Origin of the sequence: Stenotrophomonas forensis (assembly GCF_028752115.1) — a bacterium.
Taxonomy (GTDB): domain Bacteria; phylum Pseudomonadota; class Gammaproteobacteria; order Xanthomonadales; family Xanthomonadaceae; genus Stenotrophomonas; species Stenotrophomonas forensis.
This window is the reverse complement of the sequence record NZ_CP082270.1, coordinates 3119984-3176883: the sequence shown is the minus strand read 5'-3', so window position 1 is coordinate 3176883 and position 56900 is coordinate 3119984. Positions and strand designations below refer to the sequence as shown.

The following is a 56900-nucleotide window of genomic DNA, read 5'->3' as shown; positions in this document are numbered from 1 at the left end:
TGGGCGTGCAGATGCAGTTCGGCCAGGCCGAGCCGGCGCCCGGCCTCGACCAGGGCCAGCAGCAGGGCCTCACCCACCCCGTGGCTGCGATGGCTGGCCAGCACCGCCATGCGACCGATACGGCCGTCCGGTGCCAGCCGGCCGGTGCCGACCGGCCGGTCTTCAGCGTCCAGCGCCAGCACATGGGCGCTGACCGGGTCCAGCGCATCGCGTTCCAGCTCGGCGGCGATGCCCTGTTCCTGCACGAACACGCGCTGGCGCACGTCGTGGATCGCGACGTGGGCGTCGGCGTGGCTGACCTGCTGGACCCGGATCATCGTGATGGCTCAGGCGCGGCCGGTCTCGCTGTCGTCTTCCTCGTCGTCCTCGAAGTTGACGATGACTTCGATGCCGTCGTCATGGACGGTCACGGTGTGGACATCGTCGGACACCGCGTCGTCGTCGATCGCGTCCACGCGGTCACGGCCTTCGACCACCTCGCCCAGCACCACGCTGTCCTCGCCGTCGTCCTCGTCTTCGGCGTCATACAGCTCGTTGGGGTCGATCAGCTGGAACACGCCGCCGACCAGCAGCCGCTGGACCACGGCACGGCCCTTGTCGGACAGGCCGCGGTAGGCGGCGGCGTCGAGCTGCTCGGCACCGGCCAGGCGCTGCGCGTCCTTCACCGGCAGAGCGAAGTCCTGGCCGCTGACGTACAGGCTGGCACCGCGCTTGGCCCGGCGCCAGGCCAGGCGCGCCCACGGGTGGCGCTGCAGCAGCAGGCCCGACGCCAGGGCCTGGACCACTTCTTCCGCTGCCGGTGCGGCCTGGTGGGCCATCACTTCGCCGGCGGCGCGGTAGGTGGTGATGAAGCGGCCGAACCAGTCGCCCAGCTTGTCCGGGTCGTTCATGCGGATCGCATTGAGGGCGGTGATCACCCGGGCCATCGCCACCGTGTCGATCTCGTTCGGGTCGGCCGGCACCTTCAGGTCGGCATCCTGGTAGCGGATGTTCTCGTCGGCATCGGCGATCAGGGTATCCAGGTAGTCGCTGATCAGCTCGGCCGAGGACGGCGCGCGCATGCCGAACGAGAAGGTCAGGCACGGGTCTTCAGCCACGCCGTGGTGCGGCACGTTCGGCGGCAGGTACAGCATGTCGCCCGGTGCCAGCACCCAGTCGTGGGTCGGCTTGAACACCTTCAGCAGCTTCAGTTCCACGTCCGGGCGGAAGCCCAGCGGTGGCTGCTTGCCCTTGATCGATTCGCTGGCGTCGATCTGCCAGCGGCGGTGGCCATGGGCCTGCAGCAGGAACACGTCGTACTGGTCGACGTGGGCGCCGACCGAGCCACCGGTGGCGGCGAAGCTGATCATCACGTCATCCATGCGCCAGCGCGGCAGGAAGCTGAAGTGCTCGATCAGGGCACGCACGTCCTTGTCCCACTTGTCCACGTCCTGTACCAGCAGAGTCCAGTCGTGGTCGGGGAGGGCGGGGAAGATGTCTTCCTGGAACGGGCCAGTGCGCACGCGCCAGCCATCCTGGGCCTTGTCATGTTCGATCAGGCGCGCCAGCACGCCTTCCTCGCAGGCCAGGCCCGCCAGGTCTTCCGGTTGCACCGGGGTCTGGAAATCCGGGAAGGCATTGCGGATCAGCAGCGGGCGCTTCTGCCAGAAATCGCGCAGGAAGACGGCCGGGGCCATGCCCAGCGGCTGGCCGGGGCGTGCGGTGACTTCGATCAGGGGGGCGGAGGACTTGCGGGCGGCCATGGGGAATCCTTGCAGCGGAAAACGGGAGGGCGGCACGGCGGGCCGCCTGAGGCCTCCATTGTCCGCCGTTCGCTGGGATTGCGCACGTGCGCGGGTTTGTCGCGGGGGTTCCGGCCAACGGCGGAGCCCCTCGTGGCGGGGGGGGCGCAGAAGGCAGAAGCCGCGCTGGGCCGGGTGGGGTGGGTTCGCGGGACACGCCGTAAACCCATCCATGGGGGCTCGATGGCGCCATCCATGGCGCCAACGGTCCCGCGAACCCACCCCACCCGGCCCCTGACAGTTTCCTGCGCGGCCCGCCACGGAATGGAAAAGAGAATCAAGGGCAACAGCGGGGCGCGCGCTGCGCTTGCTCATTCCAAAACAAAAGAGGGACGCGGCGAAGCCGCGTCCCTCTTTCAAAATTCCGTCCCGACAACCCAATGCTCTTCGATCCGTCACCAGGAATGTGTCAGAGGTGGGTCGGGAGGGGCCAGCGGGACCGTTGGCGCCATGGATGGCGCCATCGAGCCCCCATGGATGGGTTTACGGCGTGTCCCGCTGGCCCCTCCCGACCCGCCCAGCTGGCATCAATCCAGAGCCGCTTTTGACGTTGCTGTTGCCGTTGCTGTTGCCGTTGCCGTTGCTGTTGCCGTTGCCGTTGCCTGCCGCAGGCAGCGCCCGCGGCCGCCGCCGCAAAGGAAACCCCTTAGATCTTCTTCGCCAGCGACTCAGCCAGGCCGGTGTAGCTGCCCGGAGTCATCTCCAGCAGGCGCTGCTTCGCATCCGCCGGCAGCTCCAGCCCCTGCACGAACGCCCGCATCGACTCGGCGGTGATGCCCTGGCCACGGGTCAGCGCCTTCAGCTGCTCGTACGGGTTCGGCAGGCCGTGGCGACGCATCACCGTCTGCACGGCCTCGGCCAGCACTTCCCAGGCCGCGTCCAGATCGGCGTCCAGGCGCTGCGGGTTCACTTCCAGCTTGCCCAGGCCCTTGGCCAGCGAATCCAGCGCCACCTGGCTGTGGCCGAACGCGGTGCCCAGCGCACGCAGCACGGTGGAGTCGGTCAGGTCACGCTGCCAGCGGCTGATCGGCAGCTTCGCGCTGAAGTGCTCGAACAGCGCGTTGGCGATGCCGAAGTTGCCTTCGGCGTTCTCGAAATCGATCGGATTGACCTTGTGCGGCATCGTCGACGAGCCGACTTCGCCTTCCTTCAGGCGCTGCTTGAAGTAGCCCAGCGAGATGTAGCCCCAGATGTCGCGGGCCAGGTCGATCAGGATGATGTTGGCGCGGCGTGCGGCATCGCCGATCTCGGCGACGTTGTCGTGCGGCTCGATCTGCGTGGTGTACGGGTTGAACACCAGGCCCAGGCCGGTCACGAAGCGCTCGGCGAAGGCCGGCCAGTCCACGTCCGGGTAGCTGGCCACGTGCGCGTTGTAGTTGCCGACCGCGCCGTTGATCTTGCCGGTCAGTTCGACTGCGGCGATCTGCCTGCGCTGGCGTTCCAGGCGCGCGACCACGTTGGCCAGCTCCTTGCCCAGGGTGGTCGGCGACGCGGTCTGGCCATGGGTGCGCGACAGCATCGGCTGGCCGGCCTGGGCGTGGGCCAGGGTGCGCAGGGAGGCGGCGATGCCGTCCAGGGTCGGCAGCAGCACTTCGCGGCGGGCCTGTTCCAGCATCAGGCCGTAGCTGAGGTTGTTGATGTCTTCGCTGGTGCAGGCGAAATGCACGAATTCCAGCGCCGGGGCCAGCTCGGCGTCGTCCTTCAGCTGTTCCTTGATGAAGTACTCCACCGCCTTGACGTCGTGGTTGGTGGTGCGCTCGATCTCCTTGACGCGCGCGGCCTGGGCCGGGCTGAAGTTGGCGGCCAGCGCGCGCAGGCGGGCGACGGCGGCGTCGGAGAACGGGGCCAGTTCGACGATGCCCGGCTCGGCGGCCAGGGCCAGCAGCCATTCCACCTCGACCGTGATGCGGGCCTTGATCAGGCCATATTCGGAGAAGATCGGGCGCAGGGCGTCGACCTTGCCGGCGTAACGGCCATCAAGCGGGGACAGGGCGAGCAGGGCGGAATCGGACATGTCGGCAGGGCGGGGACGAGCGGCGGGGGCCATATTCTACGACGTGCCGGTCAGGTAGTGCCGGCCGCTGGCCGGCGACCACACCCGGCCAGCGATTCCATGCGCTGCCGGCCAGCGGCCGGCACTACCCTGGAGCGTGCAGAACGGCCGCGCAGGCGGAACGATCTGGCCCGCCCTCGTCATCCCACGCTGCAGGCAAGGGAGTATCGTTGTCGCAGCCGCCAGCCCGGGAAGCGACACCCTGCCAGCCGCCGCTTCCCTTTCCCCAACTGAAGTAGTGCGGAGTTGATGCAATGAGCAAAGCTGCAAGCAAGGGTGCCACCCCGGGATTCCGGATCGAACATGACAGCATGGGCGAGCTGCAGGTGCCTGCCGATGCCCTGTGGGGTGCGCAGACCCAGCGCGCCGTACAGAACTTCCCGGTCTCGGGCCAGCGCATGCCACGTGGTTTCATCCGCGCGCTGGGCCTGGTCAAGGGCGCCGCCGCCGGCGTCAACGCCGAGCTGGGCCACCTGCCCAAGACCGTGGCCAAGGCGATCCAGGTCGCGGCCGCCGAAGTGGCCGCCGGTGACTGGGACGCGCATTTCCCGATAGACGTCTACCAGACCGGTTCGGGCACGTCCTCGAACATGAATGCCAACGAGGTCATCGCCACCCTGGCCAACCGTGCCGGCAAGGCGGGCAAGACCACGGTGCATCCCAACGACCACGTCAACCAGGGGCAGAGCTCCAACGACGTGATCCCGACCGCGCTGCGCGTGTCGGCGGTGCTGGCGGCGCATGAACAGCTGCTGCCGGCGCTGGTGCACCTGCGCAAGACCCTGGACAAGAAGGGCCGCAGCCTGCGCAAGGTGGTCAAGACCGGGCGCACCCACCTGATGGATGCGATGCCGCTGACCTTCGAGCAGGAGTTCGGCGCGTGGTCGGCGCAGCTCGCCTCGGCGCAGGAACGCATCGAGGACAGCCTCAAGCGCGTGCGTCGCCTGCCGCTGGGCGGTACCGCGATCGGCACCGGCATCAATGCCGACCCGCGCTTCGGCGCGCAGGTGGCCAAGGCACTGAAGCAGCAGACGTCCTTCAAGTTCGACAGCGCCGAGAACAAGTTCGAGGGCCTGGCCGCGCAGGACGATGCGGTTGAACTGTCCGGCCAGCTCAATGCGCTGGCGGTGGCGCTGATCAAGATCGCCAATGACCTGCGCTGGATGAACGCCGGTCCGCTGGCCGGGCTGGGCGAGATCGAACTGCCGGCGTTGCAGCCGGGCAGCTCGATCATGCCGGGCAAGGTCAATCCTGTGATTCCGGAAGCGACGGTGATGGCCTGCGCGCAGGTGATCGGCCACCACACCGCGATCACCGTGGCCGGGCAGACCGGCAACTTCCAGCTCAATGTCACCCTGCCATTGATCGCAGTGAACCTGCTCGATGGCATCGGTCTGCTGGCCAATGTGTCCACGCTGCTGGCTGACAGCGCCATCGCCGGCCTGAAGGTGCGCGAGGACCGCGTGGCCGAGGCGCTGGCGCGCAACCCGATCCTGGTCACTGCATTGAACCCGATCATCGGCTACGAGAAGGCGGCGGCGATCGCCAAGCGGGCGTACAAGGAACAGCGCCCGGTGCTGGACGTGGCGCTGGAGGACAGCGGCCTGGACGAGGCCGAACTGCGCCGCCTGCTGGACCCGGCCGCGCTGACTGCCGGCGGCATCCAGGCCGGGGGCGGTGGCGCCGGCGGTTGATCGAACGGCGTGCGGACCAAGGTTCACACCCACCACACGCAGGAACGCCGCCCTCGGGCGGCGTTTTTCTTCAGCGGCGGTCGGCGACGATGTTGCCGAAGGTGTCGGTGTAGTCCTTGAATTCGGGGATGCGCTGGATCAGGTCTGCCGGAATCACCTCCATGCCCTCCGGCGGCTGGATCTTCACCGGCTGCATGTTCGGGTCGGCCGGGGCGGCGACCAGGGTGTTCTGGCGCAGCACCTGCAGCTTGCCGAACATGGTCTGCAGCATCTGCTTCTGCGCGTCGTCCAGCGGAATCTGGATCTCGTCCACCTTCATCGTGCCATCGCCGAGGATGATGATGTTCGGTGCCGGCGGGCGACGCACGGTGACCATGCCTTCGCTGACGGAAATCTTCGGCTTGCCGCGCTCGGCGCGGTGGTTGCGGTAATCCTTGTCACAGCCGACCAGGCCCAGGCAGAGCAGGGCGGCCAGCAGCAGGAACAACTTCTTCATGGCATTCGGTTCGGGGACGTCCGGGGCCGCCATTGTAAGCCCGCCAGCGCAGCCCGGCCGACCGTGGAATGCCAGGGGCGGCCGGGTGCGCTGATTTGACTCACCTGGAGAACGTGGCGCCGTTGTTCTTGCCGCAGTCGTCCACGTCACTCTGGTCCATGGTTGCGTACGGCTTGAACGCAGGCAGTTCACGCGCCAGTGCCTGTTGGCTGGCCAGCATCGCCGGGAGGCGTTCGCAGATGCGCTTGGCCTGGGCCTCGATCTTTGCGGCTTCGGCGTTGATGCGCTTCTCCACGCCTTCGCTGTCGCCGCTGAAGATGCCCTTCAGTGCTTCACCGGCCGCATTGGCTCCCAGCTTGGCGCCGGCCAGGCCGATATCCATGCCGTCCATCGCGATGGCTACAACGTGGCCACGGTATTCCTGCAGGTGGCGGCGCTGGGTGTCATTGGCGGTGATTTCCTTGCCCGCGATCAGCAGGCGGCCATCCGGGGTGATTTCAGCGCGTGGCTGCTGGTCGGCGGAGATCTTGATGTTGCCCTCGGTGATCTCCTTATGGGCATCGTCAATGGCTTGCTTGACCGTATCGCCGACACCGCTGGTGGCTTCGGCGACGCTCTTGCCGACGGTCTTGTCGGATGGGGAGGACGTGCCACCGCAGGCGATCAGCGGCAGGCACAGCAGGGTGGCGGGCAACAGGCGCGACAGCTTCATGGTGGTCCCCTGGACGTGTCTGGAAGAGGTTACTTGCCGCGCGGCAGGGTGACCCTGCCACTGACGTTGCGGTGCTCGACATCGCCGCTGCCGCTGTGGTCGACGGTCAGGCTGCCGCGAACGCCGTCGACCTGGATGTCGCCCGAACCGTGGCTGCGGACATGCACATCGCCGCCGATGTCGGCCAGGTCGACGCCGCCGGAGCCGACCACGCCGACTTCAACGCTGCCCTGCACGCGCTTGAACTCGATATCGCCCGAACCGACGGTATCCAGCCGGGCATTGCCGCGCACATCGCTGATCTTCAGGTCGCCGGAGCCGACCGTACCGGTGCTGGCGTTACCGCTGATGTTGCGCACGTTGACGTCGCCGGAACCCAGCGACAGCAGGTTCAGCGAACCACCGCCATCGATGTTGAGGTCGCCCGAACCCACTGCCGCATGGATGTCGCCGCGGGTGCCGCGGGCCACCGCATCACCAGAGCCGACATCCACGCTGAGCGACTGTGCGTTCTCCACGCTGGCGTCGCCGGAGCCGACCTTGAGCTGCAGCGGCAGGTTGTCCGGCACGCTGCCGCGGATATCCAGCCAGGCGTAGCTGTTGCCGAGGCTGATGCCACTGTTGCGGCCCTCGCGGCGCAGGCTTACCACCAGCTTGTCGCCCTCCTTGCGCTGGTCCAGCACCAGCTGATCAAGCCACTCCTGGCTGGATGCACAGGCACGACCGTCAAGCTGGCCGCCGCCCTTGCTGGCGACGATCTTCAGGTCATGCTGGTTGACTTCGAACACCACCGCCCGCGCACCGGCCACATCCAGCTTCAACGTGCGCGCAGCAGTGAACTTGCAGTTCGGGGCATCGGCAGCGAGTGCCGACAGCGGCAACAGCAACAACGCGGAACAGGCGAGCAGGGAACGCATGGGTGGTGCCTCCAGGTGGATGGAATCAGATCTCGCCGGCGCGCTTGCGCAGGCGGATGGCGAGGAAGATGAACACTGCACCGACGGCGGCACCGATCCACAGTTCCGGCATCGCCAGGGATTGCAGCTGTGCTCCAGGGCCAAGCAGTGAGGCGATGGACTTCAGGTCGCTGTGCGAATTGTTCACGCCGACGCGGTACACCAGGTCCATGCCCGGAACGGCACCCAGCAGCAGGCGGCCGACGATGTTCTGCCAGAACCAGCCGGTGGTCAGGCCGATCAGCGGCATGACCTTGGTGGTGCTGATGATGACGCCGGCGAACAGTGGCAGCATCACCGCCCACAGGAACGGCTTGGTGCGTGCCCAGGCCGAGCACAACAGCAGCCAGCCGGCGGTGGGCAGCGCCCACAGGGCGTAGACCGGGATCCAGGCCAGATGGCCGGCGACCAGGGTCAGCGGGCTGGCCGGCCCCCAGATCAGCGTCATCGGGCTGCCGCCGTGGGCCAGCGCAACGATGCTGATCACCAGCATGAAGCCGAACATGGTGATGATGCCGGCAATCACCGCGATCAGCGGTGCGATGATCAGTGCACTGATCACCTTGGACAGCACGGTCTGGGTGTCCGACAGCGGCAGCGACTTCCAGAACAGGATGCTGCGGTCGCGACGGTCGTCGTAGAGCGCGCCCAGGCAATAGAAGAACACCACGAAGGCCAGCACCAGGAACGGCCAGGCCGAGCTGAGCACCAGGGTCAGGTCGAGGCCGTTGCCAAGGTCGGCCAGGTCCTTGCCATTGATGTTGCGGGTGAGCAGTGCCAGGTCCAGGCCATTGACGTTGACGCTTTCGCCATCGACATGCAGCCCGCCGCTGCGTGCGGCGCGGTTCAACGCGAACAGGCCGAAGGCGATGCCGATGCTGCTCATCACCAGCGAGATGAGGCCGGCGATCAGCGGCGCGTAGAGGAAGCCGCCGCGGTTTTCCCAGTACTCGCGCTTGAGCAGCCAGCGCAGGGTACCCAGCGGACTGACGGGGTGGTTGACGGCATTCATGCGTAGGTCCCCTTCATGATGGCGACGAACAGGTCGGCCAGGCCCGGGATGCGGGTCTCGCCAAGGGTCGAAAGCTGGTCGCGTGGTACGCCATCGAACAGCATCACGGTCTTGCCGAACGCCAGGCTGCGCTCGTCGATCGGCTTCAGCGCGCGGGCGGTTTCCAGCTGGTCGGCATTGACCAGCAGCTCGGTGTAACGCTGGCCGACGTCGTCCATTTCCGCATCGAGCACGATGCGGCCATCGCGGATGAACATCACGTCGCTGAGGATGTGCTCGATCTCTTCCACCTGGTGGGTGGTGACGATGATGGTCTTCTGCTCGTCGAAGTAGTCTTCCAGCAGGCGCTGGTAGAACTCCTTGCGATACAGGATGTCCAGGCCCAGGGTGGGTTCGTCCAGCACCAGGATGCGGGCATCGATGGCCATCACCAGTGCCAGGTGCAGCTGCACGATCATGCCCTTGGACAGTTCGCGCACGCGCTGCCTGGGCTGCAGCTTGGTGTTGGCCAGGAAGCGCTCGCAGCGGGCGCGGTCGAAGCGCGGGTGGACGCCGGCCACGAAATCGATCGCCTCGCGCACCTTCAGCCAGCGCGGCAGCACGGCAACGTCGGCGATGAAGCAGATGTCGTTCATCAGCTCGTCGCGGTGCAGCCGCGGGTCGCGGCCGAGCACATTGAGTTCGCCTTCCACCGAGGTCAGGCCGAGGATGGCCTTCAACGCAGTGGTCTTGCCCGCGCCGTTGGGGCCGATCAGGCCGACGATGCGTCCGCTCGGAATGCTGAAGCTGGCATTGTCGAGGGCGACCGTGGTCTTGTAGGCCTTGCGCAGGCCTCGGGCGGTGATGACCGATTCGCTTGCAGTGCTATTCATCAGACTTTCCCCTGGGGCAGCAATTCGTCGAGGCTCAGGCCCAGGCGCTGGATGCGCTCCAGCACCGCCGGCCATTCTTCGTTGAGGAAGCGGTCCCGCTCGCTGCTGCGCAGCTGCGTGGCCGCCTGCTCGGTCATGAACATGCCCAGGCCGCGGCGCTTCTCGACCAGGCCTTCATCGGCCAGTTCCTGGTAAGCGCGCGAAACGGTGATGGGGTTGAGTTGATAGTCGGCGGCCACCTGGCGCACCGAAGGCAGGGCATCGCCCGGCTTGAGGATTCCGTCGAGCATCATGGCGATCACACGCTCCTTCAACTGACGGTAGATGGGAGCGCCGTCGCTCCACTGGATGTCGCTCATATTCAGCTCCGTGGGGTCAGCGGCTGGGCGAACGAGAAATACGGCATGGACAGGGAGCTGTGCAGCCGACGCGGGGGAGGGGGGGAGGAGTCGGCGTTCCCTGCCGGCGAAGCGGTTGTGTCCTGTGCACTGCCGGAGGGCAGTGCGGTGGCGGGAGAGGCGGGCACGGCCAGCCAGGTGAGCACGAGCAGGGTGGAAACTGCAGTGACCGCAGGCGCGGTGAGCGTGCGACGCATCCGGGTGTTCATGGCTTCCCCCTGTCTCAGGTGACTGGTGTTGTATGCAACTATAACACCGGCACGCCGCCGTGCAAGTCCTTGCCGGCCCCAACTGATGGCAGGGGTGGTCATATCGCCGAAATATCCCATCAAGCAGTTGATTCTAAAGAGAAATAAATCTGTCGTGCGGGGAGGGGGCGATCGGGCTTCCATTCAGTGATGTCCATGCCATGTCATCACTGCGGTGCGCCGGCAGGCTGGGCCAGGCAAACGCCATGCCGCGCAAAGCCATCCGGGGCCTGTGCCATCAGGGCGGCAGGGGCCCGGTGCTATAGTTCGGCCGATTCCCGGCCGGTAGCGGCCGGGCCCTGTGAATGGCTACCGCGGACTGTTCCTGATGCCTCTGTCGACCGTTTCCCCGCGCCGCATGCGCGGCCTGTCCCTGCTGGTCCTGATCGTGGCTGGTGTCGCTGGTTCGGCCAGTGCCCTGGCGGCCGATCTGCTCGACCTGGAGTACCGGCCGCTGGCCAGCAAGCAGCAGGTCAACCTGCAGCAGCGCTACCACGGGCAGGTGCTGCTGGTGGTCAACACCGCCAGCAAGTGTGGCTACACGCCCCAGTACGAAGGCCTGGAGGCGCTGCAGAAGCGCTATGCCGGCCGCGGCTTCGCCGTGCTCGGGTTCCCGTCCAATGATTTCAAGGGCCAGGAGCCGGGTGACGAAAAGCAGATCCAGGATTTCTGCACGCTGACCTATGGCGTCAAGTTCCCGATGTTCGAGAAGGTGCACGTGGTCGGGGCCGAGGCCACGCCGCTGTACCAGCGGCTGACCGCTGCGACCGGCGTCGCGCCGGGCTGGAACTTCCACAAGTACCTGGTCGGCCGCGATGGCAAGGTCATCGCCCAGTTCGCCAGCAAGGTCACGCCGGACGATCCGCAGCTGACCGCGGCCATCGACAAGGCCCTGGCCGCAGCGGCCACGCATTGATATCCGCCACGCATGCCTCGACATCTCCGGCATGCGTGCGACAATGTTTCTTTTCGCGCCGACGTCGGCGCCCAGACACTTCCAGGAATGCAGCGAATGAAGATGGGAATGCGCGGCGCCGCGGCGTCGGTTCTGATTCTGGCGATGGGCACTTCGGGTGTCGCTCTGTCGCAACAACCGGCTGCCCCCGCAGCCGCCAAGGAGACCGCAACCTTGAATTCCCCCAAGCAGAAGCTCGGCTATGCCATCGGCCTGGACGTGGCCAAGTCGTTCACCCCGATTGCCGATGAGATCGACGTTGCCGCCCTGCGTACCGCGGTGGAGCGTTCGTTCGAAGGCCTGCAGCCGCAGATCACCCAGGAACAGGCCAAGGCCACCGATGCCGCCCTGCGCCAGGTCGTGATGGCCCGCAGTGGCCAGCAGGTACCGGGCGTTGCGCCGGGTTCGCAGCCGCCGAAGGTCGATCGCGTCAAGGTGTCGCAGATGATCGGTTCGTACTCGGTCGGCCCGTCGCTGGCGCAGCTGAAGGACGACATCGACGTCGCCTCGCTGTTTGACGCGATCAGCACCGGTCTGAACAAGGGCCAGCCCAAGATGACGGAAGCTGACGCGACCGCCACCATCCAGGCCTTCATGGGCAGCAAGCAGGCTGAAATGCAGGCCAAGGCCGCCGCCGCCGCCCAGACCAACCGCGAAGAAGGCAATGCCTTCCTGGCCAAGAACAAGACCCAGCCGGGCGTGGTGACCACCGCGTCGGGCCTGCAGTACCAGGTCATCCGCCCGGGTAGCGGCGAGCGTCCGCTGCCGAGCAGCAAGGTGCGCGTGAACTACGAAGGCAAGCTGCTCAACGGCACCGTGTTCGACAGCTCCTACGGCCGCCAGCCGGCCGAGTTCGGCCTGGACCAGGTGATCAAGGGCTGGACCGAAGGCGTCGCGCTGATGCCGGTGGGCTCGAAGTACCGCTTCTGGATTCCGGGCAACCTGGCCTACGGCGAAAACGGCACCCCGGGTGGCCCGATCGGCCCGAACGCAACTCTGACGTTCGACGTCGAGCTGCTGGGCGTCCTGCCGTAAGCGACCACGGAGCCTGCACGGACATGCGCGTTGCGATTTTCGGTACCGGTTATGTAGGGCTGGTGACCGGCACCTGCCTGGCCGACGTTGGTCATCAGGTGGTCTGCGTCGACATCGACCAGGCCAAGGTCGATGGCCTCAACCGGGGCATCATCCCGATCTATGAGCCGGGCCTGGAGCCGATGGTGAAGGCCAACCATGCCGCGTCGCGGCTGGCGTTCACCACCGATGCCGCGGCCGCCATCGAGCATGGCCAGGTGGTGTTCATCGCGGTGGGCACGCCGCCGGACGAGGATGGCAGCGCGGACCTGCAGTACGTGCTGGCCGTGGCCCGTACCATCGGCCGGCACATGAGTGTGCCGACCGTGGTGGTCAACAAGTCGACGGTGCCGGTCGGCACGGCCGACAAGGTGCGTGCGGCCATCGCCGAGGAACTGGCCGCACGTGGCGCGGACATCGCCTTCGACGTGGTGTCCAATCCGGAATTCCTGAAGGAAGGCGACGCGGTCGCCGACTGCATGCGCCCGGATCGCATCATCATCGGTGCGACCAGCGAAGAGTCGGTGGCGGTGATGCGCCGCCTGTATGCGCCGTTCAACCGCAACCACGACCGCGTTGTGGAAATGGACGTGCGTTCGGCCGAGCTGACCAAGTACGCGGCCAACGCGATGCTGGCGACCAAGATTTCGTTCATGAACGAAATCGCCAACATCGCCGAACGCGTCGGTGCCGACGTCGAGCAGGTCCGCCAGGGCATTGGCTCGGACCCGCGCATCGGCTGGCACTTCATCTACCCGGGTGCCGGCTACGGCGGCTCGTGCTTCCCGAAGGACGTGCAGGCACTGGCCCGCACCGCCCAGCAGCATGGCCTGGAGCCGAAGCTGCTGAACGCGGTGGAGGCGGTCAACGAATCGCAGAAGGGGCATCTGTTCGCCCTCATCCAGCGTCACTACGACAGGGGCGAGGATGAAGGCGTGCGCGGCAAGACCTTTGCCGTGTGGGGCCTCGCATTCAAGCCGAATACCGACGACATGCGCGAGGCATCCAGCCGTCGCCTGCTGGCACAGCTCTGGGAAGGGGGCGCCACCGTGCGTGCCTACGACCCCGAAGCCATGCATGAATCGCAGCGGATCTTCGGCGAGCGCGACGACCTGGTGTTCTGCAGCAGTGCCGATGACGCGCTGCAGGGGGCCGACGCGCTGGTGGTGGTGACCGAGTGGAAGCAGTTCCGCAGCCCCGATTTCCAGAAGCTGCGCGAGCAGCTGAAGGACGCGGCGGTGTTCGACGGGCGCAACCTGTATGACCCGGCTGAAGTGGAAGCGGCAGGCCTGGCCTACTACGGCATCGGCCGGGGGCGCTCGCTGCATGTCTGATCTGCTGCCGACCGAACGTGAGCAGGCGCTGGAAGCGCGCCTGGTCGAGCTGGAAATGCGCGTGTCCTTCCAGGAACAGGCGCTGGCCGAACTGAGCGATGCGCTGGCCGATGCCCGCATGCAGGGCATGCGCAACGCCGATGTGTTGCGCGTGCTGCTGGAAGACCTGGGCAAGGTCCGCAACGCACTGAACTCTTCCGATCCGGCGAGCGAACCGCCGCCGCCGCACTACTGATCCGAACCCTATGAGCGATACCCTCCGCGACCAGCTGATGGGCCTGGGCTTCAAGCCCGCCCCCAAGCCCGAGCGCAAGAATGATGGCCCCCGCCGCGATGGCCGCCCGCAGGGCAAGGGTGGCAATGGCAATGGAAAGCCGCAGGGCGCTGGCAAGGGCGAACACAAGCCCGGCGAGCGTCGTGGCCATGGTCATGGCGGCGCCGGCAAGCCCGGCCCGTCGCGTGGCCCCGGCCAGCAAGGCCCGCGCAAGCCGCGCAGCGCCGAAGAGATGGACCTGGCCAAGGCCTACGCCATCCGTGCGCAGAAGGAAAAGGAAGAGCGCATCGAGACCGAGCGCCTGAAGCAGGAAGAAGCACGCGTCCGCCGCGAGGCGAAGGCAAAGCTGGAAGAACTGCTGAAGGACAAGAGCCTCAATGCCGAAGCGGCGGACATTGCCCGCCACTTCCCGTATGGCGGCAAGATCAAGCGCATCTACGTCACCGCCGAACAGCTGACCGCACTCAATGCCGGTGAACTGGGCGTGGTGCAGCTCAATGGCCGTTACCTGCTGGTGACCGCCGAGGTGCTGGCACAGTCCGAAGCGGTGTTCGCCGCGTCGGTCGCGCTGAAGGTCGACCCGAATGCGCCCGCCGAGGAAGATCCGTACGCGGATCCGCAATACCAGGTGCCGGACGACCTGGTCTGGTAAGCGGAACTGCAGGATGAGGAAAACGCCGGGCATTGCCCGGCGTTTTCGTTACGGGGCGTGCACGGCGCTGCGGCGCGCGCGGATCAGCGGCAGGCTCAGCGCGAAGAAGCACAGCAGCGCACCGACCAGAGCGAAGCCACTGCCGGCCAGGAATGCGGTGCGGCCATCATCGATTTTCCACAGCTGGCCGGCGATGAGTGCGCCCAGCACGCCGCCGACACCGGACGAGAAGCCGTACAGCAGGCCCTGGCCATGGCCATTGAGGCGGCCGGGGAAGTAGGTTGCCAGCATCTGCATCGCGGCCGCGAAGAAGGCAGCAAAGCCCAGCGCGTGTGCGCTTTGGGCGACCAGCATCACCGGCAGGTTTTCCGGGAACAGCGCGGTGACGGCCCAGCGCAGGCAGGAACTGACCAGGGCGATCAGCAGCATCCAGCTGGCGTCATAGCGGCGGAAGAAGCGGCCGATGGTGAAGAACACGCCGACTTCGAACACCACGCCGACGGTCCACAGCAGGCCGAGCGTGGAGGTGCGATAGCCATGATGGTCCATGTAGACCGAGAAGAACGTGTAGTACGGCCCGAACGACAGCTGCTCCATGAACGCGGCCAGGAAGAACGCCAGCACCGGCGGGCGCCGTACGATCTGCCAGAAGCCGCTGGCGTCGCCCGCGGCCTTGCCGATGCCGCGCGCATACTGGTTGCTGAAGGCCGACGCCACCAGCAGGACGAACAGCGGCAGCATCATCCAGGGCAGCAGCCCGGCACGGCTGGCCGAGCCGTCACCTTCGATCAGCCAGCCGAACAGGGTGACGATGGCGATGAAACCGAGCGATCCCCAGACCCGGATCAGCCCGTAGCGATGGCTGTCGCTGCCGAGGTGGGTGAGGGTGATCGATTCGAACTGCGGCATCACCGCGTTGTAGAAGAAGCAGAACACCACCATCGCCGGGTACATCCATGGCTGCGGCAAGGGCAGCAGGAAGGCGGCAAAGCTGAGCAGGGTCAGTACGCAGCCGATGCGCAGCAGGCGGATCGGTCGTGGCGAAGCCGCTGCCAGCGAGGTCCAGGTGCTGGGCGCGACCACGCGGGTGGCGTACCACAGCCCCATCATCACGCTGATCGCGGTCACGCTCATGCCGCGCGCGGTCAGGAACAGGCTCCAGTACGGAGTGAACGCGCCGAGCGCCGCGTAGTAGAACAGGTAGAAGCTGGAGAGGCGGGCAACGGGAACGGTCATCGCGGAATGATGAAGCAAAAAGGGGACGGAGGGGATTAAGTCGTTTGTGCCACAAACGACTTAATCCCCTCCGTCCCCTTTGTGTGTCATTCGGGATCGTAGTCGAGGTTGGAGGCCAGCCAGCGTTCGGCCTGGGCGCGGTCCACGCCCTTGCGCCGGGCGTAGTCGCCGACCTGTTCGCGGCTGAGCCGTCCGACCACGAAGTACTGGCTCTGCGGATGGCTGAAGTAGTAGCCCGAAACGGCCGCCGTAGGCAGCATCGCGAAGCTCTCGGTCAGTTCCATGCCGGCGTTCGCTTCGGCCTGCAGCAGGTCGAACAGGCGGCGTTTTTCGCTGTGCTCCGGGCAGGCCGGATAGCCGGGCGCCGGACGGATGCCGCGGTACTGCTCGTCGATCAGGGCTTCGTTGTCCAGCGTCTCGGCGCGCTCATGGCCCCAAAACTCGGTACGCACGCGCTGATGCAGGCGCTCGGCCAGGGCCTCGGCGAAGCGGTCGGCGAGCGCCTTCAGAAGGATCGCGTTGTAGTCGTCATGCTCGGCCTCGAAGCGCGCGACGTGCGCGTCGATGCCGATACCGGCGGTGACCGCGAACGCGCCGATCCAGTCCTGCTTGCCACTGTCGGCGGGCGCGATGAAATCGGCCAGGCAGAAATCCGGGCGCTCGGCCGGCTTGTCCACCTGCTGGCGCAGGAAGTGCAGGGTGGTTTCGCCCTGCGGGTGCTGTACGCGTACGTCGTCGCCGATGCTGTTGGCCGGCCACAGCCCGAACACCGCCTTGGCGGTCAGCCACTTTTCACCGACGATGCGATCGAGCATCGCCCGCGCATCCTGATACAGCTCGCTGGCCTGGGTGCCCACGATCTCGTCGGTGAGGATCGCCGGGAACTTGCCGGCCAGTTCCCACGCCTGGAAGAACGGGGTCCAGTCGATGTAGTCGACCAGCTCCGCGAGCGGATAGTCGTCGAACACATGCAGCCCGGGCTGGTTGGGCACAGGCGGCGTATAGGTGTCCCAGCCGCCCTGGAACTTCTGCCCGCGCGCGTGCTCCAGCGTGACCAGGCGCTTGGCGTCGCCGCGGTTGCGATGGCGCGCGCGGATCTCGGCGTAGTCGGCCTCGTTGGCTGCGACGAACGCCTCGCGCAGGTCGCGCGAGATCAACGACTGGGCCACGCCCACCGCGCGCGAGGCGTCCTTCACCCAGATCGTGGGGGCCTGGTAGTGCGGGTCGATCTTCAGCGCGGTGTGCGCGCGGGAGGTGGTCGCGCCGCCGATCAGCAACGGAAGGTCGAAGCCCTGGCGCTGCATCTCGCGTGCGACGTGGCTCATTTCTTCCAGCGATGGGGTGATCAGCCCGGACAGGCCGATGATGTCGGCATGATGCTCGCGTGCGGCATCGAGGATCTTCTGCGCCGGTACCATGACGCCCAGATCGATCACCTCGAAATTGTTGCAGGCCAGGACCACGCCGACGATGTTCTTGCCGATGTCGTGCACATCGCCTTTCACCGTGGCCATGATGATGCGGCCATTGCTCTTGGCCGAATCGCCGCTGCGTGCCTTCTCGGCCTCGATGTAAGGCAGCAGGTAAGCCACCGCCTTCTTCATCACGCGTGCGGATTTCACCACCTGCGGCAGGAACATCTTGCCGGCGCCGAACAGGTCACCGACGATGTTCATGCCATCCATCAGCGGCCCTTCGATCACGTCCAGCGGGCGGCTGGAGGCCTGGCGGGCCAGCTCGGTGTCTTCTTCGACGTACGCATCCAGGCCGTGCACCAGCGCATGCGCCAGTCGCTGCGCCACCGGCTTGTCGCGCCAGGCCAGGTCTTCGGTCTTCGCTGCGCCCTTCCTGCCCTTGTAGCGTTCGGCGATCTCCAGCAGGCGCTCGGTGGCATCGCTGCGGCGGTTGAGGATCACATCCTCCACGCGCTCGCGCAGGTCCGGCTCCAGCTCGTCGTAGATCGGCATGGCACCGGCGTTGACGATGCCCATGTCCATGCCGGCGGCAATCGCGTGGTACAGGAACACCGAGTGGATGGCCTGGCGCACCGTTTCGTTGCCGCGGAACGAGAAGGACACGTTGGAGACGCCGCCGGAGACATGGCAGTGCGGCAGCGTCTGCTTGATGATGCGGGTGGCCTCGATGAAGTCCACCGCGTAGTTGTCGTGCTCTTCGATGCCGGTGGCGACGGCGAAGATGTTCGGGTCGAAGATGATGTCCTGCGGCGGGAAGCCGATCTCGTCGACCAGGATGCGGTAGGCCCGGGTGCAGATCTCGACCTTGCGCGCGCAGGTATCGGCCTGGCCGCTTTCGTCGAAGGCCATCACCACTGCGGCGGCGCCGTAGCGCAGCACCTTGCGTGCGTGCTCGCGGAACAGGGCCTCGCCTTCCTTCAGCGAGATCGAGTTGACCACGCTCTTGCCCTGCAGGCACTTCAGCCCGGCCTCGATCACGCTCCACTTGGACGAGTCGACCATCACCGGAATACGCGCGATGTCCGGCTCGGACATGATCAGGTTGAGGTAGCGGGTCATCGCCGCTTCCGAATCGATCAGGCCCTCGTCCATGTTGACGTCGAGGATCTGCGCGCCGCTGGCCACCTGCTGGCGGGCCACATCGACGGCTTCCTCGTAGCGGCCTTCCTTGATCAGCTTGCGGAACTGGGCGCTGCCGGTGACGTTGGTGCGCTCACCGACGTTGACGAACAGCAGGTCCGGGGTGATGACCAGCGGTTCCAGGCCGGACAGGCGGGTATACGACGGGGTGCTCATGCGGCCTGCTGCTCCTGGTTGCCGGGCAGGGCGCGCGGCGGCAGGCCGGCGACCGCTTCGGCAATGGCGCGGATGTGGTCGGGGGTCGAGCCGCAGCAGCCACCTACCAGGTTCAACAGGCCATCCTCGGCGAAGCCCCGCAGGGTAGCCGCCATCTCTTCGGGCGTTTCGTCGTACTCGCCGAAGGCATTGGGCAGGCCGGCATTGGGGTGGGCGCTGACATGGCACTCGGCAACCTGCGAAAGGGTTTCCACGTGCGGTCGCATCGCAGCGGCGCCCAATGCGCAGTTCAACCCGATCGACAGCGGCCGCGCATGCGCCAGCGACGCATGGAAGGCCTCGGCGGTCTGCCCGGACAGCGTGCGTCCCGAGGCATCGGTGATGGTGCCGGAGATCATCACCGGCAGCCGTGCGCCACGTGCGTCAAAGGCCTCCTCCAGCGCGTACAGCGCGGCCTTGGCATTGAGCGTGTCGAAGATGGTTTCGACCATCAGCGTGTCGGCGCCACCGTCGATCAGGCCCTCGATCGCTTCGCGGTAGGTGTCGCGCAGTTCGTCGAAGCTGGTGTTGCGGAAGCCCGGGTCGTTGACGTCGGGGCTGATGGAAGCGGTGCGGCTGGTCGGGCCGATCACCCCGATGACGAAGCGTGGCTTGTCCGGCGTGGTGGCTTCGACCGCATCGCAGCACGCGCGTGCCACTGCGGCCCCCGCTTTGTTCAGCTCGTACACCAGGTGTTGCAGGTGATAGTCGGCCTGGCTGACCGAGGTTGCGTTGAACGTATTGGTCTCGACCAGGTCCGCACCGGCTTCGAGGTAGGCCGTGTGGATGTCGGCGATGACCTGCGGCCGGGTCAACAGCAGCAGGTCGTTGTTGCCCTTCAGGTCATGGCCTTCCGGCGCGCCGTGGTCGCATCCGGGGCCATGGGCATGGTCGTAGCCACCCGCGAAACGCTCGCCACGGTAATCGTCCTCCTGCAGCCCGTGGCGCTGGATCATCGTGCCCATCGCGCCGTCGATGATCAGGATCCGCTCGCGCAGGGCGTCGAGCAGGGCATTGGCACGATCAGGATGCAACCAGGGCAGGGCGGACATGCGGTCTCCAGCTCAGGGCTTGTTGGCGATCAGCGAAATCACTTCGAAGTGTGGCGGACGCTTCTCGCGGGTGACTGTTTCCAGGCTGGACACCTGCAGGCCGGCCTTGTCGACGAATTTGCGCAGCTCCTTGTCGCTGAAGCCGAGGTTGACGTGGCCGTAGGCCTCCACCGCCGCCTTGTGCTCGTGGCGGGCCAGGCTGCACAGCAGCAGGCGGCCGCCGGAGCGCAGCACGCGTGCGGCTTCGGTCACCGCCTGCGCCGGTTTGCTGGCGTAGGTCAGTGCATGCATCAGCACCACCAGGTCGAAGCTGCCGTCCTTGAACGGCAGGGCATGCATGTCACCCTCGCGCACTTCCACGTTGGGCAGACGCCGCAGCCGTTCGCTGGCCGCGGCGACCACGCGTGCGCTGGTGTCGATGCAGATGTAGCGCTTGGCGTGGGGGGCGACGAGTTCGGCCAGTACGCCGTCACCGGACGCGATATCCAGTACGTCGCCGGTCTCCAGCAGCGGCAGCGCGGTCCGGGCCAGTGCCTCCCAGGTGCGTCCCGGGGAGTAGTGGCGTTCCATGTCCCCGGCCACGCTGTCGGCCCAGTTCTGGTCGGCGGCGCGGTGGGCCAGCACCGCAGCCACCCGTTCGGCATCCTGGCGCAGCAGCGGGTCATCGCTTCCGTTGCTCAAGGCGTGCCACAATGCGCGCTGCGCCGGGTCCAGCTGGGCCTCGTCGAAGCGGTAGTAGGCCGACACGCCCGCGCGGCGGTCGCGGACCAGGCCGGCTTCCTTCAGGCGTGCCAGGTGCGTGGACACGCGCGGCTGCGCCAGGCGGGTGATCGCCGACAGCTCGGCCACGGTCAGCTCTTCCTGCTCCAGCAGCGCCAGCAGGCGCACGCGGGTCGCATCAGCGAACACCTTCAGGCGGGTCGACCAGTCTTCAAGATCCATAAATATCTACCTATCGCGATATAGAGATATATTCGCTGAGTGAGCCTGCCGCGGTCAAGTCGCTGGCGTACGGAAGCCGTCGCGCCCCGGTACAATCAGGCCATCCGGGCACGCCTTGCGTGGCCCACTTCATCATGTACCTGGGAGGGTGTTGTGGATTTCAGCTTTACTGAAGAGCAGTTGATGCTGCAGGACGTGGCGCGGCGCATCGCGCAGGAGAAGATTGCCCCGAGCGCGGAGCATCACGACCGTACCGGCGAGTTCCCGCTGGACAACATCCGCCTGCTCGGCGAGAACGGCCTGATGGGCATCGAAGTGCCGACCGAATACGGCGGTGCAGGCATGGACCCGGTTGCGTACGTGCTGGCGATGGTGGAGGTCGCCGCCGCCGACGCCGCCCACTCGACCATCATGTCGGTGAACAATTCGCTGTTCTGCAACGGCATCCTTACCCACGGTACCGAGGCGCAGAAGCAGACCTACGTGCGGGCGATCGCCGAGGGCGAGGCCATCGGTGCGTTCGCGCTGACCGAGCCGCAGTCGGGCTCGGACGCGACCGCAATGCGTTGCCGCGCGGTGAAGCAGGCCGATGGCAGCTTCGTCATCAACGGCAAGAAGAGCTGGATCACCTCCGGCCCGGTGGCCAAGTACATCGTGCTGTTCGCGATGAGCGAGCCGGACAAGGGCGCGCGTGGCATCACTGCCTTCATCATCGATACCGACAAGGCCGGCTTTGGTCGTGGCAAGACCGAACCGAAGCTGGGCATCCGTGCTTCGGCCACCTGCGAGATCGAGTTCAACGACTACGTGGCCGCGGCAGAAGATGTGCTGGGCCAGGAGGGCGAGGGCTTCAAGATCGCCATGAGCGTGCTCGACGCCGGCCGCATCGGCATTGCCTCGCAGGCCATCGGCATCGCACGGGCCGCCTATGAAGCGACCCTGGAATACGTGAAGGAGCGCAAGGCCTTTGGCGCGGCCATCGGTACTTTCCAGATGACCCAGGCCAAGATCGCCGACATGAAGTGCAAGCTGGATGCAGCCCTGCTGCTGACGCTGCGCGCGGCATGGGTGAAGGGCCAGGGCAAGCGCTTCAGCACCGAAGCGGCGGTGGCGAAGCTGACCGCGTCGGAAGCGGCGATGTGGATCACCCACCAGGCGGTGCAGATCCATGGCGGCATGGGCTATTCGAAGGAAATGCCGCTGGAGCGTTACTTCCGCGATGCCAAGATCACCGAGATCTATGAAGGCACCTCGGAAATCCAGCGCCTGGTGATCGCCCGCAACGAGACCGGGCTGCGCTGATCCGCTCTGGTAGATGCCAACCTTGGTTGGGATGCAGCGGTGCCAACCAAGGTTGGCGACTACCGGCTTCATGGCACGAATGAAAAAGGCCCCGGATCGCTCCGGGGCCTTTTCGTTTCAACCCAGCGCCGGATCAACGATCCGGGCGGTGGGCACTTTCGGCGTCGCGCTGGCGTTCCATGAACTCCTTGGAGGGTTCATCCAGCTTGTCGCCCAGCATGCGCCGCACGACCACGAAGAACACCGGGATCATCAGCAGGCCGAGCAGGGTGGCGAACAGCATGCCGCCGATCACGCCGGTACCGATGGCGTGGCGGGAGTTGGCGCCGGCGCCGGTGGAGATCGCCATCGGGATAACGCCCATGATGAACGCGAACGACGTCATCAGGATCGGGCGGAAACGCAGGCGTGCCGCCTCGATGGTGGCATCGCGCAGGTTCTTGCCCGCCGCACGCTGCTCCACCGCGAACTCCACGATCAGGATCGCGTTCTTGGCCGCCAGGCCGATCACGGTGATCAGGCCGATCTTGAAGAACAGGTCGTTGGGCAGGCCACGCAGCATCGACAGGCCCAGTGCGCCGAGCACGCCCAGCGGCACCACCAGCAGCACCGCCACCGGGATCGACCAGCTTTCGTACAGCGCTGCCAGGCACAGGAACACCACGACGATCGACAGCACCAGCAGCAGGGTGGCGGCGTTGCCGGCCAGGATTTCCTGGTAGGACATGCCGGACCAGTCGTAGCCGAAGCCGGCCGGCAGGTCGTCGTTGACGATCGCCTCCATGGTCTGCATCGCTTCACCCGAACTGGTGCCCGGGGCCTGCGAACCGACGATGTTGATCGCCGAGTAGCCGTTGTAGCGGCTCAGCGACGGCGATGCCGACACCCATTCGGACTTGACCACCGTGTTGAGCGGGATCATCGCGTTGGTGCCATCGGCATTGGTGGTCAGGCTGGACGGGCTGTAGAAGCTCTTCAGCGACTCCTGGCCCGTGCGGTACGGACCATCGGCCTGCATCGTCACGCGCTTGATGCGGCCTTCGTAGAAGAAGTCGTTGACGTACACCGGGGCCAGCATCAGCTGGATGGTGCTGTACACGTCCGACACCGACATGCCCATCGACTGCGCCTGCACGCGGTCCACGTGCAGCTGCAGCTGCGGGGCGTTTTCCAGCCCGTTCGGGCGCACGCCGACCAGTGCCTCCGGCTTCTGCGCGGCCTTGCCCAGCAGGATGTTGCGCGCCTGGGTCAGCTGTTCGTAGCCGGCACCACTGCGATCCTGCAGCCACATGTCGAAGCCACCGAACTGGCCGAGGCCCTGCACGGTGGGCAGGTTGACCACGAAGATCTGCGCTTCCTTGATGCCGTAGAACGCGCCGTTCATGTTCTGGATGAACTCTGGCGCGGTGAACTTGCGTTCCTCCCACGGCTTCAGGCGGATGAAGCCCATGCCGACGTTCTCGCCGGAACCGACGAAGCTGAAGCCGGCCACCTGCAGCATGCCTTCATAGCCATCCTGCTTTTCCAGGATGCCACGCATCTGCGCGAACACTTCGTTGGTCTGGCCCTTGGTCGAGCCGGGCGGCAGCTGCACGATCGCCAGTGCGTAGCCCTGGTCCTCTTCCGGCAGGAAGCTGCCCGGCATGCGGGTGAACAGGAAGCCGCACAGCGCGGTCAGCACCACGAACAGGATCATCCAGCGCGGCGCATGGCGCACCGCCGAGGTGATGTGGCCCACATAGGTGTGGCTGATCTTGTCGTAATACTTGTTGAAGGTGCGGTAGATGATGTTCGGGTTGTCGTTGTGCGTCGGCTTGAGGAACGTCGCGCACAGCGCCGGGGTGAAGCCCAGGGCCAGGAACGCCGAGAACGCCATCGAGATGGCGATGGTCAGCGCGAACTGCTTGTAGATCTCACCTGCCGCGCCGCCCTGCAGGGCGGACGGGATGAACACCGCGGCCAGCACCACGGTGATCGCCACCACCGCGCCGGTGATCTGGGTCATCGCCTTCTGCGTGGCCGGCTTCGGCGCCAGGCCTTCCTCGGACATGATGCGCTCGACGTTCTCGATCACCACGATCGCGTCGTCGACCACGATGCCGATCGCCAGCACCATCGCGAACAGGGTCAGCTGGTTGATCGTGAAGCCGATCATCCACATGCCCAGGAAGGTGCCGAGCAGGGCCACCGGGATGACCAGGGTCGGGATCAGGGTGGCGCGGAAGTTCTGCAGGAAGATCAGCATCACCAGGAACACCAGCAACACCGCTTCGAACAGGGTCTTGACCACTTCCTGGATCGAGATCTTGACGAAGGTGGTGCTGTCGTACGGCGAGAACCAGGTCACGCCGGACGGGAAGCTGGGCTGCAGCTCGTCCATCTTGCCGCGCACCGCTTCGGCCACGTTCAGGGCGTTGGCGCCCGGCAGCAGCTGGATGGCGAAGGCGCCGGTCGGCTTGCCGTTGTACTGGGTATCGAAGCCGTAGTTGTTGGCACCGAAGGCGACGCGGGCGATGTCCTTCAACAGCACGCGCGAGCCGTCAGGGTTGGCGCGCAGGATGATGTTCTCGAACTCCTGCGGCGAGCTGAAGCGGCCTTCGGCCGAGACCGTGGCGGTGAAGTGCTGGCCCTCCGGCGACGGGTCCGAACCCAGCGCACCGGCGGCGAACTGCACGTTCTGCGCGCGCACCGCCGCCAGCACCTGGCTGGCCGACAGGCCGTAGCCCTGCATCTTTTCCGGGTTCAGCCAGATGTTCATGGCGTACTCGGAACCGAACTGCTGGGTGCTGCCGACGCCGGGGATACGCGAGACCTGGTCGAGCACGCGCGAACCGACGATGTCGTTCAGGGCATCACGGTTGATGGTCGGTGTATCGGACTGCAGTGCCACCACCATAAGGAAGCCGGCGTTGGCCTTGGCCACCACCACGCCCTGCTGGGTCACTTCCGAAGGCAGTCGTGGCGTGGCCAGCGATACCTTGTTCTGCACCTGCACCTGGGCGATGTCCGGATCGGTACCGGTCTCGAAGGTCAGGGTGATCTGCGCCCGGCCGTTGGAGGACGAGGAAGAGCTGAAGTACAGCAGGTGATCGATACCGGTCAGCTGCTGCTCGATCACCTGGGTGACCGACTTCTCGGTGGTGTCCGCGCTGGCGCCCGGGTAGGTGGCCGAGACGGTCACCTGCGGCGGGGCGATGTTGGGATAGGACTCCACGCCCAGGTTGAGGATCGCGATCACGCCGCTGAGCGAGATCAGGATCGCAACCACCCAGGCGAAGACTGGATGCTCGATGAAAAATTTAGGCATGACGGAAGGTTCCCGTTACTGCTTGTTCGAATCGGTGGCGGCCGGCTTGGCCGCATCGGCCTGCTCGGGCTTGGCCGCGTCGGCCGGTGCCTTGCCGGCGGCCGGTGCCGCGCCTGCCGGGGCAGCGCCGCCTGCGGCAGGCTTGCCGTTGGCGTCCTGCCCCGGGGTCCACGGCTTGGCCACCGCCGGTGCACCTTCCTTGACCTTCTGCACGCCGGCCACGATCACCTTGTCACCGGCGGCCAGGCCGTCGCTGACCAGCCAGTTGCCGTTCTGCGCGCCATCGGTCTTGACGTTCTTGCGCACCACCTTGCCGTCGGTGCCGACCACCATCACGTAGCCGCCGGTGGTGTCGCGCAGCAGCGCCTGCTGCGGCACCAGGTAGGCGTTGTTGCGCTCGCCCAGGTTGGCCTGGAAGCTGACGAAGGCGCCCGGCAGCAGGATCTGCTGCGGGTTCGGCAGCAGCGCACGCAGCGAGACCGCGCCGGTGGCCGGATCGACCGTGGTCGAGGAGAAGTCCAGCGTGCCCGGCTCGCTGTAGGTGGTGCCGTCGGCCAGCTTGACGCTGACGGTAGCCTTGCCATCGCCGGACAGGGCCAGTGCGCCCTTGGCCTGCTGTGCACGCAGCTGGGTCAGCTCATCGACGCTCAGCGAGAAGTTCACGTACAGCGGGTCGAGCTGGTCGACGGTGGTCAGCAGGGTCACATCGCCCTGGCCGACCAGCGCACCTTCGGTGACCTGCTGCTTGTTGGCCACGCCGCTGATCGGTGCGGTCACTTCGGTGTAGCCCAGGTTGATGCGCGAGGAGGTCAACGCGGCCTCGGCCTGCTTGACCGCGGCCAGGGCGGTGCGCTCGGCCGACTCGGCGTTGTCCAGGTCGGACTTGGAGACGAACTGCTGCGGGGCCAGCGAGCGCGCACGGTCGGCGGCGACCTTGGCGTTGGCATAGGTGGCACGGGCCGAGGCCAGCTGGGCTTCGGAGGCGTTCAGCGAGGCACGCAGCGGCGCCGGGTCGATCAGGAACAGGGTCTGGCCCTGCTTGACCTGGGAGCCTTCCTGGTAGACGCGCTTGAGCAGCACGCCCGGAACGCGCGCGCGCACGTCGGCGCTGCGGAACGGCGACAGGCGGCCGACCAGCTCGCGCTGCAGCGGCAGGGTCTGCGGCTTGGCGTCGATGACGCCCACCTCCGGCGGCGGGGGCGTCTGCTGTTCCGGCTTCTTGCAGGCGGCCAGAGCGACAGCAACGGCGCACGTCAAGGCAAGGGTGCGGAGTGGGGCGGTCATCAGGAGGAACTCCGGGGTTGGTTTGTAGACGGGGCCGGCGACGGCTGTGGCGCGAACGCGCGCAGGAAGCTGTCGACGGAGAACTCTGCCCAGCGCCGACGCAGCAGCGCGTCATCACGGTGGGGGGTATGGAAGCGCTGTTTGTCGAAATCCTGACCGGCGATCATGCTCAGCAGCAGCTCGGCCATGAAGTGCGGGTCGTCATGCCGTAGCTGGCCTTGCATGCAAACGGTTTCAATCCATTCAGCAAGATGAAGCGTCAGCGCGCCGGCGCCATGCCGGTACAGCGTACGCGCCTCTTCGGGAAACTGGGACGCGTCGGCGGCGATCAGCCGACAGGCCTGTCCTACGTGCGGTTGGCTGAAATGCTCCAGGAAGTCGGTGGCGAACTGGAGCAGGCTGGCACGCAGGTCGTCAGTGCGGAGTGCACGGACCATGGCTCCGGTGGCGTGGCCGACGTGGCGCTGCATCACCCGGCGCAGCAGTTGCTGCTTGTTGCCGTAGCGCGAATACAGGGTCTGCTTGGAACAGCCTGCCTGCTGGGCCACCGCGTCCATGCTCATCTGCATGCCCTGCTGCGCCAGCAGTTCGCGCACGGCGTCGAACACGCGCTCATCGCGTGCGTCGAGGGCAACGGGAAGGTAGGCCGGATTCACGCGGTGGACTATACCGTCCAGTTCAGGATTGTGGAATCGCATCGGCGTCGCCGCGTGTGTCTTCCGGTAACACGCTTTGCCGATCCTGTCTGCAGTGCTGAAACGGGTGCCACGACCATACCGGTACGAACTGAATAGGCGTCTAAACCGCAGCAAACCCGAATCTGCTTATTCCGTCCTGCAGCAAGGCCTTTTCGCGCGGTAGGGCTACAATTTCATTTTCCCAACTGAGCAAGCGCATCGCTCTGCCATGAAACCGCAAAAAACCGCAGCCAAGACCGTGAAAAACAAGACCAAACCAGCAGAGTCGGAGGTCGCAGTGACCGCTGGTTTCTCCCTGGAGCCGGTGTACACGGCCTTGCGCAAGCGCTACCCCGCGGCCGCACAGGCCGAAGCAGTGGCCTTCGCCACTGACTTCTACAAGCGCATGGAGTCGGACGAGTTCCCGCACCACAGCGCTGAAGAGTGGGCCGCTCTCGCGGCTGAGACGCTGGAATTCGCCCGTGCCCGCAAGGCCGGCAAGGCCAACGTCCGCGTGTTCAATCCGACCACGAAGGCCAATGGTTGGGAATCGCCGCACACGGTGCTGCAGATCGTCAACGACGACATGCCGTTCCTTGTCGATACCGTCACCATGTCGCTGGCCGAACAGGGCGTGGGCGTCCACGTGCTGGGCCACCCGGTGCTGCGCTTCACCCGCGACAAGGCCGGCAAGCTGGTCAAGGTCGGCGAGGGTGATGCCGAATCGGTGATGCTGCTGGAGATCGACCGCCAGCCGGCCGAAGCCATGGCCGCCATCGAGCAGGCCATCAACAAGGCGCTGGATGAAGTGCGAGCGATCGTGCGCGACTGGCAGCCGATGAAGGACAAGGCGCTGGCGCTGGCCGACGACCTGGGCAAGCGCCAGCTGCCGGTCGACGATGCCTCGCGCAAGGAAGCACAGGAATTCCTGCGCTGGGCCGCCGACAACCACTTCACCTTCTTCGGCTACCGCGAATACCGCGTCGAGAAGCAGGGCAAGGAAGAGGTGCTGGCACCGCTGAACGACACCGGCCTGGGCCTGATGCGCGGCAAGGACAAGTCCGCCGCCCGTCCGGTCAAGACGCTGGCCGCGCAGGGCCTGAACGCCACCTCCGGGCTGAAGGACGCGCTGATCCTGACCAAGACCAATGCCCGTTCGCGCGTGCACCGCGCCGGTTACATGGACTACATCGGCGTGCTGGAATTCGACGCCAAGGGCAAGATCATCGGCGAGCAGCGCCTCCTCGGCCTGTTCACCTCCAGCGCCTACAACCGTCGCCCGTGGGAGATCCCGCTGGTGCGCCAGCGCCACGAGCACGTGATGAAGCAGTCGGGCCTGGCCCCGGCCAGCCACAGTGGCAAGGCGCTGCGCCACATCCTGGAAACCCTGCCGCGCGAAGAGCTGTTCCAGTCCAGCGAGGACGAACTTTTCCGCACTGCGATGGGCGTGCTGGGCCTGCAGGAGCGCGTGCGCAGCCGCCTGTTCCTGCGCCGTGACAAGTACAGCCGTTTCATTTCCGCACTGGTCTACCTGCCGCGCGAGCGCTTCAACACCGACGTGCGCCTGCGCATCGAAGCGATGCTGAAGGACGCGCTGCACGGCGAGTACGTCGACAGTTCGGTGGTGCTGGGCGAATCGCCGCTGGCCCAGGTGCACCTGATCGTGCGTCCGAAGCCGGGTGAAATGCTCGACGTCGATACTGCCGAACTGGAGCAGAAGCTGGCCCAGGTGCTGCGCAACTGGCAGGACGACCTGCGCGAAGCGCTGGTGACCCGCCACGGCGAAACCGAAGGCCTGCGCATCGCTGCCCGCATCGGCAAGGCGCTGCCGGCCGGCTACATCGAAGACAACAGCACCGCCGTTGCCGCCAACGATGTCAGCCAGCTCGACGCCCTGACCGGCCCGGACGACCTGCGCCTGAGCCTGCAGGCGGTACCGCGCGAAAGCGGCGATGGCCTGCGCCTGAAGCTGTACCGCCAGCTGGACGACATCCCGCTGTCGGACGCGCTGCCGATGATGGAAAACATGGGCCTGCGCGTGATCGCCGAGCGTCCGTACCGCCTGTCGGTCGACAACGCCCCGGTGTACGTGCAGGACTTCGAGGTCGAATCGACCGCCGGCGCGATCGATGCCGCCAGCGTCGATGAAGCCTTCGGCGAGACCTTCGCCCGCGTCTGGCACGGCGATGCCGAGAACGACGGCTTCAACCGCCTGGTGCTGGCTGCCGGCCTGCACTGGCGCCAGGTCGCCATGCTGCGTGGCTACTGCAAGTACCTGCTGCAGACCGGCGTGCCGTTCTCGCAGGCGTATGTGGAAGGCACCTTTGCCCGCTACCCGCTGCTGGCCCGCTTGCTGGTCGAGCTGTTCGAAGCCCGCTTCGATCCGGCCACCGGCCATGAGAGCAAGGACGACATCGCGGCTGGCCAGGCGCAGCTGAAGGCCCACCTCGATGTGCTGGCTGCCGGCGACGAGGCCACCCTGAAGGTGCTCAAGACCGTGGTCGACGCCCGCAAGGGTGACCGCGACGCGCAGATGCAGGCCGCGCGCGATGCGCTGCTGAAGCTGATGGACCGTGTGTCCAGCCTGGACGAAGACCGCATCCTGCGTTCGTTCATGGGCGTGATCGACGCGACCCTGCGGACCAGCTACTACCAGACCGATGCCAACGGCCAGCACGGCCACGTGATCAGCTTCAAGTTCGATTCGGCGCTGGTGCCGGACCTGCCGAAGCCGCGCCCGTACCGCGAAATCTTCGTCTACGGCCCGCGCGTGGAGGGTACCCACCTGCGCTTCGGCGCGGTCGCCCGTGGTGGCCTGCGCTGGTCGGACCGTCGCGAAGACTTCCGTACCGAAGTGCTGGGCCTGGTCAAGGCGCAGATGGTCAAGAACACCGTCATCGTGCCGGTCGGCGCGAAGGGTGGCTTCTTCGCCAAGATGCCGCCGGTCAATGGTGATCGCGACGCGGTCTTCGCCAATGGCGTGGCCTGCTACAAGCTGTTCATCCAGGGCCTGCTGGACATCACCGACAACATCGTCAACAACAAGATCGTGCCGCCGGTGGATGTCGTGCGCCACGACATGGACGATCCGTACCTGGTGGTGGCCGCCGACAAGGGCACCGCGACCTTCTCCGACATCGCCAACGGCCTGGCCATCGCGCACGGCTTCTGGATGGGCGATGCATTCGCCTCCGGTGGTTCGGTGGGTTACGACCACAAGGGCATGGGCATCACCGCTCGCGGTGCGTGGGAGTCGGTCAAGCGCCACTTCCGTGCGCTGGGCCGTGACAGCCAGACCCAGGACTTCACCGCGGTCGGCGTCGGCGACATGTCCGGCGACGTGTTCGGCAACGGCATGCTGTTGTCGCGCCACATCCGCCTGGTCGCAGCCTTCGACCACCGCCACATCTTCCTGGACCCGAACCCGGATGCGGCCACCACGTTCGTCGAGCGTGAGCGCCTGTTCACCGTGCCGCGTTCGAGCTGGGCGGACTACGATGCCAAGCTGATCAGCAAGGGTGGCGGCATCTATCCGCGCAGCCTGAAGTCGATCGAGATCACCCCGCAGGTGCGTGAAGCGCTGGGCCTGGACGACAGCGTCAAGGCGCTGTCGCCGAACGATCTGATGAGCGCGATCCTGAAGGCACCGGTCGACCTGCTGTGGAACGGCGGCATCGGCACCTACGTCAAGGCCGCCAGCGAGCAGCACAGCGATGTCGGCGACCGCGCCAACAACGCCCTGCGCGTGAACGGTGGCGAGCTGCGCTGCAAGGTGGTGGGCGAGGGCGGCAATCTGGGCATGACCCAGCTGGGCCGCATCGAAGCCGCCCAGGCCGGCGTGCTGCTCAACACCGACTTCATCGACAACTCGGCCGGTGTCGACACCTCCGACCACGAAGTCAACATCAAGATCCTGCTCAACGATGTGGTGCGGGCCAAGAAGCTGACCGTCGAGCAGCGCAACAAGCTGCTGGCCTCGATGACCGACGAAGTCGCCGAGCTGGTGCTCAACGACAACTACCGCCAGAACCAGGCGCTGAGCCTGATGGAGCGGATGGCGGTCAAGCGCCTGGGTTCCAAGCAGCACTTCATCCGCACCCTTGAACAGCAGGGCCTGCTCGATCGCCAGATCGAGTTCCTGCCGTCCGATGCCGAGCTGTCGCAGCGCAAGGCACGCGGCCAGGGCCTGACCCGTCCGGAACTGTCGGTGCTGCTGTCCTATTCCAAGCTGGTGGCATTCGCCCAGCTGCTGGATTCGGACATCCCGGAAGATCCGTACCTGTCCAAGGAACTGCAGCGCTACTTCCCGACCCCGCTGCAGAAGAAGTATGCCGACGCGATGGAGCGTCACCGCCTGAAGCGTGAAATCATCGCCACGGCCGTGACCAACCAGACCATCAACCGCATGGGCGCGACCTTCCTGATGCGCATGCAGGAAGACACCGGCCGTTCCATCGCCGAGGTCGCCAAGGCCTACACCATCAGCCGCGAGACGCTGGATGCCCGCGCGCTGTGGGCGCAGATCGATGCCCTCGACGGCAAGGTGCCGGAGTCGGTGCAGATCGATGCACTGGAAGTGATCTGGAAGCTGCAGCGTTCGTTCGTGCGCTGGCTGCTGTCGCGCCCGGGCGCGATGCCGGGCATCACCGAAGCGGTCAACCGCTACCAGGGTCCGTTCAACGACATCCGCGTCGCTTCGGGCGTGCTGCCGGATTCGCAGCGTCCGACCTACGAAGCCCTGGTGGCCGAGTGGAAGGAAAAGGGCCTGCCGTCCGCGCTGGCGCAGCAGCTGGCCGAACTGCACTTCCTGGAGCCGGCGTTCGACATCATCGAACTGGCGCGTACCCGCAAGCTGAAGCCGGTGGACGTGTCCAAGGTCCACTTCCGCCTGGGCGACGCCCTGCAGCTGCCGTGGCTGTTCGAGCAGGTTGATGCGCTGGAGGTCAACGGCCGTTGGCATGCGGTGGCACGTGGCGTGCTGCGCGACGAGCTGGCGGCCAATCACCGCAACCTGGCCGGCCAGGTGCTGGGCACCAAGGGCAGCAGCGCTGAAGCCAAGGTCGCAGCCTGGATGGGCCGTGACGACAACAGCCTGCGCTTCACCCTGGCGATGCTGGCCGAATTGGCCGAGCAGAAGACCCTGGACTACCCGACCGTCTCGGTCGCGGTGCAGCGCCTGGGCCAGCTGGCCGCGCATGGTGCATAAGCGCATTCGCGCTGCCGCCCCACGGTTTGCTCTGCAAACCGTGGGCCCCATGCCAACCATGCTCCCAGACCCCCGCGCCGTTGGCGCGCCCCCCTGACTCAGGGGGGCTCCTGATCTGCAGCAGTTGGAGGAACGGCCCCGCGAAAGCGGGGCCGTTCTGTTTCTGCCTGTCTTTCTGCGATCACTGACCCGACGCCGGCCGGCAACCTGTCAGGTGGATGACCGGCCCGTCCGCCGGGACCGTGAGCGCCATGGATGGCGCGACCGAGCCCCCATGGATGGGTTTATGGCGTGTCCCGGCGGACGGGCCGGTCATCCGCCCAGCGGGGTCCAACCCCCGGCGCTCGGTTATGCTCTCCCTCATGCCTCCCCCGGATCCACCGATGAGCGACTCCCCCCGCATCGCTTTCCTGGCCAGCACCACCGAACCGGCGCAGATGGCCCGCGCGGCGATGGTCTCGCGCTATGGCGACTACGCGCCCGAGCAGGCCGACGTGCTGTGCCCGCTGGGCGGTGATGGCTTCATGCTGCAGACCCTGCACCGGCACGGGCACCTGGGCAAGCCGGTGTTCGGCATGAAGCTGGGCACGGTCGGCTTCCTGATGAACCAGTACCGCGGCGACGATGACGTGCATGCGCGCATTGCCCGCGCCGAGCCGGCCAACCTGCGCCCGCTGGAAATGGTGGCGCTGACCGAGTCGGGTACCAGCACCGGTTCGCTGGCCTACAACGACGTGTCGCTGCTGCGCCAGACCCGGCAGGCTGCGCATATCGGCATCGATCTGAACGGCCAGGAACGCGTGGCCGAGCTGATCGGCGACGGCGTGCTGGTGGCCACCCCGGCCGGCAGCACCGCCTACAACTATTCCGCGCACGGCCCGGTGCTGCCGCTGGGCTCGCACACCATCGCGCTGACGCCGCTGGCTCCGTACCGACCGCGACGCTGGCGCGGGGCGATCCTCAAGGCCGATACCGAAGTGCGCTTCCGTGTGCTCGATCCCTACAAGCGCCCGGTCAGCGTGACCGCCGATTCGCACGAGACCCGCGACGTGGTCGAAGTGACCATCCGTGAGTCGAAGGACCGCCGCGTGACCCTGCTGTTCGACCCGGAGCACAACCTGGAAGACCGGATCCTGAGCGAACAGTTCGTTTTTTGAGGACAATGGGCGGCCGGCCGTGCCGACCGCTTGAAGGACCCCACCGATGGGCGACAACTCCCCCCGTTTGCTGACCGTCGCGGTGACCTCGCGCGCCCTGTTCGACCTCGAGGAAAGCCATGCGCTGTTCGAGAGCGATGGCGTGGCGGCCTACGCCGAATTCCAGCGCCTGCATGAGGACGACATCCTCGGCCCCGGCGTGGCCTTCCCGGTGGTGCGCAAGCTGCTGGCGCTGAACCAGGGCGCCAGCCCGGAAAATCCGCGCGTCGAGGTGATCCTGCTGTCGCGCAATTCGGCCGATACCGGCCTGCGCATCTTCAATTCGATCCAGCATTACGGTCTGGGCATCATCCGCGCGACGTTCACCGCCGGCGAGCCGACCTGGCCCTACGTGAAGCCGTTCGGCACCGACCTGTTCCTGTCGGCCAACCCGGAATCGGTGCGCAGCGCATTGCGCCATGGCATCGCGGCGGCGACCATCCTGCCCAAGCCGCCCGGCGAGACTGCCGCTGCGGCGGCCGACCAGATCGACACCGGTCGACCGGCCGGGCAGCTGCGCATCGCCTTCGACGGCGACGCGGTGATCTTCGGTGACGAGAGTGAGCGCATCTCGCGCGAACAGGGCGTGGAGGCGTTTGGCCGGCATGAACGCGAACGCGCCCGCGAACCGCTCAGCGGCGGTCCGTTTCGCGGTTTCCTGTCGGCGCTGCATACGCTGCAGGAGGTGTTCCCGGCGGGAGAGAGTGCGCCGATCCGCACCGCGCTGGTCACGGCGCGCTCAGCACCGGCCCACGAGCGGGTGATCCGCACCCTGCGTGAGTGGGGCGTGCGCCTGGACGAGGCGCTGTTCCTGGGTGGCCGCCACAAGGGCCCGTTCCTGCAGGCGTTCGGCGCCGATATCTTCTTCGACGATTCACAGCACAACATCGACAGTGCGCGCGAGCATGTGGCTGCCGGCCATGTGCCGCACGGTGTGGCCAACGAGGGGTAGGGTCAGGTAGTTGCCAACCAGGGTTGGCAACCACCGGGGCACTGCGCTTTGGTAGATGCCCACCTTGGTGGGCATGGATCCAGGACGGCGCCAACCAAGGTTGGCACCTACCAGGCCCAATGCGCCCACCAAGGTGGGCACGTACCCAAAGCAGCGCCATCGAAGGGGCATGACCCGTCACGGGCTGCCTGACATCCCCAGCTGCAGGTCCACCACCTTCCAGCGCAGACCCTGCGGCTCCAGCACCACCTTCAGTGGCGGTTGGCCAGGGCCGCGGTCGACGTCGACCACGAAGCGGTCCAGTGCTTCGAAGTGATGCTCGGCATTCTTCAGCGGCCGTGCCGGCTCGGTCGGACCGAAGGCATCGCCGCCCTGCAGTTCATTGCTGCCGCGCTTCCACAGCACGTGGCCCTGCAGCATTGCGCCAATCCCGGACGGGGTCACCATGGTGTCCACCGCGGCGCCGCCGAGCTGGTCACCCAGGCCGTAGAGCAGGGCGCCGAACGGGCTGGCCGCCACATCCGGGCCGGCCTGGCGCACCAGGTAGTCGTTGAGCTGCGCGCGCAGGCTGCTGCGCACGCGTGGGAAATCGACGTAGCGCTCCAACCGCGCGGTGTCGCGCTGCTCGATGGCCCTGGACAGGCCATGCACGGTCACGTATGGGCCGCCGAACCACCACGCGGACAGCGCGAGAACCACCAGGACCAGCACTGCGATGAGCTTCTTCATGCCGCCCAGACTGCCGCAAGTGAGGCGGCCAGTGGTGAATGGCGGGTGATGTGGCTCAGAACTCCAGGTCTAGCGCGGCGCACAGGTAGTCGACGAACGGGCCGAGTGCCGCCAGATCCTTGCCCAGCGTGGACAGCAGGCGCGGGCCGGTCATGGTGGCGTCGTCCAGCGAGCGCCACATCACCCAGTTGCGGTGCTTGAGGTCGTCGATGAACTCGAAATCAGCCGGGAAACCGCGCGGCGGCCGCACCAGCTTCTCGCTTTCCTCGAAGTCGAAGCGCTTGCGCAGCGCGGGCGCATGCGCGGCGGCCTTCCAGCTGCCCGGGTTGTCGAGGATGAAGTGGCGCACGCGACGCTGGGTTTCAGGCTCCGGATGCCACAGGCCGGCGCCGACGAAGCTTTCGCCCGGCTGCAGGTGCACGTAGAACGAGGGCGCGGCCACTTCGCGGCGACGCTCATGGAACAGCCGCGCACCTTGCCAGGTCTTGTAGGGCGATTTGTCGTTGGAAAAACGCGCGTCGCGATGGATGCGGAACAGCGAGCCACCGACGCCGCGGGTATCGGCGCGGAAATGGTCGCTGACCTCGGCCAACGCCGGCTGCAGGTCGCCGAGCAGGCGCAGGAACGGCTGCCGCACGTGGTCTTCGTACTGCTGGCGGTGGTCGTTGAACCATGCCTTTTCGTTATGCCGCGCCAGGCTGCGCAGGAACCTGAAGCTGGCGTCCGAGAAATAGGTACTCACAACGTCTCCTGCAGATGCTGGCCCCAGTCGCGCAGCGATTGCAGCAGGGCCTGGCGCCGCGCATCGTCGGGTGCATCGGCGGCCAGTGCATCAAGCTGCTGCTGGTACTGGGGCAGGTTGAGTTCACCCAGGCCGCCGTCTCCGAGCAGGCGCTGGCGGCGGTAATCCTGCCAGCGCTGGCGTTCAGCCGGCGCGAGGCTGCCGGGATGGTTGCGCGCACGGTAGCGGAACAGCAGCTCGGGCAGGCGCGGGTCGCGGAAACGGCCTTCCAGCTCGGCCAGCTGTTCCGGTGCGGTGGTGCGCGCCAGGGCAAGCAATGGCTTGTCGCCGTTGCCGAGGAAGCCGTCGTACAGCGAGGCGTCGACGTCGGCCACGGTGGCGGCGCGGGGCTGGTTGTAGACCTGGCGTGCCTTTTCGGCCAGCTGCGCGGCGAAAGGACGCAGCCGTTCGACCTTGGCCTCGATGGCCGCCACGTCCAGGCCCAGGCGTTCATGGTCGTCGGCGCGCAGGTGGTTCCAGGCGATCAGTGCCGGCACTTTGTTCAGGTGCACCTCCTTCAGCGGCACCCGCGCCACGCCTTCGGGCAGCTCGCTGGCACGCATGTACAGGCGCTGCGCGATCACTTCGGCCGGTAGTTCCAGCAGGTCGTCGATGTCGCCATCGAGGTCGAACACGATCACCCGGTTGTTGATGGTCGGGTGCACCGCCAGCGGCAGCACCGGCGCCGCGCACAGGCGGCTGGCCGGGTAGCGCATCGAGACGTGCAGCACCGGTTTCAACGCGGCGATGTCCAGCAGGCCACCGACGAAACGCTTGTCGCGAAGCTTCAGCGCGTACTCCCACAGGCGCGGCTGCGACTGCTTGAACAGGCGCGCCATGCCGATGGTGGCGCGCACGTCGGACAGTGCTTCGTGCGCATCGCCTTCGCGCACGTTGTTGGCTTCGGCCAGGTGTTCGAGCTTGAACGAGGTGGCGCCGTCTTCGCGCAGCGGCCACTGGATGCCGTCCGGGCGCATGGCGCGCATCAGCCGCAGCATGTCCAGCAGGTCCCAGCGCGAATTGCCGTTGCGCCACTCGCGTTCGTACGGGTCATGGAAATTGCGGAACAGGCCGTAGCGGATGAACTCGTCGTCGAAGCGCAGCGTGTTGTAGCCCAGTGCGCAGGTGCCGGGGCGTGACAGCTGTTCGTTGATGCGGTCGAAAGCCTCCGCTTCGCTGATGCCTTCGGCCATGGCCTGCTGCGGCGTGATGCCGGTGACCAGCGTCGCCATCGGTGAGGGCAGCAGGTCGTCGGCCGGGCGCACGAAGAAGCTGACCGGCGTTTCAATCTCGTTGAGGTCAGCGTCGGTGCGGATCGCCGCGTACTGCGAGATGCGCGTGCGGCGCGGATCCTGGCCGAAGGTTTCCAGGTCGTAGAACAGGAAGCTGTCGGCCATCAGTGCGCGCCCTCCAGGACCGGCAACTGCGCGTGGATCCGTGTTTCCAGCGCGGCCCAGTCGATGTTGTCCAATGAATCGTGGCCGGCGGTGGCGGCCACCAGCATGTCGCGCTGCAACTCGGTGCGGCGCAGCGCTTCGGCGTAGGGCGTGTGCAGGAAGGTGACCATCGTGTAATGCGGCACGAAGCGGGTCGGCCAGCGCCGCTGCAGTTCCTGCTCCAGTTCGCGCTGCAGCAGGAAGGCCGGGTCGGCCACGCGGTCACGCATTTCCAGGTAGTTTTCCAGCGCCATCTGCTGGATGGCGCGCGCGTTCGGCTTGCGCTCGGCCTCGAACGCGGCGAACGCACCTTGCAGATCATCCGCTTCCATCAGGTGGCGGGCCAGCGCCACGCAGTCCTCGAACGCGCAGTTCATGCCCTGGCCATGGAATGGCACCATCGCATGCGCGGCGTCGCCGATCAGCACGGCGCGGCCGCCCTGGTGCCAACGCTCCAAGGTGAGCGTACCGAGCAGGCCGGGTGGATGCTGTTCCCAGTCCGCACGCAGGTTCGGGATCAACGGCAGGGTGTCGGCGAACTCGCGCGCGAACAGCGCCTCTGCCTGCGCGCCGGTGTTGACGGTGGCAAAGCTGGGATCGCCCTGGTTCGGCAGGAACAGGGTGACAGTGAAAGTGCCTTCGTGGTTGGGCAGGGCGATGCACATGTAGTGGCCACGTGGCCAGATGTGCAGTGCATTGCGCTCGATGCGGAAGCTGCCGTCGGCGGCCGGCGGGATCTCCAGCTCCTTGTAGGAATGGTCGAGGAAGGCGATGTCCTCGCCCAGCGGCGCGCGCCGGTTCATCGCTGCGCGCAGGGCCGATCCGGCGCCGTCGGCACCGATCAGGGTGTCGAAGCGGATGTCGTGCGGGCTGTCGTCGCGGTCATCGATGAAACGCGCGTAGCCTGCGTCGAAATCGACGGTGTGCAGGCGGCGATGGAAGTGCACGGTCGCGCCAGCCTGTTCGGCCAGTTCCAGCAGCGTGGTGTTCAGGTCGCTGCGATGGATCGACCAGATCACCTCGCTGTCGTCGCGGCCGTAGCGCTGCAGCTGCGGTTCGCCCTCGCGCGGATGCACCATGCGCCCGCGCATCATCACCGCGCGCGCCATCACCTCGTCTTCCACGCCCGCCTGGCGCAGCGCGTTGCGCCCGCGCTCGGCCAACGCCAGGTTGATCGAACGGCCGCTTTCATAGTCGGCCACGCGCGGATCGCCGCGGCGCTCGTACAGGGTGATGCGCCAGCCCTGGCGTGACAGCAGGATGGCCAGCAGAGAACCGGCGAGGCCGGCACCGATGATGCTCAACGAGCGGGAGGCATGTGCGATCAACGAACTGTCCAGCAGTAGGGAAGGGGCGGGCTCAGAGGCCAGCCCAGGCTTCCACTTCCTCGACGAAATGGTGCACGTCCAGGTAGCGGTTGTAGAGCGGGGTGGGCGAAATCCGGATCACGTCCGGTTCGCGCCAGTCGCCGAGCACGCCGATGCCGCGCAGGTGCTCGAACAGTGCGCGGCCGCGCTCGCGGCCACCGATCACGCGCAGCGACAACTGGCAGCCACGGCGTTGCGGTTCGGCCGGGGTGATGATGTCCAGAACGCTCGACAGGCGCGCGCGCACCAGCGCTTCGAGCATGCCGGTCAGCGCCACCGATTTGCTGCGCAGGGCGTCCATGCCGGCGCGCTCGAACAGGTCCAGCGACGCACGCAGCGGTGCCAGGCCGAGGATCGGCGGATTGCTCAGCTGCCAGCCCTCGGCACCCGTGGCCGGGATGAACTGCGGCGCCATCTGGAAGCGGGTGGCTTCCTCATGGCCCCACCAGCCAGCGAAGCGTGGCAGTGTGCTGTCGCGATGGTGCCGCTCATGCACGAACGCGCCGGCCACTGCGCCCGGTCCGCTGTTGAGGTACTTGTAGTGGCACCACACGGCGAAATCGGGTGCGACGTCATGCAGGCGCAGCGGCAGGTTGCCGACCGAGTGCGCAAGATCGAAGCCGATCCGCGCACCCTGCAGGCGCGTGGCGCGGGTGATCGCATCGAGGTCGAAGGCCTGGCCGGTGCGGTACTGCACGCCGGGCCACAGCACCAGCGCCAGGCGTGGGCCATGCTCGGTGATGGCACGCTCGATCGCCGTGAGCGAGATCGTGCCATTGGCTTCATCCGGCTGCACTTCCACCAGGCACTCGGCGGGGTCGAAGCCATGGAAGCGGATCTGCGCTTCCACGGCGTGGCGATCGGTGGGGAACGCGCCGGCTTCCATCAGGATCACCGGGCGCTGCGTGGTCGGCCGGTAGAAGCTGACCATCATCAGGTGCAGGTTCACGCTCAGGGTGTTCATCGCCACCACTTCGCTGGGCAGCGCACCGACCACGCGGGCCAGTTGTGCGCTCACCAGGCGGTGGTAGGACAGCCACTGCGTCGGGCCGGTGAAGTGGCCTTCCACGGCCAGCTCGCCCCACTGCTTCATCACTTCCTGCACGGCTGCTTGTGCGCCGCGCGGCTGCAGGCCCAGCGAGTTGCCGACAAAGTAGGTCTGCTCGCCGCCACCATGGCGCGGAATCAGGAATTCGTTGCGCAGCGGACGCAGCGGATCGGCGGCGTCCAGGGCAATGGCGTGGGTGCGGCTGAGCAGGTCGGACATGGGCAGGCAACAGGCTGCAACGGGACGGCCAGTGTACCGCCTGGGGCGGCGTAGCCGGTGGCGGGGAGACGTGCATGTCGCCCAACCTGTAGAGCCGAGCCTACGCTCGGCTCGCGCCCCTCCAGCCGAGCGTAGGCTCGGCTCTACAACGGCGGATGGTCAACCAGCGGCCGCCGGTGCCGGCAGCGGGTCCACATGCCCGCAGGCGCTGCAGGTACGCAGCTCCAGGCTGGAGTGGTAGCGCGCGAAGACCTTGGGCAGGTCGGTTTCGATGTTCTGCAGCGGGAAGAACTCTTCGTGCAGCTTGTGATTGCAGCGCTCGCAGTGCCAGATCACGCCGTCCAGCTCATGCGGCAGGCGCTTGCGCTCGACTACCAGGCCGACACCGCCGGGCGGGCGCCGTGGCGAGTGCGGCACCTTTCCCGGCAGCAGGAAGATCTCGCCGGCGCGGATCGGAATGTCGCGCACCGCGCCATCCTCCTGCACCTTCAGCACCATCTCGCCCTCCAGCTGGTAGAACCACTCCGGGCCTTCGTCGTAGTGGTAATCGGTGCGCGAGTTCGGCCCGCCGACCACCATCACGATGAAATCGCCGTTGTCGATCATCTTGTTGCCCACCGGCGGCTTCAGCAGGTGGCGGTGTTCTTCAATCCAGGCGTGCAGGTTGATCGGCGAAGCGAGCATGATCGGTTTCCCTTGGAGGTCAGTCGCGCTTGCCCTTGCGCGGCACGTAGGACAGCGCCTTTTCGTAGGCGGGCTGCAGCTCTTCCGGCGCGCCGACGTCGATGCCCATTTCGCGCACACGGCCGTCCTTCAGGCTGTAGACCCAGCCGTGCACCATCAGCTTCTGGCCACGGGCCCAGGCATCCTGCACGATGGTCGAGCGGCACAGGTTGGCGACCTGCTCGATCACGTTCAGCTCGCACAGGCGGGCATGCTTGAGTTCGTCGGTCTCGATGGCGTCGATGATCGCGGTGTGCTTCTGCATCACGTCACCGACGTGGCGCAGCCAGTTGTCGGCCAGGCCGACGCGGGTGTTGTGCAGGCAGGCGTGCACGCCACCGCAGCCGTAATGGCCGACAATCAGGATGTGCTTCACCTTCAGCTGGTCCACCGCGTACTGCACCACGCTCAGGCAGTTCAGGTCGGTGTGCGCGACCACGTTGGCCACGTTGCGGTGCACGAACACTTCACCCGGGGCCATGCCGATGATCTGATTGGCCGGCACGCGCGAATCGGAACAGCCGATCCACAGGTATTCCGGGTGCTGCTGCTTGGCCAGCTGGTGGAAGAACTCGGGGTCTTCCTTCTCGATGCGGTCGGCCCAGTCGCGGTTGTTCTGCAGCAGCTTGTGGATGTCTTTCATGTTCGGGTCCCTGGCGTCGGGTGAGGGCTCGCCGCAACCCTCTGGCTGCGTCGTCGCGGGAAGCGGTTGCGTTCAGTCGCTGCGGGCGGCCTGTTCGCGGTGCCAGCGCATCCACTGCGCCAGTTCCTGGGAAGGTGGGGTGGCCAGCGCGTCCAGTGCGGCAATCACCGCCTGCTGGTTGGCCTCCGGATGGTTCTGGCTGAGTTTCAGCTTCAGCTGCACGTGTTCAACCTGGAAGCGGAAGCCGATGATGGCGCGCAGCTCCGGGCCATGTTCGGTGCGCGCGGCATCGAACTGCCAGGCCTGGCCGACGCTGGCTTCGAAGCGGTCGCTGATCGCGCCGACCAGCTCGGCCAGTGCAGCGGTATCGTCGAAGGTATGCAGCTGGCCGCGCAGTTCTGCCGCAGCGTAGTTCCAGGTGGGCACCCGCGCGGCGGGCTCCTTGTCCGGGTACCAGCTGGCCGAGACGTAGCCATGTGGGCCATCGACCAGCACCTTGGCCGCGCCACCGTGGCGCGACTGCGGGTTGGTACGGGCCCAGTGCCCGCGCAGCTCGATACGCTCGCCATCACGCCGGTACAGCACCGGCATCCGGGTCAGCTCCGGCAGGCCGTCGCTGCCCAGGGTGAGCAGGGTCACGAACGGGTCGCGCGCCAGCAGGCGGTCCAGCCAGAGCAGGTCGGTCTCGGCGAAGGCGCGCGGGGTGAACATGCGCGGGTCAGGCGCGCCCGCCCAGCGACTGGATCATGCGTCCCCGCAGGCCTTCATCGCTGTCGGCGTGCGGCGGCTGCACTTCATGCAGGCTGAAGCCACGCACCAGTGCGTCTTCCTCGTCCAGGCCGTCGTACTCGACGAACTCGGCATCGAACAGCTGCGAACGGGCGGTGTCTTCGCTGTCATAGCTCAGCGTGTTGCCATCGCTGTCGAGCACTTCGGCGGTGCCGGCCGGGCGCACGCGCAGGCGTGCCCAGATCAGGGTGTTGCCGAGGCTGGCCAGCCACCAGCTGTCGCGCGAGGCGGTGATGTCATTCATGGATGTGTTACCAGAGCGAGGCCAGCCAGAGCAGGGCGGCCATGCCCAGTCCGGCCAGCAGGGTCAGCAGCGATACCCAGGCCGGGGTCGCCAGCCCGGACAACGAGCGGTCCGGTTGCTGGCGATAGTCGCGGCGCAGCAGCCAGGCCAGGGCATCGGGCTTGAGGAAGGCGCCACTGCCGAAGCGCTCGGCGAGCGCCGGATGGCGATCGCGCACGTGCACCAGGGTCAGTGGCCAGAAGATCACGAAGGCACTGAACCCGGCCACTGCAACGCCGACGAAACAGAGGGCGAAGAACAGGGTCATGGGGGCAGTACCTCCGTGGTCGTGTGAAGTGGCTTAGAAGTCCGCGCTGCCCGGGGCGCGCGGGTAGGGGATCGCATCGCGGATGTTGGACAGGCCGCAGACGTACACCACCAGGCGCTCGAAGCCGAGGCCGAAGCCGGCGTGCGGCACCGAGCCGTAGCGACGGAAATCGCGGTACCAGCTGTAGTGCTCGCGGTCCAGGCCGAACTGGGCCATGCGCGCGTCCAGCACGTCCAGGCGCTCTTCGCGCTGGCTGCCACCGATGATCTCGCCGATGCCGGGGGCCAGCACGTCCATCGCGGCGACGGTCCTGCCGTCATCGTTCAGGCGCATGTAGAAGGCCTTGATGTGCTCCGGATAGTTGGTCACCACCACCGGGCGGCCGACGTGTTCCTCGGTCAGCCAGCGCTCGTGCTCGGTCTGCAGGTCCAGGCCCCATTCGACCGGGAAGTCGAACTTCTTGCCGGACTTCTGCAGCAGGCTGACCGCATCGGTGTAGTCGATGCGTTCGAACGGTGCGTTGATGAAGTCTTCCAGCTTGGTGATCGCGTTCTTGTCCACGCGCTCGGCGATGAAGGCCAGGTCGTCGCTGCGCTCGTTCAGCACGGCGCGGAACAGGTACTTCAGGAACTCTTCGGCCAGGCGTGCATCTTCGGCCAGGTCGGCGAAGGCGATTTCCGGCTCGATCATCCAGAACTCCGCCAGGTGGCGGGTGGTGTGGCTGTTCTCGGCGCGGAAGGTCGGGCCGAAGGTGTAGACCTTGCTCAGCGCCAGGCAGTAAGCCTCGACGTTCAGCTGGCCGGACACGGTCAGGAAGGTTTCCTTGCCGAAGAAGTCGCGGCTGAAATCGATCGCGCCCTTCTCGTCACGCGGCAGGTTCACCATGTCCAGGGTGGACACGCGGAACATCTGGCCGGCGCCTTCGGCGTCGGAGGTGGTGATGATCGGCGTGCTGATCCAGTTGAAGCCGTTCTCGTGGAAGAAGCGGTGCACGGCCTGGGCCAGGCAGTTGCGGATGCGGGTGACCGCGCCGAACAGGTTGGTGCGCGGGCGCAGGTGCGCCACTTCACGCAGGAACTCCGGCGACATCGGCTTGGGCTGGATCGGGTAGGTGAGCGGGTCTTCGACCCAGCCGACCACTTCCAGCGCGCTGGCCTGGATCTCGAACGACTGGCCCTTGCCCTGCGACTTCACCAGGGTGCCGGTGGCGATGACCGAGCAGCCGCTGGTCAGGCGCTTGATCTCGTCGAAGTTGGCCAGGGTGTCGTTGGCCACGACCTGGATCGGGGCGAAGCAGGAGCCGTCGCTTACATTCACGAAGGCCAGATTCGCTGAACCGCGCACCGTGCGCACCCATCCGCGTACCGTGACTTCGCCGCCTTCCGGGATCTTCCCGGCAAGCGCATGTTCAACGCTGACCACCGTCATGACTTGAATCCTCTGCTGATCGACTCGATCTGTGAACACGGGAGTTTACCGGTTGCAGTGTTCCGCTTGCGAGGCATTTTTCGCGGCAACGGCTCCTTATAATGTCCCCGTACCTCTGGAGTAGCCCCATGGCCGTCAGCCTGACCCCCATTGCCTTCGAGCGCGTGCAGCGCTTCGTCGCCCAGACCCCCGGCGCGCTGGGCCTGCGTTTCGGCGTGACCAAGACCGGCTGTTCCGGCTGGGGCCACGTCACCGACCTGGCCCGCGACGAGCGCGAGGGCGATACCGTGTTCGACCAGGACGGCGTGAAGATCTACGTCGATGCCAAGAGCCTGGCGCTGGTGGACGGCACGGTGATCGACTTCGGCAAGCACGGCCTGAGCGAGACCTTCACGTTCAGCAACCCGAACGCCACCGCCGAGTGTGGCTGCGGCGAGAGCTTCACCACCGACGCCGACAAGGCCTGAGGGCCGGCCGGAGCCTGATCGCTCTGGTAACGGCCAACCTGGGTTGGCATGGGGCTGCTCCCGGGTTCAGGTTGCCCTATGGCCCGCCGGTTGCCCGGCACCCCCATCTGCGCCATAATGCGCGGCTTCCTGCCTTCCTGGCGGGAATCCTTGCCCCACCGCGGTCTCAACGGCGGGGGGCTGTCCGGCCGCAAGGCCACATCCGAAAGGTAGAAAAAAACATGAGTCGTCATTACGAAATCGTGTTCATGGTCCACCCGGACCAGAGCGAGCAGGTCCCGGCCATGATCGAGCGCTACAAGTCGCTGGTCGAGAACGGTAACGGCACCATCCACCGCCTGGAAGACTGGGGCCGCCGCCAGCTGGCGTACCCGATCCAGAACCTGGTGAAGGCGCACTACGTGCTGCTGAACATCGAAGCCGACCAGGCCGTGCTGAACGAGCTGACCGAAAGCTTCCGCTTCAACGACGCCGTGCTGCGCAACCTGGTCATCAAGCGTGACGAGGCTGACACCGAGCAGTCGCTGATCATGAAGAGCAAGGACGAGAAGGGTGACAAGCCGGAGCGCGGTGAGCGCCGTCGTCGTGACGACGAAGAAGGCGAGTCCACCACCACCGCTGACAACGAAGCCGGCGACGACGCCGCTTCCGCCGCCTAAGGAGCCTTCCCATGTCCAAGTTCTTCCGTCGCCGCAAGTTCTGCAAGTTCACGGCTGAAGGTGTGAAGGAGATCGACTACAAGGATCTCAACACCCTGCGCCAGTACCTGACCGAGAACGGCAAGATCGTGCCGAGCCGCGTCACCGGTACCAAGTCGAAGTACCAGCGCCAGCTGGCGACCGCCGTCAAGCGCGCTCGCTTCCTGGCCCTGATCCCGTACACCGACAACCACGACGTCTGATGCCCGGCGGGGCGGCCCGGTGCCGCCCCCGCTGTGCCAGCTATTCGGACAGCCTTTGTTGCGGGGCGTCGCCTCGCTAACGAATAACTCATCTGGAGCAATACCATGCAGCTGATCCTCCTGCAGAAAGTCACCAACCTCGGCAACCTGGGCGACCTGGTCGACGTGAAGCCGGGCTACGGCCGTAACTTCCTCGTGCCGCAGGGCAAGGCCGTTCCGGCCACCGAGAGCAACAAGGCCGAGTTCGAAGCCAAGCGCGCCGAGTACGAAGCCAAGGCCCAGGCCATCCACGCCGACGCTGACGCCCGCAAGGCCAAGCTGGAAGGCGCGAGCGTGACCATCGCCGCCAACGCTTCGACCGAAGGCAAGCTGTACGGCTCGGTCGGCGCCCGTGAAATCGCCGATGCCTTCACCGCTGCCGGCCTGCCGGTCAGCAAGAGCGAAGTCATCCTGGGCGAAGGCGCCTTCCGCAACATCGGCGAATACGACGTGCTGGTCCACCTGCACGCCGACGTCGAGACCACCGTCAAGGTCGTCGTCGTCGCCGAAGCCTGATCCCACGCCGCAAGGCCTGGAATCACCGCAGAACGGGCACCCGCAAGGGTGCCCGTTTTGTTTTGTGGCCCGCTTTCGTGGTGTTGAGCCCTGTCCCGCCGGCGAGGCGGGGCCGGGCAATGTTCCACGCCCATTCGTAGAACACGGCCACATCGGTATACTCAGGGCGTCACACCCGTTCCACGGGCATCGATCCCAACAGGATCAATGACTTGGAGGGTAAACGCAGGCCGCTTGCCGGCCCCAGTCCGGAACCCCTATGCGTCTTTCCACGATCAAGCTGTCCGGCTTCAAGTCGTTCGTCGATCCGACCACCCTGCACCTGCCGACCAACATGACCGGCGTGGTGGGGCCCAATGGCTGCGGCAAGTCGAACATCATCGACGCCGTGCGCTGGGTCATGGGCGAAAGTTCGGCCAGCCGCCTGCGCGGCGACTCGCTGACCGACGTGATCTTCTCCGGCTCCAACGCCCGCAAGCCGGTCTCGCAGGCCACCGTCGAGCTGATCTTCGACAACTCCGACCATACGATTTCCGGCGAATACGCCTCGTTCAACGAAATCTCGGTCAAGCGCACGGTCAGCCGCGACGGCACCAGCAACTACTATCTCAACGGCACCAAGTGCCGTCGCCGCGACATTACCGACCTGTTCCTCGGTACCGGCCTGGGCCCGCGCAGCTACTCGATCATCGAGCAGGGCATGATCAGCCAGATCATCGAGGCGCGCCCGGAAGACCTGCGCGTGTACCTGGAAGAGGCGGCCGGTATCTCCAAGTACAAGGAGCGCCGCAAGGAGACCGAGACCCGCATCCGCCACACCCGCGAGAACCTGGACCGGCTGGGCGACCTGCGCGACGAGATCAGCAAGCAGCTGGAGCACCTCAAGCGCCAGGCCCGGCAGGCCGAGCAGTACCAGGCCCTGCAGGAAGAGCGCCGGGTCAAGGACGCCGAGTGGAAGGCCCTGGAATTCCGTGGGCTCGACGGCCGTCTGTCCAAGCTGCGCGAAGGGCTGTCACAGGAAGAGACCAAGCTGCAGCAGCTGATCGCCGACCAGCGCGATGCCGAGGCCCGCATCGAGACCTCGCGCGTGCGTCGCGAAGAGGCCGCCGATGCGCTCAATACCGCGCAGGCCGCGGTCTACCAGGTCGGCAGCACGCTGGCGCGCCTGGAGCAGCAGATCCAGCACCAGCGCGAGCTGTCGCAGCGCCTGCACAAGGCCCGCGACGAGACCCGCCAGGCGCTGGCCGAACTGGGCCAGCACATCAGCGGCGACGAGGCCAAGCTGATGGTGCTGCGCGAGGCGGTGGAGGCTGCCACCCCGCAGCTGGAGGAGCTGCAGGAAGAGAACGAGATCAAGCAGGAAAGCCTGCGCGAGGCCGAGGAGCGGCTGGCCAGCTGGCAGCAGCGCTGGGAACAGCATACCTCGCAGAGTTCGGAAGCCTCGCGTGCCGGCGATGTCGAGCGCACCCGCGTGGACTACCTGGACAAGCAGGTCCTCGACGCCGACCGACGCCGCGAAGCACTGGCCGCCGAGCGCGCCGGGCTGGACGTGGACGCGTTGGAAGAAGCCTTCGAGCAGCTGCATCTGCAGCACGACACGCAGAAGACCGCGCTAGACGAACTGGGCGAAGAGGTGGAACACCGCAAGCAGGGCGTGGCAGCCGTGCAGGAGCAGCAGCGCAACGGCCAGAACGAACTGGCCGAACTGCGCAAGCAGGCCAATGGACTGCGCGGCCGCCTGGCATCGCTGGAAACCCTGCAGCAGGCCGCGCTCGGCCAGGAGCAGGGCGCTGCCGTGGCCTGGCTGAAGGCGCATGGACTGGATTCGGCGGCGCGTGTCGGCGAACGCCTGGATGTCGATGCTGGTTGGGAAAATGCGGTCGAAAGTGCGCTCGGCCAGTTGATCGAAGGCGTGCTGGTCGATGACCCGGCCGGGCTGGTCGATGCGCTGGGTGAGCTGGGCGAAGGTCACATCGCGCTGGTTGCCGACGATGATGCGGACCTGAAGGTTGCCCCGACCTCGCTGGCGGCACGCGTGCGTGGCCCGGCCGCGATCCGTCGCCTGCTGGCGCACCTGCACGGTGCACGTGATCTGGCCGAGGCGAAGACGCTGCAGGCCAGCCTGCCCGAAGGCGATTCGGTCATCACCCAGGGCGGCGAGCGCCTGGGCCAGGGCTGGCTGCGCGTTTCGCGCTCGGGTGCGGCCCAGCAGGGCGCATTGCTGCGCGAACGTGAGATCAATGAACTGCGCGAGCAGATCGAACAGTTGCAGGAGCGCGAGGCTGAGCTGGAAGAGCAGCTGGCTGGCTTCCGCGAACAGTTGCAGGCCGCCGAGCAGCAGCGCGAAGACGCGCAGCGCACGTTGTACCAGGCCCATCGTGCGGTCTCCGAGCTTGCCGGCCAGCTGCAGGGCCAGCAGGGCAAGGTGGAAGCCGCTCGTACCCGCATCGACCGCATCGAAGGTGAACTGAAGCAGCTGCAGGAAACGCTGGAAGCCAACAATGAGCAGGCGCGTGAAGCGCGCTCGCGGTTGGAGAATGCGGTCAGCAGCATGGGTGATCTGGAATCAACCCGGCAGCGCTTGGAGGGCGAACGCCGCCAGCTGACCGAGGCGCGCGACCTCGCCCGTGATGCTGCGCGTGCGGTGCGCGAACGCTCGCATTCGCTGGCGCTCACCCTGGAATCGCAGCGTGCGCAGCTGGCGTCACTGAGCCAGGCCCTGGAGCGCATGGGTACCCAGCGCGGGCAGCTGGATTCGCGCCTGGGTGAACTGCACTCGCAGCTGGATGAAGGTGATTCGCCGGTCGAATCGCTGCAGGCCGAGCACCAGAACGCACTGGAAGAACGGGTGCGTGCCGACCGCGTGCTGACCGAGGCGCGCACGCTGCTCGATGGCATCGACGCCGAGCTGCGCAACTACGAGCAGACCCGTCATCAGCGCGACGAGCAGGCGCTGGCCCAGCGCGAGCGTATTTCACAGCGCAAGCTGGACCAGCAGGCGCTGGTGCTCAGCGCGGACACCCTGCAGGGCGCGGTGGAAAAGGCCGGTTTCGTGCTGCAGGACGTACTCAATGCACTGCCCGAAGACGCCCGCCTGGGCGACTGGGAGCAGGCCGTGCACCAGATCGACGGCCGCATGCGCCGGCTGGAGCCGGTCAACCTGGCGGCCATCCACGAGTACGGCGAGGCCTCGCAGCGCTCGGAGTACCTGGATGCGCAGCATGTGGACCTGACCACCGCGCTGGAGACCCTGGAGGACGCCATCCGCAAGATCGACCGCGAGACCCGTGGCCGTTTCAAGGACACCTTCGACCGCGTCAACGCAGGCGTGCAGGCGCTGTATCCGCGCCTGTTCGGTGGCGGCCATGCCTACCTGGAGCTGACCGGTGAAGACCTGCTCGACACCGGTGTGACCATCATGGCGCGTCCGCCGGGCAAGCGTGTCTCCAGCATCTCGCTGCTGTCCGGTGGCGAGAAGGCGATGACTGCGGTGGCGCTGGTGTTTGCCATCTTCCAGCTGAACCCGGCGCCGTTCTGCCTGCTGGACGAGGTGGACGCGCCGCTGGACGAAGCCAACGTCGGCCGCCTGGCCAACATGGTGAAGGAAATGAGCGAGAAGGTGCAGTTCCTGTTCGTCAGCCACAACAAGGCCACGATGGAAGCCGCCCACCAGCTGTCGGGCGTGACCATGCGCGAGCCGGGCGTCAGCCGCCTGGTCAGCGTGGACCTGGAAGAAGCCGCGCGATTGGCGGGCGCGGCCTGACGTGCCATCCTAGTTACCTGAATGAACTAGCCGGAGAACCTATCGAATGTCCGACACGGCACTGTTGCGCATCGGCATCCTGGCCGCCGGCCTGCTGTTGATCGCCGCGATCTTCCTGTTTGGCCGTCCGAAGAAGAAGCCCCAGGGGCGCCGCGTGGAAAGCGCGGAGCCAAGCAGTGGCGAGCGCCGCGAGCCGGTGCTGGGCGAGGATGGCGTCGCCGTGGCCGATGGCCGGGTCGAACCGGGCATGGGCGGCGAAGGCGAGCAGGCCGAACTCGGCCTGGCCGACACCGACGCCGGGGCCAGCGATCTCGGCAAGCGCGCCACCCAGGACTTCGACAAGATCGTCTCGTTGTTCGTGGCCGCCCGCGCCGGCGAGCAGCTGCGCGGCGAGGACATCGTGGTCGCGGCCGAAAAGACCGGCCTGGTGTTTGGCCACATGAATGTCTTCCACCGCCTGGTGGAGGCCCATCCCGAGCGCGGCCCGATCTTCTCGATGGCCAGCATCATGAAACCGGGCAGCTTCGACATGGCCAATATCCGCGCCATGGAAACCCCGGCGATCGCCTTCTTCCTGACCCTGCCCGCGCCGCTGACCGCGCTGGACGCCTGGGAGAAGATGCTGCCGACCGTGCAGCGGATGGCCGAACTGCTGGATGGCGTGGTGCTGGATGACAGCCGCAATGCCCTGGGCCGCCAGCGCATCGCGCACATCCGCGACGAACTGCGCGCCTACGACCGCCAGCACCAGGCACCGCCGCTGACCAAGACGCCGCGCTGGTAAGCGCCATGGCGTGCCGGCCAACGGTCGGCACCCACCGTCGGTCGTTGTTCGGTATCCCCGGGTAGATCCACGCCATGCGCGGATGGCGTTGTGTAGAGTCGAGCCATGCTCGACTGGGGCCTTCCCTACACATCTGACCGCATTCAAGCGATACCCGACCGGACCCGGTCCGGTAATGCTCAGGCATGCCCAGCCCACGTCTCCTGAAAGGTCGTTGGTCGCAATCCCGGAATGTCTACGCGATCACCACGATCACTCACCGCCGTCAGCGATTCTTCGATGACGCCGATCTGGTGGCACTCGCGGTGGCGACGCTGCAGCGCCTCCAGCAGGAGGGCCGATGTATCAACCTCGCTTGGGTGGTCATGCCGGACCACATTCATTGGTTGATGCAGCTTCGCGGAGGAACGCTTGCTGCTTCGGTGCAGATCATGAAATCCCGGTGCAGTAGGTTGTCAGGAACCGACGGGCCACTTTGGCAGCGGGGGTATTACGACCACGCTGTGCGATGTGATGAGTCCCTGCGGAGTCAAGCACTGTACATTGCCGCCAACCCTGTCCGTGCGGGCCTGGCGGAACAGTTGGGCGAGTACCCGTTTGCGTGGTGCCGATGGTTTGATCGGGCCCCGTAGGGTATGAGTCGAGCATGGCTCGACTCTACAAATGGCCCTGTCTGGCGTGCCGACCAACGGTCGGCACCCACCCGGCGGGGTTATGCCGGTACGCCGGCCACCTTCGCGAACGCTTGGCGGAATGCCGCCATCTCCTCTTCGGTGCCCACGGTGACGCGCACGCGCTGCGGCCAGATCGGCCAGCTGCGCCCGATCACCACGCCGTTCTCGGCCATGGCCTTGGCGAATGCGCCACCGTCGCGCTGGACATCGACCACGAAGCAGTTTGCCTCCGAGGGCAGGCAGCTGAAGCCGCGCTTGCCCAGCCATGCAAGGGTGGTCTGTCGTGCCTTCGCATTCTGCAGTCGTCGCTGCGCGATCAGTTGCGGGTCGCGAAGGCTGGCCAGTGCCGCCGCCAGTGCGGGCACCGGCAACGGGTTGTCGCCGAGGCTGGCCAGCTCACGCAGGCGGTCGGGATGGGCCGCCGCAACGCCCAGTCGCAGGCCGGCCATGCCGTACAGCTTGGAGAACGTGCGCAGCACGATCAGGTCATCGCGCTGTGCAACCTGTGTGATCAGGCTCGGCTGCTCGCTGTACTGCAGGTAGGCCTCGTCGACCAGCACGCGGGTGGCTGCGGGCTTGTGGGCCAGCAGCCAGGCGAGCTCGTCCGCTGGGCTGATCGAGCCGGTCGGGTTGTTCGGGTTGCATACGTACAGCAGCCCGGTGGGGCGTGCATGCGCGGCAGCGACCATCGCGCGCAGGTCGTGTGCACCGTCATCGCGCAGCGGCACCTTCTGCACGTGCGCACCATGTGCGGCAGCGACCTCGCCCAGCGTCTCGAAGGTCGGGTCGGCCACCACCAGCCCCGCCTGCGGGCCGGTCCACAACGTGGCGGCGCGGTTCAGCGGTTCACTGGAGCCGGGGTACAGGCGCACGTGGTCGGCGGAAATGTGCGCCTGCTCGATGAAGGCGTCGCGGACCTGGCCCGCCAGCGCGAAGCGATAGCGGCCGCACTGGGCGATGCTGTCGCGCGCCGCCTGCTGCGCAGCGGGAGAGGGACCGTAGGGGCATTCGTTGAAATTCAGCAGCACGGCGCCCTCGCCAGGGGCAGTTGCCGCGGCTGCGGCGGGCTGTGCCTGGCCAGGATGTGGCAGGCCGGCGCCTGCCACGGCGAGGCCGGCACCGGCCAGTTGCAGGAAGCGTCGACGGGAGGCGGGCAGGGTCATGGGCGGGATTCCAGAGGGCAACCGACGCACGCTAACGCTGGTGGTGATGGGCGGCAAGCCCGCTTGTTGTGGATTCGAGCCATGCTCCATTGGAGATGTGCCAACCAAGGTTGGCACCTGCCAGGGCGGGGGAGCGCCAGTCGAGCAAGCTCGACTCTACAAAGGGCGCCGGCGTTACAGGGCCTGACGGCCGGGCGCGGTAGAATTCCCGGCCATCCCAGAACCACCGGATCCCGATGAGCCCCAGCCCCGCCGAACGCGCCGAAGACCTTCGCCGGCAGATCGCCCAGGCCAACCGCGCCTACCACGAGCTGGATGCGCCGGAGATCCCCGACGTCGACTACGACCGGCTGGTGCGCGAGCTGGAAGCGCTGGAGCGCGAGCATCCGGAACTGGCACGTGCCGACAGCCCGACCCAGCAGGTTGGCGCGCGTCCCTCCGGCCGTTTCCCGGAAGTACGCCACGCGGTTCCGATGCTGTCGCTGTCCAATGCCTTCAGCGATGAGGAAGTGGCCGACTTCGTGCGCCGCATCGATGAGCGCCTGGGCCGTCGCAGCCTGCAGTTCTCGGCCGAGCCGAAGATGGATGGCCTGGCGATCAGCCTGCGCTACGAAGAAGGTCATTTCGTGTTGGGCGCCACCCGCGGCGATGGCAGTACCGGCGAGGACGTGACTGCCAACCTGCGTGAGATCGGCGACATCCCCAAGCGCCTGCATGGCAAGAACTGGCCCGACGTGCTGGAGGTGCGCGGCGAGGTCTACATGGCCCGCGCCGACTTCGAGGCCTACAACGAACGTGCGCGCCAGCAGGGTGGCAAGGTGCTGGCCAACCCGCGCAATGCCGCCGCCGGTTCGTTGCGCCAGCTGGACCCGAAGATCAGCGCGCAGCGCAGGCTGAGCTTCTTCGCCTACGGCACCGGCGAGGTGCAGGGCGGCGAACTGCCCGACACCCATTCGGGCACGCTGGCCCAGCTTGGCGCCTGGGGCTTCCCGGTCAGTGCGCTGTGCAAGGTGGTGGAAGGCACCGACGGCCTGCTCGGCTATTACCGCGATATCGGTGAGCGCCGCGATGGCCTGCCGTTCGACATCGATGGCGTGGTCTACAAGCTGGATGACCGCGCCGGCCAGCAGGCGATGGGCTTCGTCTCGCGCGCACCGCGCTGGGCCATCGCGCACAAGTTCCCGGCGCAGGAACAGAGCACGACCGTGGAGGCGATCGAGATCCAGATCGGCCGCACCGGTGCCGCGACGCCGGTCGCGCGACTGGCGCCGGTGGCGGTGGCCGGTGTGATCGTGTCCAACGCCACCCTGCACAACGCCGACCAGATCGCACGCTTGGATGTGCGCGTGGGCGATAGCGTGATCGTTCGCCGCGCCGGTGACGTGATCCCGGAAGTGGTCAGCGTCATCCTCGACCGCCGCCCGCCGGGCACCACGCCATGGCAGATGCCGACGCGCTGCCCGGTGTGCGGTTCGGAGATCGTGCGCGAGGAAGGCGCTGCAGCATGGCGTTGCTCGGGCGAACTGTCCTGCCCGGCACAGCGCAAGGAAGCCATTGCCCATTTCGCCTCGCGCCGCGCGATGGACATCGATGGTTTGGGGGACAAGTACATTGAAACCCTGGTCGACGCGGGCATCGTCAAGAGCGTGGCCGACCTGTACCGCCTCAACCGCGACCAGCTGCTGCACCTGAAGCTGGTGCTGGATGCTGAAGACCCTTCCGCACTGGCCGCCGCGCTGAAACTGCACCTGCCGGCCGAAGGCAGCGGTGCGGTGCTCAACGCGGTGCTCAAACTGGATGGCACTGATCCGGGCTGGCGCGCACAGGCGCTGGTACAGCCGGCCAGCTTCGATTGGAACACGAAGAAGATCGCCACCAAGTGGGCCGACAACCTGATCGCGGCGATCGATGCAAGCCGCGCCGCCACGCTGGAGCGCCTGCTGTTCGCGCTCGGCATCGAGCACGTGGGCGAGAGTACGGCCAAGGCGTTGGCGCAGTGGTTCGGTGATCTGGAGCTGATCCGCCACCTGCCGTGGCCACTGTTCAAGCGCGTACCGGACATCGGCGGCGAAGTGGCGCGTTCGCTCGGTCACTTCTTCGAGCAGCAGGGCAACCAGCAGGCCATCGATGACCTGCTGCAGGTCGGCCAGGTGCGCATCAGTGATGTGCATGCGCCCAGTGCAAAGTTGCGCGAAGGCCTGGATCTTGCGCAGCTGCTGGTTGAATCGGAAATCCCCGGAATCACGCGCCTGCGCGCGGAGAAGCTGGTGGCGGCGTTGCCGGGCGCCCAGGCGGTGCTGGATGCCGAACATGGCCAGTTCGTCAACGCGGGCCTGCCGGACGACACCGCGCGCGGCCTGGCGCAGTGGCTGGACGCCGAAGGTCATGGCGTGATGCTGCTGGCGGCCGAAAAGGCGATGCAGCAGATCCTGGCCAACGCGCCGGCGCTGGCCGAGATCGTGGCCGGCCCGCTGGACGGGCAGACCGTGGTGCTGACCGGCACCCTGGCCCAGCTCACCCGCGATGCCGCCAAGGAGCGCCTGGAAGCGCTCGGTGCCAAGGTCTCCGGCAGCGTCTCGAAGAAGACCAGCTTCGTAGTGGCCGGTACCGAGGCGGGCTCCAAACTGGACAAGGCGCAGTCGCTGGGCGTACCGGTCTGGGACGAGGACCGCCTGCTGGCCTACCTCGCCGAACACGAATGATGACTTCGCCGGGTGCCTCGCGCCCGGCCTGAAACACAAAGGAACACCGATGCAGACCGCCCCGCTGGATTTCCGCCTCGCCACCCGCGCCGACGAGGAACGGTTGATCGCGTTGATGCGCGAGTTCTATGCCGAAGACAGGATCGACTTCGATGATGCGCGCGTGCGTCGCGGCGTGGATGCACTGCTGGCCGACCCGCGCAACGGCGAAGTGCTGCTGTGGTTGGACGAGGCGGCTGACGTGGTGGGCTACGCGGTGATCGCGATGGGCTTCAGCCTGGAACAGGGCGGCCACTTCATGCTGCTGGACGAGCTGTACCTGAGCCATCGCGCGCGCGGTCGTGGCCGTGGCAAGCAGGCGCTGGCCATCTGCGAACAGCGCGCCCGCGGGCGGGGCGTCAGCCGGCTGCGCCTGGAAGTGAACCACCACAATGAACTGGCGCGCCGCCTGTACCTGGCCAGCGGCTACATCGATGACACCCGTGACCTGCTGACCCTGCCGCTGGACCATCCGCGTCCGGAGGGGATCCTGTGAGCGCGGCCCTGCTGCGCACGCTGCAGCAGCGCGCGTCACTCAATGCGCTGGTGCGTCGCTTCTTCGCCGAGCGCGATGTGCTGGAGGTGGAGACGCCGATCCTGTCGGTGGCGGGCAACACCGAACCGAACATCGACAGCTTCCATACCGATTTCACCGGCCACGTCGATGCCGGCGGCCGCCGCCGCTGGCTGCGCACCTCGCCGGAGTATCCGCTCAAGCGCCTGTTGGCGGCCGGTGTTGGCGACTGCTATGAGCTGGGCCGGGTGTTCCGCAACGGCGAGGCCGGTGGCCGCCACAACCCGGAGTTCACCATGCTGGAGTGGTACCGGGTCGGCTGGGACCACCACCGGCTGGTGCAGGAAACCGCCGAGCTGGTCGGCCAGGCGCTGGCCCTGGTCGGGCGCAGTGCATCCCTGCGTGTTCTGAGCTACCGCGAGCTGTTCCAGCAGCATGTGGGCGTGGACCCGTTCGACGCCGATGAGGCCGCACTGCGCGCCGCACTGGGCGATGTGCATATCGATCCGGTCGGCCTGACCCGCGATGATTGGCTGGATCTGTTGATGACCCACCATATCCAGCCGCATTTCGATGACGCGGTGATGACCGTGGTGCATGACTGGCCCGCCAGCCAGGCAGCATTGGCCCGCATCCGCCCCGGCACGCCGCCGCTGGCGGAACGCTTCGAGTTGTACCTGGGGCCGGTGGAGCTGGCCAACGGTTATCACGAACTGAACGATGCCCACGAGCAGCGTGCGCGTTTCCAGCGTGACCTGCAGCGTCGGCATGAGCGCGGTCAAGTGCAGCCGGCGCTGGACGAAGCGTTGCTGGCCGCATTGCCGTCGTTGCCGGCCTGTGCCGGCGTCGCCGTCGGCGTCGACCGCCTGCTGATGGCGATGAACCGCACGCCACGCATTGCCGATGTGCTGGCCTACGACTTCGCCCATGCGTGAGCGCAGCGCTTTGCTGAACATCGAAGACTGAACGGATTGCTGCGTTCGCGCGCTTGCTTCGGCAAGCAGGATGATGCTCTTATCACGGCAGATGCGAGACACTGGCATCGGAATTCGTCCACTCCTGTTGGGGAAGGCATTGGTCAAGTGGTTTGCGGTCGTCGCTGCTCCGGTGTACTCCATCGCGCTCTGGGGTGCCTGGCTGCCGTCCTCG

General features: G+C 66.6%; 49 protein-coding genes (2 of these 49 running past the window's edge). 21 read left to right on the top strand and 28 right to left on the bottom strand.

Annotation, left to right across the window (positions count from 1 at the left end; all coding sequences use genetic code 11):
* The 3 genes from K5L94_RS14735 to purB all read right to left on the bottom strand — a co-directional run.
* Positions 1-317: the 5' portion of a GNAT family N-acetyltransferase gene (locus K5L94_RS14735; RefSeq protein ID WP_053450247.1), read on the bottom strand. 580 nt of this gene lie to the left of the window's left edge; only the first 317 of its 897 coding nucleotides appear in the window; the start codon lies at positions 315-317; the stop codon falls past the left edge of the window.
* Between the two features lie 9 nt (positions 318-326).
* Positions 327-1742, bottom strand: coding sequence for a ribosomal protein uL16 3-hydroxylase (locus tag K5L94_RS14730; RefSeq protein ID WP_053450246.1), 1416 nt, complete (start codon positions 1740-1742; stop codon positions 327-329).
* A gap of 685 nt (positions 1743-2427) precedes the next feature.
* A complete protein-coding gene (gene purB / locus K5L94_RS14725; RefSeq protein WP_053450245.1) occupies positions 2428-3795 on the bottom strand; it encodes an adenylosuccinate lyase in 1368 nt (455 codons plus the stop codon).
* Positions 3796-4088: 293 nt separating this feature from the next.
* On the opposite strand from purB, the gene K5L94_RS14720 reads away from it, so the two are divergent.
* Positions 4089-5528, top strand: a complete 1440-nt coding sequence (locus tag K5L94_RS14720) for a class II fumarate hydratase (protein WP_006453168.1) — start codon at positions 4089-4091, stop codon at positions 5526-5528.
* A 70-nt stretch (positions 5529-5598) separates the two neighbouring features.
* Here K5L94_RS14720 and K5L94_RS14715 read toward each other — a convergent pair whose 3' ends face one another.
* The 6 genes from K5L94_RS14715 to K5L94_RS14690 form a co-directional block, all read right to left on the bottom strand.
* Positions 5599-6024: a hypothetical protein gene (locus K5L94_RS14715; protein WP_053451349.1), complete on the bottom strand. Its 426-nt coding sequence runs from the start codon at positions 6022-6024 to the stop codon at positions 5599-5601.
* A gap of 100 nt (positions 6025-6124) precedes the next feature.
* Positions 6125-6736, bottom strand: a complete 612-nt coding sequence (locus K5L94_RS14710) for a DUF2884 family protein (protein ID WP_053450244.1) — start codon at positions 6734-6736, stop codon at positions 6125-6127.
* A gap of 29 nt (positions 6737-6765) precedes the next feature.
* Entirely contained in the window at positions 6766-7653 is an 888-nt protein-coding gene (locus K5L94_RS14705; protein WP_049458772.1) for a DUF4097 family beta strand repeat-containing protein, read from the bottom strand.
* A 25-nt stretch (positions 7654-7678) separates the two neighbouring features.
* A complete protein-coding gene (locus K5L94_RS14700) occupies positions 7679-8704 on the bottom strand; it encodes an ABC-2 transporter permease (protein ID WP_053450243.1) in 1026 nt (341 codons plus the stop codon).
* On the bottom strand, positions 8701-9576 hold the full coding sequence (locus tag K5L94_RS14695; RefSeq protein WP_006453096.1) for an ABC transporter ATP-binding protein: 876 nt from the start codon (positions 9574-9576) through the stop codon (positions 8701-8703). The genes K5L94_RS14700 and K5L94_RS14695 overlap by 4 nt, the downstream gene beginning before the upstream one ends.
* Entirely contained in the window at positions 9576-9935 is a 360-nt protein-coding gene (locus K5L94_RS14690; RefSeq protein ID WP_006453095.1) for a GntR family transcriptional regulator, read from the bottom strand. Before K5L94_RS14690 ends, K5L94_RS14695 begins: the two co-directional genes overlap by 1 nt.
* Positions 9936-10550: 615 nt before the next feature.
* Between K5L94_RS14690 and K5L94_RS14685 the strand changes: the two genes are divergently transcribed.
* The 5 genes from K5L94_RS14685 to K5L94_RS14665 all read left to right on the top strand — a co-directional run bounded on the left by K5L94_RS14685 (position 10551) and on the right by K5L94_RS14665 (position 14511).
* Positions 10551-11138: a glutathione peroxidase gene (locus K5L94_RS14685; RefSeq protein ID WP_164086344.1), complete on the top strand. Its 588-nt coding sequence runs from the start codon at positions 10551-10553 to the stop codon at positions 11136-11138.
* Between the two features lie 96 nt (positions 11139-11234).
* Positions 11235-12212, top strand: coding sequence for an FKBP-type peptidyl-prolyl cis-trans isomerase N-terminal domain-containing protein (locus K5L94_RS14680; RefSeq protein WP_053450241.1), 978 nt, complete (start codon positions 11235-11237; stop codon positions 12210-12212).
* Between the two features lie 23 nt (positions 12213-12235).
* The gene (locus K5L94_RS14675; protein ID WP_271261916.1) at positions 12236-13585 is read left to right on the top strand and encodes a UDP-glucose dehydrogenase family protein; all 1350 of its coding nucleotides are present in this window, start codon (positions 12236-12238) and stop codon (positions 13583-13585) included.
* Complete coding sequence (locus K5L94_RS14670; RefSeq protein ID WP_005410256.1) at positions 13578-13820, top strand: SlyX family protein; 243 nt, start codon at positions 13578-13580, stop codon at positions 13818-13820. Before K5L94_RS14675 ends, K5L94_RS14670 begins: the two co-directional genes overlap by 8 nt.
* A gap of 10 nt (positions 13821-13830) precedes the next feature.
* Positions 13831-14511 carry a DUF2058 domain-containing protein gene (locus K5L94_RS14665; RefSeq protein WP_053450239.1) on the top strand — a complete coding sequence of 227 codons (681 nt, stop codon included), beginning with the start codon at positions 13831-13833 and terminating at the stop codon, positions 14509-14511.
* 48 nt (positions 14512-14559) lie between these two features.
* Here K5L94_RS14665 and K5L94_RS14660 read toward each other — a convergent pair whose 3' ends face one another.
* The 4 genes from K5L94_RS14660 to K5L94_RS14645 form a co-directional block, all read right to left on the bottom strand.
* A complete protein-coding gene (locus K5L94_RS14660; RefSeq protein ID WP_053450238.1) occupies positions 14560-15747 on the bottom strand; it encodes an MFS transporter in 1188 nt (395 codons plus the stop codon).
* 86 nt (positions 15748-15833) lie between these two features.
* A complete protein-coding gene (gene metH, locus K5L94_RS14655; RefSeq protein ID WP_274510747.1) occupies positions 15834-18518 on the bottom strand; it encodes a methionine synthase in 2685 nt (894 codons plus the stop codon).
* A complete protein-coding gene (locus tag K5L94_RS14650; RefSeq protein WP_274510746.1) occupies positions 18515-19609 on the bottom strand; it encodes a homocysteine S-methyltransferase family protein in 1095 nt (364 codons plus the stop codon). The genes metH and K5L94_RS14650 overlap by 4 nt, the downstream gene beginning before the upstream one ends.
* A 12-nt stretch (positions 19610-19621) precedes the next feature.
* Positions 19622-20551 carry an ArsR/SmtB family transcription factor gene (locus tag K5L94_RS14645; protein WP_006453029.1) on the bottom strand — a complete coding sequence of 310 codons (930 nt, stop codon included), beginning with the start codon at positions 20549-20551 and terminating at the stop codon, positions 19622-19624.
* 153 nt (positions 20552-20704) lie between these two features.
* On the opposite strand from K5L94_RS14645, the gene K5L94_RS14640 reads away from it, so the two are divergent.
* A complete protein-coding gene (locus K5L94_RS14640; protein ID WP_006453028.1) occupies positions 20705-21853 on the top strand; it encodes an acyl-CoA dehydrogenase family protein in 1149 nt (382 codons plus the stop codon).
* Positions 21854-21986: 133 nt separating this feature from the next.
* Here K5L94_RS14640 and K5L94_RS14635 read toward each other — a convergent pair whose 3' ends face one another.
* Genes K5L94_RS14635 through K5L94_RS14625 form a run of 3 tightly spaced genes read right to left on the bottom strand, consistent with a single transcriptional unit; the run spans position 21987 to position 27100 of the window.
* On the bottom strand, positions 21987-25160 hold the full coding sequence (locus K5L94_RS14635) for a multidrug efflux RND transporter permease subunit (protein ID WP_274510745.1): 3174 nt from the start codon (positions 25158-25160) through the stop codon (positions 21987-21989).
* A gap of 15 nt (positions 25161-25175) precedes the next feature.
* Positions 25176-26444 (bottom strand): efflux RND transporter periplasmic adaptor subunit, encoded by a 1269-nt coding sequence (locus K5L94_RS14630; RefSeq protein ID WP_049458761.1) that lies wholly within the window; start codon positions 26442-26444, stop codon positions 25176-25178.
* The gene (locus K5L94_RS14625; protein WP_008265285.1) at positions 26444-27100 is read right to left on the bottom strand and encodes a TetR/AcrR family transcriptional regulator; all 657 of its coding nucleotides are present in this window, start codon (positions 27098-27100) and stop codon (positions 26444-26446) included. The genes K5L94_RS14630 and K5L94_RS14625 overlap by 1 nt, the downstream gene beginning before the upstream one ends.
* A 250-nt stretch (positions 27101-27350) precedes the next feature.
* On the opposite strand from K5L94_RS14625, the gene K5L94_RS14620 reads away from it, so the two are divergent.
* The 3 genes from K5L94_RS14620 to K5L94_RS14610 all read left to right on the top strand — a co-directional run bounded on the left by K5L94_RS14620 (position 27351) and on the right by K5L94_RS14610 (position 34475).
* Entirely contained in the window at positions 27351-32327 is a 4977-nt protein-coding gene (locus K5L94_RS14620) for an NAD-glutamate dehydrogenase (RefSeq protein ID WP_274510744.1), read from the top strand.
* Between the two features lie 383 nt (positions 32328-32710).
* Positions 32711-33484 carry an NAD kinase gene (locus K5L94_RS14615; RefSeq protein WP_053511333.1) on the top strand — a complete coding sequence of 258 codons (774 nt, stop codon included), beginning with the start codon at positions 32711-32713 and terminating at the stop codon, positions 33482-33484.
* 46 nt (positions 33485-33530) lie between these two features.
* The gene (locus tag K5L94_RS14610) at positions 33531-34475 is read left to right on the top strand and encodes a 5'-nucleotidase (RefSeq protein WP_274510743.1); all 945 of its coding nucleotides are present in this window, start codon (positions 33531-33533) and stop codon (positions 34473-34475) included.
* 177 nt (positions 34476-34652) lie between these two features.
* Here the strand turns inward: K5L94_RS14610 and K5L94_RS14605 are convergent, their stop codons facing one another.
* The 11 genes from K5L94_RS14605 to asnS all read right to left on the bottom strand — a co-directional run bounded on the left by K5L94_RS14605 (position 34653) and on the right by asnS (position 44189).
* On the bottom strand, positions 34653-35204 hold the full coding sequence (locus K5L94_RS14605; RefSeq protein ID WP_274510742.1) for a DUF2939 domain-containing protein: 552 nt from the start codon (positions 35202-35204) through the stop codon (positions 34653-34655).
* Positions 35205-35259: 55 nt separating this feature from the next.
* The gene (locus tag K5L94_RS14600) at positions 35260-35946 is read right to left on the bottom strand and encodes a DUF2461 domain-containing protein (protein ID WP_049458753.1); all 687 of its coding nucleotides are present in this window, start codon (positions 35944-35946) and stop codon (positions 35260-35262) included.
* Positions 35943-37382 (bottom strand): exodeoxyribonuclease I, encoded by a 1440-nt coding sequence (sbcB, locus tag K5L94_RS14595; protein WP_274510741.1) that lies wholly within the window; start codon positions 37380-37382, stop codon positions 35943-35945. Before sbcB ends, K5L94_RS14600 begins: the two co-directional genes overlap by 4 nt.
* Positions 37382-38749 (bottom strand): FAD-dependent oxidoreductase, encoded by a 1368-nt coding sequence (locus tag K5L94_RS14590; protein WP_053511336.1) that lies wholly within the window; start codon positions 38747-38749, stop codon positions 37382-37384. Before K5L94_RS14590 ends, sbcB begins: the two co-directional genes overlap by 1 nt.
* 31 nt (positions 38750-38780) lie before the next feature.
* The gene (gene kynU, locus K5L94_RS14585) at positions 38781-40055 is read right to left on the bottom strand and encodes a kynureninase (RefSeq protein WP_053450227.1); all 1275 of its coding nucleotides are present in this window, start codon (positions 40053-40055) and stop codon (positions 38781-38783) included.
* A 159-nt stretch (positions 40056-40214) separates the two neighbouring features.
* A complete protein-coding gene (locus K5L94_RS14580) occupies positions 40215-40739 on the bottom strand; it encodes a 3-hydroxyanthranilate 3,4-dioxygenase (RefSeq protein WP_164086334.1) in 525 nt (174 codons plus the stop codon).
* A 19-nt stretch (positions 40740-40758) separates the two neighbouring features.
* Positions 40759-41421 carry a carbonate dehydratase gene (gene can, locus K5L94_RS14575; RefSeq protein WP_006453004.1) on the bottom strand — a complete coding sequence of 221 codons (663 nt, stop codon included), beginning with the start codon at positions 41419-41421 and terminating at the stop codon, positions 40759-40761.
* Between the two features lie 72 nt (positions 41422-41493).
* On the bottom strand, positions 41494-42132 hold the full coding sequence (locus K5L94_RS14570) for an FMN-binding negative transcriptional regulator (RefSeq protein WP_274510740.1): 639 nt from the start codon (positions 42130-42132) through the stop codon (positions 41494-41496).
* A gap of 7 nt (positions 42133-42139) precedes the next feature.
* Entirely contained in the window at positions 42140-42454 is a 315-nt protein-coding gene (locus K5L94_RS14565) for a hypothetical protein (protein ID WP_271261904.1), read from the bottom strand.
* Positions 42455-42461: 7 nt separating this feature from the next.
* The gene (locus tag K5L94_RS14560; protein ID WP_005417403.1) at positions 42462-42761 is read right to left on the bottom strand and encodes a hypothetical protein; all 300 of its coding nucleotides are present in this window, start codon (positions 42759-42761) and stop codon (positions 42462-42464) included.
* 33 nt (positions 42762-42794) lie between these two features.
* Entirely contained in the window at positions 42795-44189 is a 1395-nt protein-coding gene (gene asnS, locus K5L94_RS14555) for an asparagine--tRNA ligase (protein WP_053450222.1), read from the bottom strand.
* Between the two features lie 128 nt (positions 44190-44317).
* Between asnS and K5L94_RS14550 the strand changes: the two genes are divergently transcribed.
* From K5L94_RS14550 to K5L94_RS14515, 7 genes are all read left to right on the top strand, one after another.
* Positions 44318-44656 carry a HesB/IscA family protein gene (locus K5L94_RS14550; RefSeq protein WP_006452998.1) on the top strand — a complete coding sequence of 113 codons (339 nt, stop codon included), beginning with the start codon at positions 44318-44320 and terminating at the stop codon, positions 44654-44656.
* A gap of 221 nt (positions 44657-44877) precedes the next feature.
* Positions 44878-45315: a 30S ribosomal protein S6 gene (gene rpsF, locus K5L94_RS14545; RefSeq protein WP_049445625.1), complete on the top strand. Its 438-nt coding sequence runs from the start codon at positions 44878-44880 to the stop codon at positions 45313-45315.
* A gap of 11 nt (positions 45316-45326) precedes the next feature.
* The gene (rpsR, locus tag K5L94_RS14540) at positions 45327-45557 is read left to right on the top strand and encodes a 30S ribosomal protein S18 (RefSeq protein ID WP_002804494.1); all 231 of its coding nucleotides are present in this window, start codon (positions 45327-45329) and stop codon (positions 45555-45557) included.
* A gap of 105 nt (positions 45558-45662) precedes the next feature.
* Positions 45663-46112 carry a 50S ribosomal protein L9 gene (gene rplI / locus K5L94_RS14535; RefSeq protein ID WP_006452981.1) on the top strand — a complete coding sequence of 150 codons (450 nt, stop codon included), beginning with the start codon at positions 45663-45665 and terminating at the stop codon, positions 46110-46112.
* 259 nt (positions 46113-46371) lie between these two features.
* Positions 46372-49875, top strand: coding sequence for a chromosome segregation protein SMC (gene smc, locus K5L94_RS14530; RefSeq protein WP_274510739.1), 3504 nt, complete (start codon positions 46372-46374; stop codon positions 49873-49875).
* 46 nt (positions 49876-49921) lie between these two features.
* Positions 49922-50659: a cell division protein ZipA gene (zipA, locus tag K5L94_RS14525; RefSeq protein WP_053450220.1), complete on the top strand. Its 738-nt coding sequence runs from the start codon at positions 49922-49924 to the stop codon at positions 50657-50659.
* Positions 50660-50844: 185 nt separating this feature from the next.
* Positions 50845-51291 (top strand): REP-associated tyrosine transposase, encoded by a 447-nt coding sequence (locus K5L94_RS14515; protein WP_053450219.1) that lies wholly within the window; start codon positions 50845-50847, stop codon positions 51289-51291.
* A gap of 80 nt (positions 51292-51371) precedes the next feature.
* Here the strand turns inward: K5L94_RS14515 and K5L94_RS14510 are convergent, their stop codons facing one another.
* Entirely contained in the window at positions 51372-52496 is a 1125-nt protein-coding gene (locus K5L94_RS14510) for a pyridoxal phosphate-dependent aminotransferase (RefSeq protein WP_274510738.1), read from the bottom strand.
* 230 nt (positions 52497-52726) lie between these two features.
* Here K5L94_RS14510 and ligA point away from each other — a divergent pair, with 230 nt between their 5' ends.
* From ligA to K5L94_RS14490, 4 genes are all read left to right on the top strand, one after another.
* Entirely contained in the window at positions 52727-55198 is a 2472-nt protein-coding gene (gene ligA / locus K5L94_RS14505) for an NAD-dependent DNA ligase LigA (protein ID WP_274512636.1), read from the top strand.
* Between the two features lie 49 nt (positions 55199-55247).
* Entirely contained in the window at positions 55248-55733 is a 486-nt protein-coding gene (locus tag K5L94_RS14500) for a GNAT family N-acetyltransferase (protein ID WP_053450216.1), read from the top strand.
* Positions 55730-56686 carry an EF-P lysine aminoacylase EpmA gene (epmA, locus tag K5L94_RS14495; protein WP_053450215.1) on the top strand — a complete coding sequence of 319 codons (957 nt, stop codon included), beginning with the start codon at positions 55730-55732 and terminating at the stop codon, positions 56684-56686. Before K5L94_RS14500 ends, epmA begins: the two co-directional genes overlap by 4 nt.
* Positions 56687-56825: 139 nt before the next feature.
* A protein-coding gene (locus tag K5L94_RS14490) for a DUF3011 domain-containing protein (protein ID WP_053450214.1) crosses the window boundary here: on the top strand, positions 56826-56900 show its beginning. Its footprint extends 654 nt past the window's final position; the window shows 75 of its 729 coding nt (coding positions 1-75); it begins with the start codon at positions 56826-56828; its stop codon lies off the right edge, out of view.

Excerpts from the sequence above, each read along its gene's own strand:
- rplI (WP_006452981.1), top strand. The coding sequence starts at position 45,663 with ATGCAGCTGATCCTCCTGCAGAAAGTCACCAACCTCGGCAACCTGGGC.
- K5L94_RS14695 (WP_006453096.1), bottom strand. The coding sequence starts at position 9,576 with ATGAATAGCACTGCAAGCGAATCGGTCATCACCGCCCGAGGCCTGCGC.
- K5L94_RS14515 (WP_053450219.1), top strand. The coding sequence starts at position 50,845 with ATGCCCAGCCCACGTCTCCTGAAAGGTCGTTGGTCGCAATCCCGGAAT.
- K5L94_RS14560 (WP_005417403.1), bottom strand. The coding sequence starts at position 42,761 with ATGACCCTGTTCTTCGCCCTCTGTTTCGTCGGCGTTGCAGTGGCCGGG.
- metH (WP_274510747.1), bottom strand. The coding sequence starts at position 18,518 with ATGAGCACCCCGTCGTATACCCGCCTGTCCGGCCTGGAACCGCTGGTC.
- K5L94_RS14550 (WP_006452998.1), top strand. The coding sequence starts at position 44,318 with ATGGCCGTCAGCCTGACCCCCATTGCCTTCGAGCGCGTGCAGCGCTTC.
- K5L94_RS14710 (WP_053450244.1), bottom strand. The coding sequence starts at position 6,736 with ATGAAGCTGTCGCGCCTGTTGCCCGCCACCCTGCTGTGCCTGCCGCTG.
- K5L94_RS14570 (WP_274510740.1), bottom strand. The coding sequence starts at position 42,132 with ATGTTCACCCCGCGCGCCTTCGCCGAGACCGACCTGCTCTGGCTGGAC.
- sbcB (WP_274510741.1), bottom strand. The coding sequence starts at position 37,382 with ATGGCCGACAGCTTCCTGTTCTACGACCTGGAAACCTTCGGCCAGGAT.
- K5L94_RS14635 (WP_274510745.1), bottom strand. The coding sequence starts at position 25,160 with ATGCCTAAATTTTTCATCGAGCATCCAGTCTTCGCCTGGGTGGTTGCG.
- K5L94_RS14715 (WP_053451349.1), bottom strand. The coding sequence starts at position 6,024 with ATGAAGAAGTTGTTCCTGCTGCTGGCCGCCCTGCTCTGCCTGGGCCTG.
- K5L94_RS14500 (WP_053450216.1), top strand. The coding sequence starts at position 55,248 with ATGCAGACCGCCCCGCTGGATTTCCGCCTCGCCACCCGCGCCGACGAG.
- K5L94_RS14660 (WP_053450238.1), bottom strand. The coding sequence starts at position 15,747 with ATGACCGTTCCCGTTGCCCGCCTCTCCAGCTTCTACCTGTTCTACTAC.
- rpsF (WP_049445625.1), top strand. The coding sequence starts at position 44,878 with ATGAGTCGTCATTACGAAATCGTGTTCATGGTCCACCCGGACCAGAGC.
- K5L94_RS14610 (WP_274510743.1), top strand. The coding sequence starts at position 33,531 with ATGGGCGACAACTCCCCCCGTTTGCTGACCGTCGCGGTGACCTCGCGC.
- K5L94_RS14690 (WP_006453095.1), bottom strand. The coding sequence starts at position 9,935 with ATGAGCGACATCCAGTGGAGCGACGGCGCTCCCATCTACCGTCAGTTG.
- K5L94_RS14580 (WP_164086334.1), bottom strand. The coding sequence starts at position 40,739 with ATGCTCGCTTCGCCGATCAACCTGCACGCCTGGATTGAAGAACACCGC.
- K5L94_RS14700 (WP_053450243.1), bottom strand. The coding sequence starts at position 8,704 with ATGAATGCCGTCAACCACCCCGTCAGTCCGCTGGGTACCCTGCGCTGG.
- purB (WP_053450245.1), bottom strand. The coding sequence starts at position 3,795 with ATGTCCGATTCCGCCCTGCTCGCCCTGTCCCCGCTTGATGGCCGTTAC.
- K5L94_RS14510 (WP_274510738.1), bottom strand. The coding sequence starts at position 52,496 with ATGACCCTGCCCGCCTCCCGTCGACGCTTCCTGCAACTGGCCGGTGCC.
- K5L94_RS14720 (WP_006453168.1), top strand. The coding sequence starts at position 4,089 with ATGAGCAAAGCTGCAAGCAAGGGTGCCACCCCGGGATTCCGGATCGAA.
- K5L94_RS14645 (WP_006453029.1), bottom strand. The coding sequence starts at position 20,551 with ATGGATCTTGAAGACTGGTCGACCCGCCTGAAGGTGTTCGCTGATGCG.
- K5L94_RS14705 (WP_049458772.1), bottom strand. The coding sequence starts at position 7,653 with ATGCGTTCCCTGCTCGCCTGTTCCGCGTTGTTGCTGTTGCCGCTGTCG.
- K5L94_RS14615 (WP_053511333.1), top strand. The coding sequence starts at position 32,711 with ATGAGCGACTCCCCCCGCATCGCTTTCCTGGCCAGCACCACCGAACCG.
- asnS (WP_053450222.1), bottom strand. The coding sequence starts at position 44,189 with ATGACGGTGGTCAGCGTTGAACATGCGCTTGCCGGGAAGATCCCGGAA.
- can (WP_006453004.1), bottom strand. The coding sequence starts at position 41,421 with ATGAAAGACATCCACAAGCTGCTGCAGAACAACCGCGACTGGGCCGAC.
- K5L94_RS14650 (WP_274510746.1), bottom strand. The coding sequence starts at position 19,609 with ATGTCCGCCCTGCCCTGGTTGCATCCTGATCGTGCCAATGCCCTGCTC.
- zipA (WP_053450220.1), top strand. The coding sequence starts at position 49,922 with ATGTCCGACACGGCACTGTTGCGCATCGGCATCCTGGCCGCCGGCCTG.
- K5L94_RS14675 (WP_271261916.1), top strand. The coding sequence starts at position 12,236 with ATGCGCGTTGCGATTTTCGGTACCGGTTATGTAGGGCTGGTGACCGGC.
- K5L94_RS14730 (WP_053450246.1), bottom strand. The coding sequence starts at position 1,742 with ATGGCCGCCCGCAAGTCCTCCGCCCCCCTGATCGAAGTCACCGCACGC.
- K5L94_RS14565 (WP_271261904.1), bottom strand. The coding sequence starts at position 42,454 with ATGAATGACATCACCGCCTCGCGCGACAGCTGGTGGCTGGCCAGCCTC.
- smc (WP_274510739.1), top strand. The coding sequence starts at position 46,372 with ATGCGTCTTTCCACGATCAAGCTGTCCGGCTTCAAGTCGTTCGTCGAT.
- K5L94_RS14605 (WP_274510742.1), bottom strand. The coding sequence starts at position 35,204 with ATGAAGAAGCTCATCGCAGTGCTGGTCCTGGTGGTTCTCGCGCTGTCC.
- K5L94_RS14670 (WP_005410256.1), top strand. The coding sequence starts at position 13,578 with ATGTCTGATCTGCTGCCGACCGAACGTGAGCAGGCGCTGGAAGCGCGC.
- K5L94_RS14620 (WP_274510744.1), top strand. The coding sequence starts at position 27,351 with ATGAAACCGCAAAAAACCGCAGCCAAGACCGTGAAAAACAAGACCAAA.
- kynU (WP_053450227.1), bottom strand. The coding sequence starts at position 40,055 with ATGTCCGACCTGCTCAGCCGCACCCACGCCATTGCCCTGGACGCCGCC.
- K5L94_RS14680 (WP_053450241.1), top strand. The coding sequence starts at position 11,235 with ATGAAGATGGGAATGCGCGGCGCCGCGGCGTCGGTTCTGATTCTGGCG.
- K5L94_RS14630 (WP_049458761.1), bottom strand. The coding sequence starts at position 26,444 with ATGACCGCCCCACTCCGCACCCTTGCCTTGACGTGCGCCGTTGCTGTC.
- rpsR (WP_002804494.1), top strand. The coding sequence starts at position 45,327 with ATGTCCAAGTTCTTCCGTCGCCGCAAGTTCTGCAAGTTCACGGCTGAA.
- K5L94_RS14685 (WP_164086344.1), top strand. The coding sequence starts at position 10,551 with ATGCCTCTGTCGACCGTTTCCCCGCGCCGCATGCGCGGCCTGTCCCTG.
- K5L94_RS14665 (WP_053450239.1), top strand. The coding sequence starts at position 13,831 with ATGAGCGATACCCTCCGCGACCAGCTGATGGGCCTGGGCTTCAAGCCC.